We start from the raw sequence: 40,416 nt of genomic DNA, 5'->3' as shown, positions 1-40,416 counted from the left end.
GAAAAAGAATGGCAGCAAAACCGGATTATTGGGTTCAGAAAGTACAGGAGTGGTATAATTCTGAATACCAGGGAAAGACAGGGTACACGAAAATTACGGAGGATGGTATTATTGGCCAGGGTACTTGCAAGGCGCTTGTCCATGCCCTGCAGGTTGAGCTGGGCGTACCCACCCCGAACGGCACGTTTGGTCCGACTACCATTAAATATTTTAATGATCGTTTTGGAGATGGCGGGATTGACGAAACCGTAACAAACGAAAACATAATCTATATTCTGCAGGGGGGATTTTTATGTAAGGGTATCAATTGCTTCACCTTTGATGGAATCTACGGTGACTATGTTACATCGGCAATTGCCCAGTTCAGATCCTATACGGGCATTTCCGGATGGGGAATGGATGCACGCCATATGAAAGCCCTGTTAAACACGGATCCCTTTGTTCTAAGTAATTCCGGACATGGTTATGTACGGGAAATGCAGCAGTACTTAAATCGCAATTATTCCGATTACTACTGGCAGAACATTGGATTGATTCCATGCAACGGCATACCGGAAAGAAACATGTCCAAGGCAATTATTTACGCCCTGCAGTATGAGGAAGCAAAGGCCATAAACCCTTCAAACCCCAATGTTGCGGGAGTAGATGGAATTGTGGGAACAAATACTTTGAACAATGCACCCGTTTTATCACAGGCGTCAGATAAAAAAGCATTTGTTAGGATTCTGCAGATGGCTCTCGCCTGCATGTATCTCAGAGATGTTGGCCTGGATGGCGTTTTTGATATTTCCGTGAAAGCGGCAGTTGAAGATTTTCAGAAATTCATGTGTCTGAATCAGAATTCATCCGTTACTTTAGGAACGGTTGAACGTAAAACCTGGGCTTCCTTGTTGCTAAGTAAAGGTGATGTAAGCCGGCATGCCGGTGCCTGCGACTGTTCCACGATTCTGGATCTTGGAAAAGCACAGGGGATTAAGGCTAAGGGTTATAATTATGTGGGACGCTATTTGACCGGAACAGTTAGAAAGAATGGTATTTCCGTATCAAAGGCATTGACATCAGAAGAGATTTCGGCTATTACTACGGCCGGGTTAAGGATTTTTGCGATTTATCAGGATGGCGGTGCGAGCGCAACCTACTTCAACTATTCAAAAGGATATTCGGATGCCCAGAAAGCATATGAAGCGGCTAAAAATTTAAGAATTCCTCTTGACGAAATCATTTATTTTGCCGTAGATTATGATTTTACGGATGCGCAGACCACTACAATCGTTATACCGCATTTTCAAGGCATAAATGCGTATTTTAACGAGCATGGAATCAAGTATAAAATCGGAATCTATGCATCAAGGAATATCTGTACCAGGGTATCTGAAAAGAAACTGGCCTGCAGCAGCTTTGTGGCGGATATGTCCACTGGCTACAGCGGAAACATGGGCTTCCGAATGCCGGAAAATTGGGCGTTTGATCAGATACAGGAATTGAAGAACTTTGTTAATACACCGTATTTTACGGAAGCATTTGACTTAGACAGAGACGTTGCATCTGGAAGGTATACGGGTTTTGATGGCACGATGCTGTGGGGTCATGAGAATTATCAGGATGTTACAAAGCATGACATGGTCTTTTTGAGAGAAACTTGTAAATGCAGGATTTGTGGTTATGAAGTTGCGAGTCCTGAAGCACAGGATCCTGAAATTTTAAGTAACGAAGAATATTTGACAGTCATTGGGGGCATTTGCCTGTTTATGTTCTATTCTGCTTTTAATGAGTTGGATATAATCTATTCTCATTACGACGTTACTAGAATGCTTTTAAGGGCAATTCAGCAGATTCGAGAGAAACACCCAAATTCCTATGAGTATTCAGATGGAGAGGGAATATGTCAAATTACTCCATACGTTTATCCGGAAAGCTCAAATGAATCTTACGTAGAATATCCGTTAGTAGGGAAAAGGGTTGATATAATTAATATTGGTATGTATAACGGTTTTATACCAGAAGTCATCTCGGGCATTGCTGAAAAAATATTATTTCCGGAATACGGCATCCTTATGTCTGTTCATGACATAGGAGATGCGATGGTTGAATTAATTAACAAAGTGAATTCGGACAATATTTCAACATTGGCAATAGAAGTTTTTTCTCTTCTATGTGATAGATTGTCCGGATTAAAAGACTTGGGAAGGGTTGTGGAATTAATAGAGGCCGGTATTTTAGTAAATAGTTTGTCAGACTGCAAAATTGAGGTAGGCGATTTTGTAGTATCTTATCCTATTTGCTGGAATGGAACCACTACCTCAGATTCAATGGTAGTATTCGATCAGGAAAACAAAATTAAGATGATTGTTTTAAATGATCTTGTAAACCATGAGAAAACTATCGAATAGTTAAAAAGGACGGGATGTTGCGGCATGATTTTCATACTGCAACATCCTGTTCTTTTTACAAAAGAGTAAGAAAATTTTATAAATATAGTTTTTATAATGATTATAGAGATTTTTCATCTAACAGAGCTGATCTTAATCGTAGTAATAGATGTCTCTATTTCATCCATATTCAGCTCATAATTTTCTGGAAACATGTTATAAACAAGAGTGAAAAAATAATTATTCTTTCCTACCACAACCATATATTGCACAAAAGAGTCTGTTTTTATAAGTATTTTTCTGGCTTCATAATTATCTATTTTGAATGCTTCATCAAAAACAATGTCTTCTTCTAATGAATACGTCATAATATTATTATCCAAATATTCTTTAAAAGTACCAGATGCTAATACATAATGTTCAATTTGCAAACTTACTTCTTTATCATTTGAATCGTTCCCTGCATTTTTAAGTATTTTTTTCCCATTTAGTATTTTTATATCCTCTGTCTCTATCGGAGGGAAAATATCAGCGTTTTCATAATCCCAGCTACTGTCGAGATTAATAGATAGCCCATCAAGACTAACGTTATTATTTGATGTTGTAGTTCCATAAAATTTTATAAACACGGTAACAATGAAAGCTAATAATAAAATTCCAATTACAACAAGTTTTTTACGCATATGAATATCCTCCTACAGCATATTAAAGCTTATATATATTTTACTAAATCGCCTATCTGCGTTCAACTAATAACAAGCGATGTAATTGTGGGAATTAAAAGAAAATATGGAGAATCCTCGTTTATTCCCTAATTTGAAACCTATTCATCTTATTAGTTCAATTATCTTATGGCACCGGATACATCTGATCCCCATGATAAAAATATTCTCCGTCTACCTGGTTCACCCGGTAATCCTCTGTTTCAGATAGAATTTCACCTTCTGCCACAACATCTAAAGACCAATCATTATATGATAGCCGCAAGATCCTTGGTATTCCGGAGTCCTCCCCGTAATCATAGAAATAAAATGCCTGTTCATCATAAGTAAGATAAGAATCTATGTGTAAATTATGGGTTTCTTCAAATTCCGGCAGAACAACCTCCTGGCTTGTATGATCTGCGAAAGAATAGTACTTAACCATATTTCCGGCAGTTGCAAAATAAAGGATACCGTCATCTGTGATAAATAAAATGGCAGATGCGTCAAAGAGCAGGCTTTCTTCCCCCGTTTTCAAATCACGTAGAAAGTAATGGAACGAACTCTCATCATTTTGCTGTTGGAAGACAGTTTTTCCATTTAAGACAGAAGCGCAGTAAGGAATAGGAATAACTTCTGATTTCATAGTGCTGACAACTTCGTAAGGGTTTACGAATACATTTACATGGCTGGATGGACTTATGGTTTCGTATTCCGCTATATTATATTGATTCTGCTCATAACAGAGAAAATCTTCTGATTCGGCATCCAGTTTTTCCAAAACTTCTCCGGATTCATCCAGTAAGTAGCCATCATATTGCATATAGCCTTCTTTCAAATACTGAAAATACAGGCAGCTGTCATAGACAACTACTGTAGAAGCAAGCGATTCGGTGGAGAGCAGCTCACCATATTCCATCGTATCCAGATCCAGATAAAAAACAGAGTTATTCCAACCGCTTCCCTGAACATCCTTTGCAGCTTGGTAACAGGTAAAGTACATCTTGCTTTTATAAGCCGTGAGCCCTCTTCCTGTGTGAATAGGTACCTCACACAGCAATTCCCAGATATCAGTCCCTTCCTGCCTTCTGTAAAGCCCGTCCCGAAATTGTCGATAGGTATAGCCGTCCTTTTCGTAGATCCCCCTGTTATAATAATGGTTCACCCAACAGATGGTCTCGGCTGCTTCCAACACATTTGCTTCTTCAACGGATGGTATATATTCTACAGTGTCTGGAAAATTCAATAATGCCGTGCTTTTTAGTAACCTTTTATGCTCTGATTTGCAGGAAGACAGAGCAATTAAAAATATAATTAGAATTAAAAATGCTTTCCCTTTCAAAGAAAGTTATCTCGCTTATTTCTTATATGTTATTAATTTATCAACCTATTTTTATAATTTTTGAAAGAATAAATCTATTTTGCGGATTTTCTCTTAATGACATTATAATAAATTATTTAATTATAAATAGCGGCTTCTATAATCAGAATTTGTATAATATTCAGTACTCATAAAAAGTAAATTTGAATATGTATTGCCATATGAATCTGTTGCGGTGTTTTGTATACTGCAATATTGCTTTTCCATTACTGTTTGGTTAAAAAGATTTACTTTATCTGCAATAATTTTACCTATAAATACTGCTTCATTATTTATAGGTAAATTTGCGTTTTCTGGTAGCAGAGCTTCTATGAACTCTCTGGAAAAATATTCATTTCCATCTAGTATTAGATATGAATTATTTTTATTTATCGCTTTTTCGTCGCCATCGATATAAAATCCATAATTATGATATTCGATTACGGGGAGTTGTTGCAGTGTTCCATTTGCACCCTTTTAAAATGTTTATTTACTAAACCTATAGTACCCTATTTAGATAAAAATTCCAAGAGAGAACTTAAAAATACATTTATGGATACGATAATACTTTAAGATTTGTGAAATTAAGGAAAAAACAGCACAATATTTTCCGTGAGAGATATTACTATTGAAGAATTTGCTTAATTACAAGCAACGGTTCTTTAAAAAGATCCTTGTAATCATGTAACTAAGCAGGCCCCTCAAAACCTATATTGGATTGGGGGCCTACTTTTAAAAATGCTCTTATGCAGCATATTTTGGAATACCTAAAATCGAATTTTTAATTAATTAAATATCTTTTTCCTTTGCTATGAAAAAATGAATTTAATATAGAAGATAGTTGCGAGATTTAACTGCCAGGAATATGCTCAACGGAAATGATATTTATTGAGCTATATCAACTCTGCTGCAGAAACAGGTGTAAATTTCACAAATAGAACAGTCACGTAGATAGGATATTTTTGTACTCTTTATAGGCTTTTTCAATCTTAGGTGCATATATGTTTACGTTGCCAGAGCCATTGTACAGGGATGCCATAGTGCGGTAATTTTTATCCTGGCAGGCTTTTAGCAAATTGAGATCGGAAGCAATAAAACATATAAGACCCTTTAGCTGGGCCGCTTCTCCGGTAGCAAAATCATCATACATTTCCTGGGCGGAGCTATAGCCACATCTCTTATAATTGAAGCCCATAATCTGGGCAAGCCCCATACTCGTAGCTTCGTAGGCCTTCGCAGGGTTCAAAGATATAGCAAAGGCGAAAGCGTCATTCTCCTGTGTCTGATTTTGATGGCAACTCATCCAGATATCCGAGCCATCTTTTCTATAAATATGGCCCTTGTAAGATGGGGAGCCATAGTCAAAGTAAATACCCTTATAACGGGCAGCATCTCCCTTAAGAAAATGATGGTTCTCCAACCGAATTTTAACTTTTCCGTTGGTAAATCCGGAACCACTGGATTCAACCAAGAGAAAGCCGCCAAGGATATTTTCATCAATGCCATATTGGGTAGCATACGATTTGATTATAGTCCCATGCCTTTGCTTGAAAGAAGTAAAGCTGCTACCTGGGATCGTGCTGTTATCGGCCGTAAGGCCGGAGACCGTTGAATCTAAAAGGGCAAGCGTGTTTCTGCCCGCCTTTCCATCCACGGCGAGACCTTTTGCGGATTGAAAACTTCTTACGGCCGTATTCGTTTTTGCTCCAAATTTTCCATCTGCAGTTCCGCAGAGGTATCTGGCATTATTTAGCTTTTGCTGCATGATTTTTACCCCGTTACTTATGCGAAGCAAGTCGTCCTGCATGTAATAACCGATTCCGGCAAGGACCTGTTCATAAGTGTACTTTGAATTATCGTATTTTTCCATTTTGATGTTTCCCTTTCGTAGTTTTACCATTAAATTTTGCGTTCAATTAATAAAGAGAAGAGCAGGTCCGGAAATGTAAACGTATAATGTAAATGCTTAATAAATCTTGCATATATATATCCTTTATGTTATGATGATAATACTAATTTTTGTTATTATTAATAGTCACAAGGCGTTCATGCGCCAAGGATGCGTAAGGGTTAAACCAGACCTGTTACGAAAATAGAGCGAAGTTTTTCATGTAAAGACTGTCACAATTGTTGTGGCAGTTTTTTCGTTGCAGAAAAACGGCTCGCACAAGAAGGAGGAATGAATATGGATAGGAAAAACGAAGGATATGCAGGCTGCAGTATTTTTGGCGAACATGCCATTTTTAAGAAGCCATGATCATGCCTGTAAGAATGGAGGAATCCGGGCTCGATAACGCCTGCGGCTATCTTCGGGATAACCTGTTTTCACAGCTTAACATGGAAGAGGAAAAAGATTCGAGACCCTTAAAGCTGTTACAATATTTATGTCCGACGGCTCCTTGCATGATAGTAAGGGTGTGTAACTGGAAAGAGCCGCTTTATGTGTCGATAGGCTCCGAGTTAAAAAAAGGCATGAACCTGCGTGCAAGTTCAGAAGCGATCCGGGCCCGTATATGGCGATTGCCAATCTTGATTCGCTCCTTGGCGAGCTGGCCTTGAGAAGATATCTTCTGGATAAGCTTCGGTACTTAAAGAGCGGAAAGTCCGTTTTCGGGGAATATGAGCAAATCCCGCCATCGGGAAAATGCAGACCAAGTTAAGGGACGTTTTTGAGAATTTGGAAATATCGGATTTGATGGCAAAAGAATTTTATACGGCCATTCTCGTATTTTACCCGGAATCCAAAGAGGCGGAGCAGGCGGCATTCTTGACAAGCGGAATAGACATGAGTTTGCAAGGTGCTTTGAATTGTGTAACAAAACATGTCCATTTTTCAAATTAAAACTGCAGAATCCTGCCGGTTGTAAAAATTGAGACATATGTTATAAGAAAGTAAAGAAAGGATAACTGATGATATTACCATATCACTTATCCGTGATACGAAACCGGAGGGGCTATTTCGGTATTTTGCTCAGCATGAGATCAAGATGGAAAATCCATATCCCGGAATATATTATGTTATGGGAGCCGTCCTGTTTCCTGCACAGATTATTGTGGGAAAGGAATTAAAACAGACGAGCCATGCATGGCTCAAGGCATTATCTGACAAGATGCAAAAGCAGGAAATGAGAGAACTTCTGGAAAGGATAGGTGGTCTTTCACGGAAGTATGACAAGGAGCTTGCGGATTCCGTACTGGAAGTAAGCATCCGGGCAAACAAGCAGATAATTGAGGAGATGAGAGTATGTGCGAGGCATTATTAGAAATCATGCGCCCCGAGGTTGAGAAAATCACAAAGGAAATTGCAGAGGAAAGCGAAAAAAAGGTAAGGAAAAAGGTAAAGAGGAAGAAGAAATAGAAGCTGTTCTTTTAGGGAAAGAGCCTGTACTGGCATAAGGAAAACAAAACGGGGATACAGATAGTGTCTTCCGTTTTGTTCTTTTATGCGCAGGCTTTGAATGCTAAAATGAAATGTTTAGAGGAGATGAAGGCAGGCATGCTGCCGCTGAGTCTGTTCTCGCTGCGATGGAAATAAGAATATTTGGAGGACTGTCACATAATGGCGACAGTCCTCTTCTTATGGTCATTTTTTATCACTTTTTGAATTATCAGAAAGGGCAGCTTCAGGCTCATTATCCGCCTTTGTAACAGTGCGGGTGGTACCGCCTGATACATATACCTTGCCGCATTCCGGGCAAATATCCGTATGTAAGGTTACGCTTTGGCTCACTACCTTGCGGTCTTCACGCTCCGCTTTGGATTGCTCATGAAATACATGCTCCATCTCATGTCCTCGGACAGCAGCGGCTGCCGTATCCGGATCAATCCGGGTAGGTGTCTGGAAAGAAACGCTGGGGTCATCAGAACCGTCCTGATATTTGCGCTTCTCACAGGTTTCGCAATGGCCCTCCTCGCTGGCCTTTTGGACATCATCGATACCTGACATGCTTTCCGGGGCTGCTGTCCCTGCCGGGGGATCTACATATTGAATCCGCATTCGTACGGCCAGCTCTGCCGGATCAAGATGCAATCCTGCAGGCAGTTCGTTATTTGTAAACGGCTGGGATACCGAAGCAGCCAGGGCTCCTTTGGGAGTATCAGCGTTGCCGGGAGCTGCATATTGGATTCGAAATCGGACAGCTTGTTCTGCAGCGTAAGTCTCCGTTTGTGAAGGTGCAGCAGATATTACAGGAGTTGCAGCATCCGGATTCACTGAGAGAACAGGACGTATGGGCTGAACAGGAGTTTCTGGATCAGCAGCTCGATGGGGACTTAACACAGCAACAGTGTTTTTGTTTTTAACATTTTGCGTTTGATTCGTCTGGCCCGCCATGAGATTGGCAGTGCCGGAATACCGATAGACGTTGTAATAAGAATTCAAACCAGAAATTGCGCTTACCATAAATATTACCTCTGTTGGATTATACCATAAATCAAAAACTCATGCTCGCCGCAGCTGAATAAAGAAGTTTATTCTCTGTCCGGACGATCCTTATATTTAAGAATAATTTTATTATAGCAGAATTTTCTACAAAGGCAAGGGATATAATTCCATAATAAAAGTAATTACAGCAAAGTCACTCCATGCTTCTGAGCCGTCCTGCGTACCTCATCGGGCCAGATGGATACCTGCACCTCTCCAATATGAGCTTTGCGCAGATAGAACATGCAGATTCGGGATTGGCCGATTCCGCCGCCTACAGTATAGGGCAGCTTTTGCTCCAGAATAGCCTTCTGGAAGGGCAGTTCTGCCCGTTCCTCACAGCCTGCCAGCTTTAACTGCTGCGCAAGGGCTTCTTCATCCACACGGATCCCCATGGAGGACAGTTCCAATGCGTGGCCCAGAACAGGGTACCACACAATAATATCACCGTTCAGATGCCAGTCATCATAGTCCGGCGCCCGGCCGTCGTGGGGCTTTCCATCAGCCAGCTTGTCGCCAATCTCCATAAGGAAGACTGCCCCCTTTTCTTTGGCAATGAGATCTTCCCGCTCCTTTGGTGTTTTGTCCGGATACAGATCTGCCAGTTCCTGAGTAGTGATAAAGAAAATATCTTTGGGAAGGATTTCTTCAATATAATCATAACGGATAGACATATATTTTTCCGTTTTTTTCAGAGCCTTATAGACTTTGCGGACCGTTTCCTTCAAATAATCTGTATTCCGATCCTCTTTGAGAATAATCTTTTCCCAATCCCACTGATCTACATAGATGGAATGAATATTGTCTGTATCCTCATCCCGGCGAATAGCACTCATATCTGTATAAAGTCCCTCTCCGATGTGAAAGCCGTACTGCTTTAAAGCATTGCGCTTCCATTTGGCAAGAGAGTGGACAATTTCTACCGGACGTTCCTCCTGTTCTTTGATACCGAAGGTAACCGGTCTTTCTACACCATTTAAATTGTCATTGAGACCGGATTCCGGAGTGACAAAAAGAGGTGCGGAAACGCGCAGGAGATATAATTGCTCCGCAAGACTCTGCTGGAAGAAATCTTTTACCGTTTTGATCGCAACCTGAGTATCATACAGGCTAAGCTGTGACTGATAACTCTTAGGTATGTATAAATGTTCCATAATAAATCTCCTCTAAAAATTTTGTTGTATAGATAAAATACGAAATCTATTATAGCAGAATTCATAAAAAAGAAAAGATCTTTATAATAGAAAAAGAGCCGCTCTGACAGATAAATTTGTCAAAACGGTCCTTCTCAATTCTGCTTTAACCAGTTGCTTTTATCTTTTAAATGAATGCGATCTATAAAAATAAGACGCATGGACGGATAATTAGGCTGATTAAACTCTGGTTACATTAGTAGCCTGCGGTCCTTTTGCACCGTCTACAACGTCAAATTCAACAGCCTGACCTTCCTCTAAGGACTTGAAGCCGTCCATGGTGATGCCAGAGTAATGTACAAAAACATCGTTTCCCTGCTCGTCAGAAATGAAGCCGTATCCTTTTTGATTGTTGAACCACTTAACTGTACCTTGCATTGCGATACCTCCGAAAATAATAAAAAAGTGTCTTGTTGCAAAAGAGCAACTAGATATAGAATAGCATAAACGGAAAATGCTGTCAATGAAATTTAAATCTTTCAGGGTATTTTTTCAAGTTTTTTTGAATAAAGTTTAATAATGAAATAGAGTGCGATTTTTTATGAAAAAAGAGAAGTTTTTCAGGAGATTAATTTTCTTGGAAGTATTGCTTTTGGCAGGTCTGTCGGCTATTTACGTTCATAAAAACAGGGAAATATCCGGCTTGTCAGCTACTGGGGCGGAAACAGGAGAGCAGGCGGGTGATTTTATCAAGTGGGTGGATTTTCAGGTATCGGCTTCGGCTCTGGGAAAGGCCTATGAGTATGACAGAGATACTTTTCAGGAGGAAGTTCATTTGAATTGGATTGAACTTCTGGCCTATACCGCTGCCAGAACAGGGGGGGATTTCTCCAATGAGAGTCAGGTGAATGCTTGTCTGGAAGAAGCGGCCGAAAAATTGACTCAGGGAAAGACTACAGAAGAATTGACGGAAGGAATGAAATATTATGATTACTATCTGGAAGCATATACGGCTGTTTTGGGCGGCATGGTAGGCGAGTATGAGATACAGGTTGCTGCAAAGTCAGCCTCAGGCAGCCAAACTGATGAGGGAGATGCAGAGAAACTGGTATGGGAAAGGCGATATGGACTGAAGGCTTTTTTGCCCATTGCCAAGGATTTTCCTTATAGTGATTATGATGATTTTGGGGTATCCAGAAGCTATGGGTATCGGAGAAAGCATCTGGGACATGATATGATGGGGCAGGTAGGAACGCCGATCATTGCAGTAGAGTCGGGCTATGTGGAAGCTTTGGGTTGGAATCAGTATGGCGGCTGGCGTATTGGAATCCGAAGCTTTGATAAAAAGCGGTATTATTATTATGCCCATTTGCGTCAGGGATTTCCATATGCTCTTAATCTGGAGGAGGGAAGTATTGTGCAGGCTGGAGATGTGATTGGCTATATGGGACACACAGGCTACAGCACTAAGGAGGATGTAAATAACATCGATCAGGTACATTTGCATTTTGGAATCCAGTTGATCTTTGATGAATCTCAGAAGGAAGGGAATTCGGAAATCTGGATTGACTGCTATCAGATCGTAAAATTCCTTTATCGAAATAGAAGCGAGTGTGCCAGAAATGACGAAACCAAGGAATGGTATCGGATCTATGATATGAGGGAAATTGGGGAAAACGGCAATAATTGACTTTAATGACAGATTTGTATAAACTAATAAGAAAGACTGTCTTATCTTACGGCAGCCTTTCTATTGAAAAAAGCGGACAGAAAATACTGAGAAATGAGGATATGGAAAAATGCTCGGAGAGTGCCATGCCCATATTATTATGGATGGGAAGAATTATAAAGCAGCAGTTGCTTTGCATAAAGACGGGGTAAAAGATCAGGTTATTCGAGCACATTTTCAAACCTGGAAGGACAAGGGAATTACATTTGTCCGTGATGGGGGAGATGCTCTGGGCGTTTCCAGACGGGCAAAGGACCTGGCGTCAGAGTATGGCATTGATTACCGGACTCCTTCCTTTGCAATTCATAAGAAGGGGCATTATGGGGGAATCGTGGGACATGCTTTTTCAGACTGGAAGGAGTATCATTCACTGGTTTGCCGCGCAAAAAAAGAAGGAGCAGATTTTATTAAGATTATGATAAGCGGCATTATGGAATTTGGCACTTTTGGCATGCTCACAGAGGAGGGACTGGCGGAACATGAGATTCGCCGGATGATTCACATAGCCCATGAAGAAGGTATGACTGTAATGGCTCATGGAAACGGAGATCAAACTGTGAGAATGGCGGTGGAGGCTGGTCTTGATACACTGGAGCATGGGAATTATCTGGAACAGGAGACACTGGATCTGCTGGCTAAAAGCAGGACGATCTGGATTCCCACACTGGCTCCGGTTGGGAATCTTCTGGGCTGCGGTCGTTTTCCAGATGAACAGATAAAGCAGATCTTGAAGCGTCAGATGGACAGTGTCCGTTATGCCTTTACAAGAGGGGCATGGATTGGCCTTGGCAGTGATTCCGGTGCTTATCAGGTGTCACATGGACAGGGGCTTTTGGAGGAATATCAATGGATGAAAGAGGCTGTGGGAGAAGAACAGGAAGCAGCTTTAAGAGAGTGTTTGTCGAAGGCAGAGGAACGAATTAAAAAAGAGATGAAACAGTAAATATATTGGTTTCATCTCTGATTAGGTAAATTATAAGCAGTTTTATAATTCCTCTCTGCAGAAATAGCAGGTACAATGGCTGGGATTCTGCTTTTCCGAAATCAGATTGTCAGCCCCGCAGTAACTACAGTGTACTACCCTTTTTCCGACAGGGACAGGCATCCATTCCTCATAGCGTTCCCCGGATAAGAGGGAGGGATGATTAGGCTTTGAGGGCTTTACAAAGGCAGGCTCTGATGGAACAGGCTTTGGTTTTGAGGCAGAAAGACCAGGCGTATGAGCTCTAGCGGGCTTTGCAGGTTGTGCCAGAGTGCTTTTCCTGGCAGAGGATGGATAAATCAGACGGTAATTGCGCTCGTCAATGGTTACCTGTAGGTAATGCCCCTGATCCTTTAACTTTTTGATCTCTCGAAGAACCTGATGTTTGCTGATACCGAGTTCATGAGCGATTTTTTCCATGTCTTGATATCGGTCAGTGAGAAGCAGACGATTGTAAATGGCCACCCGATCATTAGTGTCCTCTGTACCATAGATTTGCTTATTTACCCGTCTGCTTACTTCCTTTTGAGAAAGCTCTGGTTTGGGCGGCTGCACATTTCGAAATATAGGCGGTGTATGGTGGGAGAATGACTTATCGCTTTTTACTTTTTTTACAATAGCAATAATGATAATGATAATAATTAGTTCCAGCATAGTGTGTACCTCTCAGATCTGCAAATAAGACATACCTCGATGGACGAAGTGAGTCTTTCCCAAAGGGATATGGATTGGGGGATGTTTGCAGGATATTATATATTATGATACACGAAAATGATAAGAAGGGAAAGAGTGTTTATGAGAAAAAGACAAATCAAAGTCGTAATTGGATTTCTGGCTCTGGTTTTACTGGCGGCTTTTTTGACTGTATATAAAGCGAATACTGATAAAAAGGAACTGTTGGTTGAGGAAGAGCAGCAGGGGATGCAGCCAGAAGAGAAGCCAGTTGAGTCACAACCGGACGAGATCAGAGATGAAGAAGCGCAGTTAGCTTCATTTCTTCCAGACTATACAAGCGCTCCGCTTTTGAACACCACAGAGATTAAATGTCTGTCTATGGAGGTTGGTGCTTCTGAGGATCAGGTGCAGCTAAATTGGTTTTCTCCAAGTGAGATACGGGGAAAAACAGAATGGAAAAATTCTTCTGGAAAGGTTCAGAGCTTTGAAGCGGAGTGCACGGCTTCTGTTACTATGGCAGGCTATTATGTAAATAAGGCCGTGGTATCTGGTCTGCGTTCGGGAGAGACGTATACTTACCGGGTGGGCAATGAGGATGGATGGTCTCCGGAATATACCTACCACGTGCCAGAGGATACAGAAACATTTACGTTTTTGGTGACGTCTGATGCGCAGATTGGACAGTCAGAAGTTGAGCTTCCGGAGGAAACGGCTGAGCGTTGGGACAGCGTATTAACACGATTGACAGGTTATGTTCCAGAGGCAAAGTTTCTGCTTCATGCAGGAGATCAGGTAGCGGACTTTGGAAATCAGGAACAATATGAACTTTTTTTGGAACATTTGGCGTTGTACAGTATTCCTTTAGTGCCGGTGGTTGGAAATCATGATGTGGCAAATGAATGGAGTATGGAGGCAAACGGCCATCCAGATGGTCCCTATTTTTACGAACACTTTTTTGTGCCCAATCGTTCCAATATGGCTGAAGGGCAATATGATCAGAACGGAAATTATTCTTTTATTTGGGGTGACATACTTTTTATTGTTTTAAATGGCTGTTATGGACATCCGGGAGAATTTCACGAGGCGTATGCGGCACAGATTGTTTCAGAGTTTCCCAAGGTGAAATGGCGGATTGTGATTCAGCATTATTCACCATACAGTGGGGTTGGATCTTCCGGCAATGGTATCAGTGATGATTATCTGGCTCATATTACTATTGATAATGATGTTGATCTGGTGCTGACAGGACACGATCATGCTTATTCCCGGTCAGCATTTTTGAATCGGGAAAAACAAGTGCTGCCTGACTATGATTATAAATCAGGCGGTGTGGCAGTGAATCCAGAGGGGGCAATGTATGTAACCTGTGGGACTTCCAGTGGGTGTCTGTATCATTCTATAGAAGAGGATGAGCATCTTGTATTTCAGGGACAGCCGGAGACGCCTTCTGCGATTCGAATTGATATAACGGACAAGGAGCTGCGTTTGCGGACGTATCTGGTGGATTCTTGGACTTTGTATGATGAGTATACGATTCGAAAGGAATAAGGAGTTGCGAATCTTGTAATAATGCGAAGCCGGAGGGAAAGAGTTTTTATGAGGAATATTCAACTTTTGATACAATATGATGGGACACGCTATAATGGCTGGCAGAGTCAGGAGCACACAAATCAGACGATTCAGGGAAAGCTGACAAAGGTGCTGGAGCGTATGCTGGGAGAGCCTGTAGACCTTCAAGGCTCCGGCAGGACGGACGCAGGTGTGCATGCAGCAGGACAGACAGCTAATTTTCGGACGAAGACAATGATTTCTTGTGAAGAGATACTGGAATATGTAAATCGATATCTGCCGGAGGATATTGCGGTTTTGGAGGTACGGGAGGCAGAACTGCGGTTTCACAGCAGACTTCATGCAATTCGCAAGACTTATATTTATCGTATCTGGAATAGCCCCATATCCAATGTTTTTGAGCGGAAATATATGTACCAGGTAAAAGAGATACTGGATGCAGAGAAAATGAAGGAAGCTGCGGCACTGTTGGAAGGAACCCATGATTTTCGAGGGTTTTGTGCCAATAAGCGAATCAAGAAATCAACCATTCGAACATTGGAGCAAATCGAAATAGAACAAAAAGGATCAGAGATGTCCTTGCGTTTTACGGGAAATGGCTTTCTCTATCATATGGTCCGGATTTTGACGGGAACACTTCTGGAGGTAGGAGTGGGAAAGCGAAAGCCAGAAGAAATGACACAGATTTTAGCATCACTGGATCGGGAGAAAGCAGGTCCTATGGCGCCTGCTTTGGGGCTTTGTCTCTGGAAAGTGGAGTATGACAATGGGGATGTATAAGCTGAAAACTCTGGTGCTGCAAAGCAGGTCTGGCTGCATGTACATTTGATTAGGAGCAGAAACGGAATGGGGCAAGGCTTTGCGGCGTCCCCATTCCGTATTTTGACAGAGCAACTTTAGATGTTTTTTAGTTGCTGTTTACATTCTGGTCACTTACTTCGCTGCTTCTTCTGCAAAATCAGTAGTTACCAGATCTTCATAGGGAACTCTTGTTTCTAACTCGTCGGCTTCCTCTAAGATATCCTGCAGCAGGGTAAAGCTGGATTCTTCAAAGACCAAATCAGACTTCCAGGTGTCTTGCTCATAATATCTGGTGACAATAGCTGTGATTACGTCCAAATCTGTTTCTTTGAATTGGGGGGCAATAACTTTAGCTATTTCTTCCGGAGTGTGATTCTGCACATAGTCCATACCTTTCTGGAGCGCATTGGTAAATCCCTGTACCAGCTCGGGATGTTCCTTGATGTAGCTCTGCTTTGCACTGTAGGCCGTATAGGGAACATAGCCGGAATCTACACCTAGGGATGCAACTACATAGCCGGCCCCTTCCTTTTCCAGTGTGGTGGCTCCTGGTTCGAACTCTACCGTAAAGTCGCCGCTGCCGCCGGAAAATGCTGCGGCTGTGGCACCAAAGTCGATGCTCTGGTCAATATTCATATCTGCTGCCGGATCCAGATTGTTTTTCTTTAGAATGTACTCGAATACCATCTGAGGCATACCGCCCTTCCGCCCGCCTAATACATTTTTTCCTTTCAAATCGGACCACTGGAAGTTTTCCATAGGCTCTCTGGAAACCAAGAAATTGCCGGCTCGCTGGGTAAGCTGTGCAAAATTGACAATGTAGTCATCGGGATTCTGGCTGTAAACATAGATGGAGGCCTCAGAACCCATGAATCCAATGTCTGCCTCTCCGGATAGAACGGCGGTCATTGTCTTATCGGCTCCAAAGCCAGTAACAAGATCCAATTCGATTCCTTCTTCCGCAAAATACCCTTCTTCAATTGCTACATATTGGGGGGCATAGAAGATTGAGTGAGCAACCTCATTAAGAGTAACCTTCGTCAGGTCACCGGAAGCGGCAGGTGCGTCTTTGCCGCCGCAGGCGGTGATTCCAAGAGTAATCAGCGCCACTGCTGTAGCAGCCAGCAAGGCAGGTAGTTTCTTTTTCATATGAAATCCTCCTTATTCCTAATGATATACCATATGACAGGAATAGAAAAATGTGATAAGGATTTTCTTGTATTCATTTAAATCATTGCCTATAATAGAGAAAGAAAATTACAAAGAAAAGTCATAAGAGGGGATTGTGAAATGATAAAGGACATCTTGGACACTCATACACACACGTTGGCCAGCGGTCATGCATACAGTACCATTCGGGAGAATGCAAGAGCGGCAGCAAAAAAGGGACTGGAGCTTCTTGGGATTACAGAGCATGCACCTCGTATGATTGGGAGCTGTGATACGATTTATTTTCAGAATCTGCGAGTAGTGGATCGAAGTGCATATGATGTGGAACTTTTGATGGGAGTGGAGCTGAATATTTTGGATGAACAGGGAACTGTGGATCTGGAACATAAAGTATTGAAACAGATGGATCTTGTTATTGCCAGTCTTCACACACCTTGCATTAGTCCGGGGGATCGGGAATTTAACACACAGGCATCTATTAACGCCATGAAAAATCCTTATGTCAATATACTGGGGCATCCTGATGATTCCCGTTATCCGGTAGATTATCGGGCATTGGTGCAGGCGGCAAAAGAGTATGAGGTTCTTCTGGAATTAAACAACAGTTCTCTTAGACCAGGAGGTTCCAGAAAGAATGCAAGAGGTTTTGACGAGGAGATGCTGAAGGTCTGCATGGAATATCAGGTACCTATTGTGATTGGCAGCGATGCCCATGTGGACACGGATGTTGGATGCCATGAGAAGGCGCTTGAGCTTCTGGAGGAAATCGGATTTCCGGATGAGCTGGTAGTTAACCGCTCTGTGGAAGAGCTGAAAAAATATGCCAATCGTTTCCGAAAATAATATGTAAAACGGTAGACTTCAAGATTTTACTGTGCTAAAATATCTATATGAAAATTTATAGTTGAAATGTATAGAAGGAGAAAGCCGTGAATAAGAAGATAAAGACTGAAGCCGTCGATTTTTTATTTGAGGCAATATTAAGCTTGGAGAATAAAGAAGAGTGTTATACATTTTTTGAGGATGTCTGCACCATCAATGAGCTGCTGTCGCTGTCCCAGCGTTTTGAGGTGGCTAAGATGCTGCGTGAGCAGAAGACCTATCTGGAAATTGCGGAAAAGACAGGTGCTTCCACAGCTACCATCAGCCGAGTAAACCGCTCCTTGAATTATGGAAATGACGGTTATGATTTGGTCTTTGAGCGGCTTGAGAAAAAGGCGTAGCCCAAAAAAGTCAGTATTGAAAACAGAGTATTCATTACAAAAAACCAGACAGACTTTATTTCCCTGAAGTGCTGTCTGATTTTCATTGGCTATGTGCCGATGATGTTTATAATTTAAGAAACAGAAATTTTTTCACGAAGCGCCCGGATATAATTCGGATCCGTTCCGCAGCAGCCGCCCAGAAGAGAAGCGCCGGCTCTTGCCAGGGCTTCCATATGTCCGGCAAATTCCTCTGCGCCCATACTGTAAACAGCTTCCCCTGTCTCCGTAATCTTGGGCATTCCGGCATTGGGCTTGGCAATCACGGGAATAGATACACGCTTGCGAATTCCGGAGATTACGGCTTCCAACTGATCCGGTCCAACGGAGCAGTTGCAACCTACGGCCGCAGCGCCTACGGCTTCCAGCGCTTCTGCCGCATCATAGATATTTCCCCCAAAGAACAGACTTCCGTCAGCTTCCATGGTCAGGCTGCAGAGAACGGGGAGATCACAGACCTCTGCGGCTGCGTCCAGAATGACCATGGTCTCATCTGCGGCCATCATGGTTTCAGCCACAAGCAGATCCGCACCTGCTTCTGCCAGATAAGTAATCTGCTCTTTGTAGACTTCAAAAAGTGTATCATAGGGCATTTCGCCCATAGGCTCCATCAATTTTCCCGTGGTGCTGATATCACCGGCCACCAAAGCTTTTCCTTTAGCGGCTTCTTTTGAAATGCGCACCAGCTCGTAATTCAGGCGTTTGGTTTCCTTAGCCAGGTTATGGCTTCCAAGGCTGATGGGGTTGGCCAGGAAGGTAGGTGCATAAACCACATGGGCACCGGCTTCAATGTAGGCCTTCTGTAGTTTGATTAAAGGCTCCGGATGCTCTGCCACCCACTGCTCCGTACAGATTCCTCGTGGCATTCCTGCTTTTAATAAATTTGAGCCAGTGGCACCGTCAAGGATCAGAGGGCCTTGTGCCATTCGCTGTTGAAACTCTTGTTTTGTCATATGAATTCCTCGCTGTGCATGCTGTAATTGTCAGATTAAATGGTATTTTAGATACCCTGTTAAGTATATAGCAGAAAAGCAGTAGGATGCAAGAGAATTTTAGCCTTCATAAGCATAGGGGCTGCCTTATTTCCCGACAGCCCCTACATTTATACAAAAGGTGATTATGAAAGCATTATTTTACCTTGTGCAGTAATTCCTTCCCGGAGATGCCGGGCTCCGTCATATGGACCGGATCCAGGATTTCATTTAATTCCTGCTCAGTTAACAGATTTTCCTGAAGAATTAAGCTGCGTACCGATTCTCCGGTTTTAATAGCCCTTTTGGCAATATCAGCGGCTTTCTGATAGCCCACGTGGGGGCAGATTGCAGTGATGATGCCGACACTGTTTTCCACAAGATAACGGCACCTGGTTTCATTGGCGGTGATTCCGGTTACGCAGTTGTCTACAAAGGTTTGGACTGCATAGGCCAGTGTGTCGATAGACTGGAAAATGCAATAAAATATGATTGGCTCAAAAGCATTAAGCTCCAGCTGTCCTCCCTCGGCAGCCATGGTAATGGTCACGTCATTGCCGATTACATAAAAGGCTACCTGGTTTACCACCTCCGGAATAACCGGATTGATCTTTCCGGGCATAATGGAGGAACCGTTTTGTCTGGCGGGAAGATTGATTTCGCCAAAGCCGGCTCTGGGGCCGGAGGACATAAGGCGCAAATCATTGGCAATTTTGGACAAGGTTACGGCGCAGGCTTTGACGGAACCGGATACGGACACAAAGGAGTCCAGATTCTGCGTGGCGTCAATTAAGTCAAAGGCCTGTATGAATTCCATATCGGATACATTGCTTAAATTGGGAACAATGCGTTTTAAATAAGCTTCATCTGCATTGATTCCGGTGCCTACGGCAGTGCCGCCCATATTTAGGGAGCGCATCTCGTCCATGGATTTGTCCATGCGGCAGATATCCCGCATAATGGCTGCGGAATAAGCCTTAAATTCCTGTCCCAGGCGGATGGGAACGGCATCCTGCATCTGGGTTCGGCCCATTTTAATAATATGGTCGAATTCTTCGGCTTTCTTTTCCAGAGCTTTGTGAAGACGCAGAAGCTCCTTTTTCAGATTGCTCAGAAGCCGCAGGGAGGTCATTTTGCCGGCTGTGGGAATCACATCATTTGTGGACTGCCCGCAGTTTACATCGTCATTGGGATGGACAATATGGTAATCGCCTTTTTTGCCTCCCAGGATTTCGATGGCACGGTTGGCAATTACTTCGTTTGCATTCATATTCAGAGAAGTGCCGGCGCCGCCCTGAATGGGATCCACAATGAAATCCCGATGAAATTTTCCCGCAAGAATTTCATCACAGGCAAGCACCATGGCCTTGGCCTTAGCTTTATCTAAAATTCCGATTTCACAGTTTGTGATAGCGGCAGCCTTCTTAATGTATGCCATGCTGTTGATAAATTCCGGATGCATGGCCAGACCGGTAATATGGAAATTTTCAGCGGCCCGCAGGGATTGGACACCGTAATATACATTTTCCGGAATATCCTTGGAGCCGATGGAGTCTTGTTCTACACGATACTCTTCTGGATTTGCTGCATGTTCCATAGCTTTTTTATTCTCCGATAAAATTAAGGAATTTGGCGATACGTTCATTTTCTTTTCTTACGGTGGAGAAAAACTCCTCTGCGGTAACATCCGCTTCCATGGAGCCTTTGTCCATAAAAATAATGCGGCTGGCTGCGTGCTTTGCAAATTGCATTTCATGGGTAACACACAGCATACAGACACCTTCCGTAGCAAGGTTCTCCAGGATTTTCAGTACTTCACTGGTCATCTCGGGATCCAGGGCGGAGGTTATCTCATCCAGCAGTAAGGCTTTGGGGTTCATCATGAGGGCCCGGGCGATAGCGATTCGCTGCTGTTCACCGCCGGATAGTTCATTATGCAAAGCCTTGGCCTTGGATTCCAGCCCGACCTTTTTGAGATAATGGATGGCTTTTTCTTCCGCCTCGGCTTTGTCCATTTTCAGCAGCTTAACAGGACTCATGGTTAGATTCTGCATCACATTCAGATGGGGGAACAGTACGGTGCGCTGGAAAACCATTCCGCAATCCAGACGGATATCACGAAGGTTCTTTTTTTCTTTTACGGAGCGTCCGTTTACCAGAATATCTCCCTCATCGACCGTTTCCAGTCCATTGATGCAGCGAAGCAGCGTACTTTTTCCGGTACCGCTGGGGCCTAAGAGGACGGTGACGCCCTCCTGGTTGAATTCAACATGAAAATTTTTTAATACGGTTAAAGTTCCAAAGCTTTTTGTAACATTTTTAACTTCGATCATTGCCATTTCTTTTACCACCTTCCCGGTTATATCATGAATCAGAGATTCATGATCATCATTCGTCGTTCGTTGAATATGCAAGCATATTCCCCTCACTAACACTCATTATCCTAATAGTTAAACGACAGCTTCTTTTCCAGATCTCTGGCCAGCTTTGACAAAGGACTGGAAAGAATGTAATAAATCAAGAATACTATGCCATAAATCATAAATGGTTTCAGTGTCCGCAGGGCCAGATTCTGTCCAAGCTTGGTCAGATCCATAATTCCAATCAATGCCACCAGAGAAGAGCACTGGAGCTGGCTGATATACAGGGTAATCGCCTGGGGAATCAGAAGCCGGAAGGCTTGTCTGGCAATCACATGGATGAAAGTGGAAGTGGAGCTGTGTCCCAATGCCAATCCTGCTTCCCACTGTCCCTGAGGGATGGCAGAGATGGAATTGTGCACCAGTACGGCCATAAATGCGGCCGTGTTCAGGGATATGGCCAATATTGCGGCCGGATAGGGGTCAAGCATAATACTGCTGACCATAGGAAGGCCATAATAAATCAAAAACAGCTGTGTAACAAGGGGGGAATTGCGCAAAGGCTCAATAATAATCAGCGGCAGTGCGGAGATTGCTCTGTTCTTGGAACAGCGTACAATTCCCAGGGCAATTCCCAGTATGCTTCCGATAATCAGGGATGCAATTGTGATATAAAGGGTGACGCCTGCTGCCCGAAGGAACTGCATGGCATCATTACCTGTCAGAGTTGCATAATCGTAAAATGACATATTCGTTCCTCCTACAGTACAATATGTATCTTCTTGTCCACTAATTTAGCGAGAAAAGAGATAATGTAAGTAAAGATACAGTAGCAAAGCAGAATCAATAAGTAGATTTCAAATGGTCTGGAGGTTCTTCCCACAATAATCTTGGCAGCTCCCATGGTCTCTACCACTGTGATGGAAAAGCACACGGAGGAGGTGAGCACAAGATTGATGAAATTATTTACCAGAGATTTGAAGGCAAGCCGGAAGGCAATGGGCAGGACGAAAAGCTGCAGAGTCTGCACTTTTCCGTATCCCAGAGCTGCCGCACATTCATAATATTCTTTTTTTACCGCCATAAGGCCGGAGCGGATAATCTCACAGTTTTGAGCGCTGGTGTTGATCCCCAGGGCAATGATTGCCGTAGAGATAGCGCCCGTCTGGATTCCAAGTACCGGAAGACCGTAATAAAAGAAGAATAATTGTACCAGAAAAGGGGTGTTGCGCAGAATATCAACAAATATTGTGGCAATGCCTTTTACTAGTTTGTTGTGGGACTGGCGGCAAAGAGCCAGAACAGTACCTAACAGGAAGCCGATGACCAGGCATCCTAAAACAATCAGTAAGGTAGTTTTCATTCCTTCAATCAGCATGTCGCCATACCTGTTCAGAAAGTTAAAATTTAGTTTATACATGTGCATCCCCCTTTCCGGTTCGCCGGATCATTACCAGATGTAATCTAACTCAGCCGGTTCGGTTCCCCACCATTTTTCATAGGTTTCTGCCTGCCATCCGGAGCTGATCTGCCAGGATACGAACATATCCAGGTAACGAACGAATTCCATGTCACCCTTGCGGCATACAACGCAGATGGGATCGGAGGTATAAAGGCCATCCTGTGCCTCGAGCTTATCATTCTGGGAAGCTGCATAGTCTACTACGGTGTTGTCTTCAAAGGAAGCATCCGCTTTGCCCTGCTCTAACTGCAGAACGGAATCCGTAAAGTTATCTACATAAAGGATATTGGCATTGGGGGCGTACTGTGTTACAAGAGCCTCGCCGGTAGAGCCGCGGTTTACGGATACATTGATGCTGGGATCGTTCAGGTCCTCGATGGTGTGCAGGTTCGAGCCTGCTGCGGTAATCATTTTAACGCCGCAGCGCAGATACGGCATGGTAAAATCAACGGTCTGAGCACGCTCCAGATTGCCGGTGGTATTGGCAAAGAGTACATCCACACGACCGGAGGTCAGAGCCGGAAGGCGGGTTTCGGCATCCACATTCTGAATTTCAACCTCGACTCCAAGTACTTCACCCAGGCGGTATGCCCAGTCTACATCGTAACCCATGGGATTGCCGCTGTCATCGGTAAAGCCGATGGGAGCGCCGTTTAAGGAACATCCGATTACGATTTTTCCCTCTGCTAAAATAGCGTCTAATGTGGGGCTGCCGCTTCCGGATTCTGCTGCGGCACCGCCTGCTGCGTTGGAACCTGCGGATTTGGAACCGCATCCGATTAATAAGGCTGCCAGCATACTTATGGTTAACAGGGCCGTCATAAACTTTTTCGTATTTTGTTTCTTCATTCTATCTTCTCCTATTGTAAGTTTTGTTCAAGTTACTTTTCTACCATAAACGGGATTCTGGACATCTGTTTTGGTCCATCCTCCGTAATCAGGTATCCTTCTTCTAACCTCATTCCGCCCACCGTATCATCCTCAAAGAGAGGAATATCAATGGAGATCACCATGTTCTTCTCAATAACAGTGGTACTGGAAGGTCCAAGGATAGGGGGTTCAAATTCAATGACACCGACACTGTGAAGTCCGGAATACATAAAATTCTTTTCATATCCGGCCTCTGCCATGATTTTTCGTCCCATGGCTTCCACTTCACTGCCAACGTTTCCGGGAATCAGATTTTTACTGCAGGTTTCCTGTGCATGAATCATAGCTTCTACGGCTGCTTTTACCTCTGGCTTTGGATTACCCAAAAGAATGGTACGGGCAATAGCGCCGTGGTATCCTTCATATCTGGGAGCTAAGGTAATTACGACAGCATCATTTTCTTCAATCACTCTTGTTGTTGTTCTGGCCAAAATGTGTTTTGCATTGGGACCGGAGGAAATAATAGGATCAATACCATATCCCTCGGCTCCGGCTTTCCGCATAACATACTCCGCTTCCGCAGCAAGCTCACGCTCGGTGATGCCGGGTCTTACGGCCTTGATAGCAGCCTGCATTCCCAGCTCGGCAATTTCATAGGCTTTGCAGATAACGGCAATCTCGCTTTCGGATTTTATACCTCTCATAGGTTCTATGAGTTTATCTGCTTCTATGATTTTTGCAGGAGAGCAGGCATTCAGCATCGCTTCATAAATAGTAGCGCCCATGTGGACCTTGGGAGCGAATCCTACTTTTTTGGGACCGCCGGGTATGTATTGATTGAGGATCTCTTTGAGGGGAACCACAACGCTAAAGGGATAATCTTCGTCCTCAGCAGAAAATTCACTTAAAACTACAATGTCCTTTACGGCGGAACGCTCCCTGGCATAGCCATCTGTTTCGGGACCAACCAGAAGCAGCGGATCCCTATCCTGCAGGAAGAGCACAAGTGCGGGCTCAAAATGGGTTTGAAGGTCTGCATAATATCTTGCGTAAGCGTTTCCGTAGGTTGCCCTCTCATCGCTGTAGGTTAAAATCATATCCAGATCATGTTCTTTCATAATCTTTCGAACCTTGTCCCACCGCACGGGATATTCTTCTCTTGGAATTCTCACAAATTTTTGTTCCATAAGATTTTTAATCTCCTTAATGCTTATAGATTGATAGAAATAGTCTTATAAAGGCCAGACTATTAAGTTTCGTGTGTCAGCCTGAATACAGCCTTTCGAAAGCCCACCTCCTCTCTGTTGTCATTCAGGATAATATCGGAATAAGCTTCCTTTATTTTTTCAGTAATTCTGGAATCATGATAGCCAAGCTGGTCAAAAACCTGCAGCACAATAGCGGCGAACTCGTCATGGCTTCCATCTATGATTTTTGCTGCAATTCCAAGTCCCAGAGAACGGATTCCTATGGCATAAACACCTAAGGCGCCGCTTTTTCCAATTAAATCGGGACTTGAAGTGAGAATGGAGCAGATAATGTCTTTTCCGGCAATCATGTTTGGATATTTGTGGAGGATGTTCATATTGTTTTCAACTGCATTTCGAAGACTGATGTCTTTAATAAGCTCAGGCTGTGACAGACGCAGATAAGAGGTTGCAATGGTATAAAAGGGAACGGCATAAACCGGAACACCGCAGCCGTCCACGCCGATCCGGATATGGGATGCCGGGACATCGGTCATCTGCGAGATGACTTCCAGGATTTCTTTTTGGGTTTTGCTTTCCCGTTTCCAGTAATCCTCTGCGGGTTCTCCCAGTTCACGGGCAAGAAGCATCATCCCCAAGTGCTTGCCGGAGCAGTTATGATATATTTTGCGCATGGGCATATGTGCGCCTATGAGCTGTTCTTTGCGTGCGGCCCGGTTGGGGTAAGTGGGGAGCATAACCATTTGCTCCTCTTTTAATTCTGTTTTAGCCAAAATGGATTCCAAGATGCGGACATGATCTTCATCCGCCCAATGGGAGCCGGAGAAGATGGCTGTCTCTTCCTCAGTTAATCCATACTTTTTGTCCACTCCATGAAGCAGAACGGGAAGGGATTGTATAGGCTTAGAGGCGCTTCGATAAAAGCAGAGCCAGTCCGTATCACCTGCGGAGGCTAAAATCCCCTGGCTGTTTACTGCACACACGGTTCCGTAATGGATACATTCCAATATACCTGCCCGGTATTCTTCAAATAATGCCTGCGTATTCATTGTTGAATTCCTTTCCTTAATTTGCACATGCTTTTTGTGCATAGAGGTATACCCGAAGGGTGTTTCCTTAATTTGCACATGCTTTTTGTGCATAGAGGTATACCCGAAGGGTGTTTCTTTAATTTGCACATGCTTTTTGTGCATAGAGGTATACCCGAAGGGTGTTTCTTTAATTTGCACATGCTTTTTGTGCATAGCAATAAAAAAGCAAAATATTACTGAAAAATATGGAATTATCAAATTGCTTTTTTCTTGCATTTTTTTACAAAATATAGTATAATCATATGCTGTAAGAGATAAACATTAATAAAATTGCACATTTATTTACACTTTTTTGTATTTTTCTTGTATGTTTTCGATAATTATATTCCTGTTTTTCGAAGTTGTCATCATGAGATCTTGATTGAAAGTATCACTATCTTGGTTTTAACTCCCCGGTGAAAATTGAAGAAAGGAATTGGAAGACAAATGCCAAAGGAGGATGAATTATGGCAGAAGGGTTAAAGTCACAGGGGAAAAATCTTGTCAGTTTCCCGCAGTTTCAGCATGAAGGGGAGACTCAGGTAAACTCGGATTTTATTCAGTATAATTTGGATGTTTCCACAGATTCCAGGTGGTATATTGCAAGCACACATCCTATGGCAAGGGTGCGCCTGCCTTATGTACAGGAGATAGGGGAATTTACGGCAGGTCAGGATTATATGACCACACGGACCCATTTGCCCTCGTTTCTTTTGAAAATTACGCTGGATGGAGAAGGGTTTCTTAGATATAATGATCTGGAGTATTACACATCGAAAGAAGAATTCTTTTTGATTGACTGCAGGCAGCCGCACTATTATTCTACGTCACCCAGAACGGACTTCTGGAAGGTGATATGGATTCATTTCTGGGGCGGAGATGCTCAGGAATATTACAGATGTTTTTTGGAGGCCAATCATGGATCTCCGAAAAGTACCCTGCGGACACCGGAATCAATTCAGATTATCCGCAATTTGATTCAGGATTACAGTGTGGGGTTTTATACGGATTATGGGACGGACGTGAAAGCTTCCGCCCAGATTAGCACGCTTTTATCCAATTGTGTTCTGTCTGTGCTGGAGGGGGATGAAAAATTATCTTTGCAGACGCCGCCTAAATTTATTTTTGAGGTGCGGAATTATATTGCGGAACACTACCAGGAACGGATAACGCTTGATTTTCTTGCTGAAAAGTTTTATGTGAATAAGTTTTATCTGCATAAGCAGTTTCAGCTTTATCTGCATACGACACCCAGAGAGTTTCAGAAAAACCTGCGTATTAATAAGGCGAAGGAATTTCTTAGAATATCAACGCTGTCAGTGGGAGATATTGCTGAGAAGCTTGGATTTGATACCCCCAGTTATTTTATCTCATCCTTTCGGAAGTCTGAGGGGAAGACGCCTTTACAGTATCGGCATGAATGGGGAGTCTAAAGGGTATTGCCAGAAAAAAGGGATTGTGCTACAATGAGTTACCGTAAGTAAGGTAAATGTTTGCGGCTGACAATGCCGAAAGGCGTCAGGTGAGGAAAGTCCGGGCTCCATAGGGCAGGATGCCGGATAACGTCCGGTGGAGGTGACTCCAAGGAAAGTGCAACAGAAATGTACCGCCAGGCAACTGGTAAGGGTGGAAGGGCAGTGTAAGAGACTACCGCCCGTCTGGTAACAGACGGGGCACATGTAAACCCCATCCGGAGCAAGACCGAAACGAAACAGAAGCCGGCCCGGCTGTTTCAGGTGGGTCGCTTGATTCTGCCGGTGACGGCAGAGCTAGATAGATGAACATTCAAGACATAACCCGGCTTATCGCCTTGCTTACATGAAAATAATGGTATGCTGATAATCCGTATACTTTGAAAAAGATGACACTCTCCTTGTGGGGAAACAAGAAATGTTTCGATACCGGGAGAGTGTCTTTTTTAATAAGCAGCATGGTTAACGATTCAGCACACAACATCAATCATCATCCGTGTCATCCATATCAAATTCCGGCATGGCTCCAATGTTCTGAGTGTTCAGTGTCCGGCGTTTTAATCTCTGTTCCTCTGACTGCTCCAGAATAAAATCTTTGACTGCCCGTGCATTTTTGATGTGCTGAAGCTCCAGCCGGGGATGTGTGATGTCGCCCGTGTTGCAGACTACGGTGCCAAGGCCGAAGATTCGCTCAAACAGGCTGGAATTGAGGGTTACATCCTGGATTTTGTACATGTAACAGTCATTTTCCCTATGATTTAAGAATCCCTCGTTGATGGTGAGGACTTCAGGCTTGATGGTATAGGTGGTAAAAGTCAGGGGAAGTCCGAAAAAGACCCAGCGTTTTTTCTCTTTAAATTCCATAAGCTTTCTCCTTGCAGATAAAGTATTGATATAAACAATTTGCTATAAAAAGTATATATCAAAAAAATGCTTTTTGCAAAATATATTTGTTGAAATCCATTTGGGTTTGATGTAACATAGTACAAGAATCTTTATGAACCCATAAATAGGAAAAGTTTGGAAGCAAGATTTCAAACTTGCCGTTGATGGTTTTAATCCGGTAAACGGATTAAAATCATTTCACTAGAATAATGGAGGTATTATGAGACATCTGATGAGCCCCTTGGATTTTTCCGTAGAGGAGCTTGGCAGGCTTCTTGACCTGGCCAGTGACATTGAGAAAAATCCGGCAAAATATGCACATGCCTGTGACGGAAAGGTTCTGGCAACTTTATTTTATGAACCCAGTACACGAACAAGGCTGAGCTTTGAATCGGCTATGATCCATCTGGGCGGCCAGGTACTTGGTTTTTCCAGTGCGGCATCCAGTTCCGCTGCCAAAGGAGAAAGTGTTTCCGATACAATTCGAATGATTTCCTGTTACGCTGATATTTGTGCCATGCGGCATCCAAAGGAAGGAGCCCCCATGGTAGCTACAGCGGTTTCTTCCATTCCCGTGATTAATGCCGGCGACGGCGGACATCAGCATCCCACTCAGACGCTTACTGATTTAATGACGATTCGCTCTTTAAAAGGCCATTTGGATCATTTGACCATTGGGCTTTGCGGCGATCTGAAGTTTGGACGGACGGTTCATTCTCTGATTAATGCGCTGGTGCGGTACGAGAATATTTCTTTTGTGTTTATTTCGCCGGAGGAGCTTAGGATTCCGGGGTATATCCGTGAGGATGTTTTGGATGAGAAGGGTGTGCCTTATCGGGAGGTGGAGCGCCTGGAGGATGTGATTGGCGGATTGGATCTGCTTTATATGACCCGGGTACAGAGGGAGCGCTTTTTTAATGAAGAGGATTATGTGCGCCTGAAGGATTTCTATATTTTGGACAAGGCGAAGATGGCTTTGGCAGGGCCTGATATGCTGGTACTGCATCCGCTTCCAAGGGTAAATGAGATTTCCGTGGAGGTGGACAGCGATCCCAGGGCGGCTTATTTTAAACAGGTGCAGTATGGCGTTTATGTGCGGATGGCGCTGATTCTCACTTTGCTGGAGGTGAATGTATAATGGCAAGTATTTTGAATGTTGGACGGATTGCCGAGGGGTTTGTGCTGGATCATATTCAGGCCGGGAAGAGTATGGAGATCTATAAATATCTGAATCTGGATAAGCTGGATTGTACGGTGGCGATTATTAAGAATGCCCGGAGCGGGAAGATGGGGAAAAAGGATATTATGAAGATTGAATGTCCTATTGATTACATAGATCTGGAGGTTTTGGGATTTATTGATCACAATATTACGGTGAATATTGTGAAGGATGAGGAGATTGTGGAGAAGAAGGAACTGACTCTTCCGAAAGAGATTCGCAATATTGTCCGGTGCCGGAATCCCCGGTGTATTACATCGATTGAGCAGGAGTTGGATCAGGTGTTTATTTTGACCAATGAGGAGAAGGAGATTTACCGGTGTAAGTATTGTGAAGAGAAGTATAAGAAGAAATAACGGTATGGATGAGGGAACTGTCGGCTTATTTTCTGACAGCTCCCTTTGGTATTGTTGGCTTGCCCTTTGGAAGATGCCATAACATTTACTCTTCCCGAAGATTCAACCTGCAGAGCAGTTCGTTGGTGATGGTTCCGGCAGCTTTAGCAAGGTCCTCGGCATGGAGGGTGTAAGCACCGTCAGTGCCCAGGATGGTGACGATATCCCCGGGGCGGGCATCGGGGATGCGTGTGATGTCTACTACCATTTGATCCATGCAGATGTTTCCTATGATATGTGTTTTCTGGCCCCGGATTAGGACGGGGATTTCCTTGTTGGAGAGACTGCGGGGCAGGCCGTCGGCATAGCCGATGGTGACGGCAGCGATGCGCATGGGGGCTTCTGCCCGGAAGTTTCGTCCGTAGCTGACGGTTTCCCCCTCTCTAAGCTCTTTGACTACGGCAATTCGGGCGTGAAGGGAGAGTACCGGGCGCAGAGGGATACGTTTGGACAGCTCCGGTTCGGGGCTGCTGTAGCACCCGTACATGGCAATGCCGAAACGGGCGTAGGACATGGGGAGATCCGGGTAGTTTAATGCGCCGTAGCTGCTCTGGAGATGGAGCTTTCCGGGATTCAGTCCTCGTTCCTGCAGCTGTTCTGCGGTTCGGAAAAAGGCGGAGATCTGCAGCTTGGTAAAGAGAATGTCTTCCATGCTTTGGCTGTCTGCCACGCAGAGATGGGAGTACATGCCGCAGATCTGAAGCTTTTCACAGGCAAAGATGGATGCCAGATCGTCTATGTGATCGGAACGCTCCCCCAGACGGTGCATGCCGGTATCCAGTTTGATATGGATTTTTATGGGATAGAGTGCCGCATCGTTGAGGGCATGGGCGTGGGCGCTGTCAGCCGCTGTCTGAATTAAGTCGTAGGTTGTCAGAAGATGAACCTGATGAGGGGAGGTGTACCCCAGAATCAGAATTTCCCCCTGGATTCCGTGAAGACGCAGTTCCACGCCTTCCTGTACGGTAGCTACCGCAAAGGCGTGAACGCCCAGCCGATTCAGATAGGAAGCAGTCGGGACGGCTCCGTGTCCGTAGGCATTGGCCTTGACTACGGCCATGAATTCACAGTGCTTTGGCAGAAGGCTGCGGAGGGCTTCTACATTCCATTTTAGATTTTCATAATGAATTTCTTTCCAGGCTCTTCGATCCGGAAGAAGCCGAACGATCATAGCGTCCTGATTGATTCTTGTAATCATGTACAAATTCCCCCTCTTTTAAATAGAGTATAAAAATTTTGTTTCTTTCATAGCTGCATGCAAAAACTGCTGCAGAATCATTACAATAGGAATATATTACGCTTCCTCATCGAAAGCCGAATCAGAAAGCTTTTGATGAGTTTTGGGCTTCCTTTTTCCGGCTTTGGTTTTGACTCCGGAATCATTTTTCTTCGGAAGCAGTGAAAGAAGCTTTATCAAAATCCATGCACCCGCAAAGGTAGAAATGGTCACTGCAAGAAAATGAGCCAGACTGTTGTCTACAAAGACAGAAAGCCTGGTAATCTTGGCTCCGCCTCGAACCAGAATGATGAAAAGGGGATGAAGCAGGTAAATGAGCAGAGGCAGATCCTTGGGCATGGCTTGCTGCTGTTCCTCGGTGCTGTCTTCCAGTAAGGCGGAAAACAGAAAATACATAACCGGGATCAGAAAGAAATACATGCTGTCATGGCGCTGTGTATCCAAAAGCTTCAAAAGAATCCCCTCACCTAAAAGGAAACCAAAGGAGCCGCCCAAAGCGCCCAGTGACAAGGCGAAGGAGGGACGGTGCTCTGTCATGAGGTATCCCAATAAAAGAAAGACGGGAGTGTAAAACAGCCCGTTTCGGGTATATTCAAAGACATGGAACAGCCCCATATAGATGGTGTATACAAAGGAACCCTCCGGGAGAAATCCAAAGTAGCTGTCTCCGAATAAGCCTGCCAGATAGAAAAGACCGCAGATAACACCCACAGCCGGGACCGGAAGGGCTCTAAGCAAAAGAACTATCAGTCCAAATCCCAGAATAAGAGCCGGAAGATACCACAGATGATAGAAAGTTCCATCGAGTAAAATCATTTTTAAGACAGAAACAATACCTGCCCCTTTGAAATGACCGGCATAAATTCCCACAGGAAGATAAATCACCATGGAAATAAGATATATAAGGCCAATCCGCTTTAAATAGGAACAGGCATAGGCGCCGCTTGCAAGGGCTTTTGGAAGAACAAAGTATCCTGTTACCATAAAAAAGAAAGGAACGGCAATGCGGGCCAGTATTCTTGCAAAGATATAGTCAGCTTCCGGGCTTAAGGAGGTGAAAGGAGAAGTGTGAATAGCAATGACAAGGATAGCGGCCAAAAGCTTGAAACGGTCTATGGCAGGATAAAAGTGTTTGGTTGTCATGAGTGATTTACCTCCAAAGGGTGAAGATGAAGCCTTCCCGGTTGTCCCCGGATACCTGATAGGGGAGATAGCCAGGGAGGGTCAGTCTTGTTACATCATCTTCTGCTTTTAAATAGAAGATCTCAAAGCTTTTATTTTCAATGCGGACCTCCAGATGATGTCCTTCATAGGGAAATTGCATCAGGTAATCCAAATATTCCTCCAGACAGAAGCCATGGGAGTTCATAATGGAGGCATGGGGAAGTCCTACATACCGAAAATGCCAGGGCTCCGGTGCAATTCCCGTCAGGCTTTCTTTTCCTTTCGGATATCGTTGGATAAATCCGTAGGAGGCCGCCTTGGAGCGAAAACGTCCGCAGATCCCGTCTTCCGGAAAGTAGGGGCGGATAAAGTCAACCGGCTCCCGGTTTAAGGCCAGATCAATGGCCAGTCCGGTTTCGTGCTCGCTGCAGCCGGGGAGGGCTACATAGTTCCTGGTAAAGACCTCTCCGTGATCTCTGAGAGAGGAAGCATAGATTTCTTCCTGTTCTTTATGGGTACGAAAACCGCTGACAGGAACAATGGAAGAGCCGCTTCCTATGGTGGAAAGAAGAGTTTCCAAAACCAAAGCAGTTTTTCGCTCCAGGCTGACAGTGGAATGCTCCAAAGGCCGGATTTGTTCCGGGGGGATTGTGCATTGTAAAGGATGATTTCTATTTACCAGAAGCAGGCTCCCCTGATGTACCTGCACCCGGTTTAAGGCCGCCGCTTTCATGGCTCCACCGCCAGTCGAATCAGGGCGTCCACAATCTCCTCAAAGGTCATGCCGATCCCCTTTAGCATATTGGGGTAGCGACTGTGGGAGGTAAAGCCCGGAATGGTATTGACTTCATTGAAGATCAGCCGTCCGTCCGGAGTCAGGAACAGGTCTACACGGGTAAACCCCTTGCAGGACAGGATCCGGTAAATGCGGCCTGCAGTTTCCCGGATACGCTCTGCCATTTCCCGGCTGATGCGGGCAGGCATGTGGATCTTAGAGGTTTTCAGAGTGTATTTTTCCGTATAATCGAAGAAACCGTCGGAAAGCTCAATCTCGTCCGGTTCTCCCAGGATCAGTTCATTGTTTCCCAGAACGGCGCAGCCCACCTCAAAGCCGGGAATGGCTTCCTCGACAATCACGCAGTCGTCATGGGAAAAGGCCAAAGTAATGGCTGCTTCCAATTCACTGGGATTCTCGATTCGGGTAATGCCAAAGGAAGAACCGGCCTTTACCGGCTTTACAAATAAGGGATAGGTCAAATGTTCGGTCATGGAGAACTGTTCTGTCTCCGTAGGCATACGGCGGAATAATACGGATTTGGGAACCTCAATGCCATCCAAATTCACCAGGGTGTGAGCCAGATGCTTGTCCATACCCAGAACGGAGCTTTTCATGCCGCAGCCGACTACGGGAATGCCGGCAAGCTCACATAAGCCCTGTACGGTACCGTCTTCGCCGTTTTTTCCGTGGAGAACCGGGAAGACGGCGTCCAGCCGGATTAATTCAATCTCGCCGCCGTGCATGAGATAGAGACCGTGATCTGTCCGGTTGGGTGAGATCATGGCAGGAGAGCAGTCTGCGGAAGCCCAGGTATCATCGGGGATCCGGTCAAGATCTCCCTCATAATAGAGCCAAGTGCCCTCACGGGTGATGCCTACCAGGTGAACGGCGTATTTTTCCTGATTGATATGTGAGATAACGGAATAGGCAGACTGAAGGGAAACCTCGTACTCTGTGGAGCAGCCTCCGAATAAAATTGCAATTGCTGTTTTATTTTCCATATGAATGATATCCTCCTAGTATTTTGCTTTTGTTTTCATTTTGTGATTCCCGATACAATTCCTGAATAAACTTTCTTTATATTTTAGGACTGCCCGGTGACAGGAACATGACTTTTCTGTGACAGTATTGTCATAAAAAAAGCAGATCCATACCTGTATGGTATCAGACCTGCGGATAAAAATTCTGTAGATTCTCTGTCAGGAAACTTAAGAATACTTGAATAAAATATTAATTTTCCATGGAAGGCAAGGAAATGGAAAATACGGTACCATTCTCACTGCTTGCGGCGGAAATCGTACCCTGATGAGCCGTAATAATCTCCTTTGCAATGGCAAGTCCCAGACCGGCGCCGCCCGTACTGGTGGAACGGGCGCTGTCCAGCCGGAAGAACTTCTCAAAGATAGAGCTTAAATTTTCCGGCGGAATCACGGGGCCCTGATTGGTGAAGGTGATGTGTATCTGAGAGCCCTCCTGCCAGGCCCGGATTTCAATGGTGGTGTCCGGATAGCTGTAGGCTGCCGCATTTTTCAGAATGTTGTTAAAGACCCGTGCCAGCTTGTTCGGATCGCCGGGCAGGATTAGATCCTCCGGTACATCCACATGGGCTGCTTTTCCGGCAGGGGACAGGATGGGGTAAAATTCCTCCACCATCTGCTGCAGCATATAGGAAAGATGCAGATTTTCCCTGGCCAGAGGGATGGACTGAAGATTAAAACGGGTGATTTCAAAAAATTCATTGATGAGCTGTTCCAGGCGGTAAGCCTTATTGAGGGTGATGGACAGATACTTTGCCCGCTGCGTGGTGGGAAGATCCGGGGCCTCGTTCATCAGATCCAGGTAGCCGATCACGGAGGTTAGGGGGGTACGGATGTCATGAGCCAGGTATACTACCAGATCGTTTTTCCGCTGCTCGGCCTGCCGTGCGTCACGCTCCCGTTTTTCCAGAACATTTTTGCATTCGTTGAGTTTTAACTCCAGGAAGCTCATTTCCGGGGAAAGGGCGATAAGTTCCTTGGATTCATCCAGAAGGGCATCACAGCCGGCGGAGATTTCATTGAAATACTCCGTAACCCAGCGGATGGAATACCGAAATACGGCAATCAGCGCAATGATGATAGTGACGCAGATAATCATATCCAGATGCTCACGGAAGGTTTTTTCATAGATGTACAGGGCATCTGAGTATTCCAGCCGGAATCTGCTGGCCAGAAAGGTTACGACAGCCTCCCCGAAGCGCCCCCGGATTAACTCTCGAAACAGGAAAACCATTCCGATAGAAATGAGAATCAGGGAGAGCATTTTCCGCATCATTTTTCGTTCAAACAGGTAATAATTACTCTTTCGTACTCTTCTTTTACTCAATTTTGTATCCCACTCCCCATACGGTTTTGATGTACTTCGGCTTTTCGCTGGAATCGTTCATTTTTTCCCGAAGGTGCCGGATGTGTACCATGATGGTGTTGTTATTGCTGCTGTAGTATTTTTCTCCCCACACGTCAAAAAAGAGCCGGTCGGAGCTGACCACCTCGCCCCGGTTCTTGCAGAGACTCCAAAGGATGGAGAATTCCGTAGGAGTCAGGGCAAGGGGCTTTTCATTCAGGGTGCAGGTGTGATCACGCTTGTTGATTGTTAATCCGGAGATGGAGATGGTGTCCGGGTCCGCTTCCTGGGCAGGAAGATTGTTGTACTTTGTAAAACGGCGAAGCTGGGCTTTTACCCGTGCAATAAGCTCCAGGGGGCGGAATGGCTTGGTGATGTAGTCATCCGCTCCTAAGGTCAGGCCGGTGATCTTGTCGATCTCTTCATCCTTGGCGGTGAGCATGATAATGGGAAAGTTCTGGGTTTCCCGGATTTTCTGACAGATGGAAAAGCCGCTCATATCAGGGAGCATCACATCCAGAATGGCCAGATCCGGGGTTTCGCACTCTAAGTAGGAGAGAACCTCCCTGCCGTTGTAGAATTTATGGACTTCGTAGGCCTCGTTGGAGAGATAGAGTTCAATGAGATCTGCGATTTCTTTTTCGTCATCAACTACCAGAATTTTTGCTTCCATATATGTAAAGACTCCTTTCATAGAGGTATATTCTAATACACTAGTGACAGTTTACCACATTTTCTTAAATATATCAGAAAAAGGTCTAAAAGTTCTTTAAAAATTCGGGAGAAAATCTTAAGAAGGGATGAAGAATTATGCGAAAGGCTTATAATGATGCAGAATAGTGTTAAAATAAGGCAAACTGCAGATGAGCACCACTAAAATTATATTTAAACAGTAAATCAGGGATGTTTTAGAGAAAAATTCAAGAAAATACAAAAAGATCGGTATTAGGAGTATGTACTTCCTTTCCAAATTGTTTTGTGCTATACTAAACCAAGAAAAATTAAAATTAAGATAATACAAAGGTGGAAAATAATGAAAATAGCAGTAGCAGGAACAGGGTATGTAGGATTGGTAGCAGGCGTGTGCTTTGCAGAGGTAGGACATCAGGTAACCTGTGTGGATGTGGATGAGGCCAAGGTAGAACTCATGAAGTCAGGCACAAGCCCCATTTATGAACAGGATTTGGAAGAATTAATGCAGAAAAATTATGGGGTAGGTAGGTTAGACTATACGACAGATTATGTGACAGCATACAAGAATGCTGATGCAATTTTCATAGGAGTAGGAACACCAGAGAGACCGGATGGTTCAGCTGAGCTGTCTTACATTGCGACTGTTGCCCGTCAGATAGCGGAAAATGTAGTGCATGACTGCCTTGTGGTTGTAAAGTCTACGGTTCCGGTGGGAACAAATGACAAGGTAGAGCAGTTTATTAAAGATTTTCTGGTTAATGATGTGAAAATAGAGGTGGCAAGCAACCCGGAATTTCTTGCTCAGGGAACAGCGGTTCATGATACACTGCATGCTGCAAGAATTATCATTGGAACGGAAAGCCCGGAGGCAGAGGCAAAATTAAAAGAGATCTATGAGCCCTTTCATTTGCCCATTGTATCAGTAAAGCGCAGGAGCGCAGAGATGATCAAATATGCCAGCAATGATTTTCTGGCATTGAAGATTTCTTATATGAATGACATAGCCAATCTATGTGAGCTGGTTGGAGCAGATATTGAAGATGTGGCAAAGGGCATGTCTTACGATGAGCGGATTGGAAAGAGGTTTCTAAACGCAGGAATTGGGTATGGCGGAAGCTGTTTTCCAAAAGATACAAAAGCATTGGAATATTTGGCAAGGCAGAATCACTATGAGCTGAAGACTGTAAAAGCAGCTATTGAAGTGAACAGGGAACAGAAGGTACTGTTGTTCAAAAAGGCATCTCAGCGTCTGATTACCTTTCATGGGCTGAAGGTTGCCGTGCTGGGACTTACCTTTAAGCCTGGAACCGACGATCTGAGAGAAGCTCCATCTCTGGACAATGTGCCTCTTCTTTTGGAAGCAGGCGCTGATATTTATGCTTATGATCCTATAGGAGCAGAGCGTTTTCAAAAGAGATTTCCGGAAGGGATTCAATATACAAAAACCATAGAAGAAGCATTACAGGGGGCAAATGTCTGCTTTGCATTTACAGAATGGGAAGAGATCAGAAGCATACCGCCCCGGCAGTTTAAGGAATGGATGCGGACGGCACTTCTGTATGACGGAAGGAATATGTATGACAAGGCCGCTATGGAAAAAGCGGGTGTAGAATATTATGGAGTAGGAAGATAAGGAAACGTATATGTTGAAAAAAAATATTCAGTTATCAGACAGAACAATCTTAGTTACCGGTGCAGCCGGATTTATAGGTGCCAATCTGGTTATGGCGCTGCTGCGGACAAAAGGTCACATTCAGATTGTAGGGCTGGACAACCTGAATGATTATTATGATGTTTCTCTGAAGGAGTTTCGGCTGGAGCAGATTCAGGCTATATGCAAGGAAGGTGCAGGAAGCTTTACTTTTATCAAAGGAGACATTGCGGATAAGGGGCTGGTTGATGAAATTTTTCGCAAATATCAGCCTGCTATTGTAGTGAATCTGGCAGCACAGGCAGGAGTTCGGTATAGTATTACGAATCCGAATGCGTATATTCAGTCGAATATGATAGGATTTTATCATATTCTTGAGGCTTGCCGTCACAGCTATGATAATGGGGCAGCAGGAGTGGAACATTTGGTTTATGCAAGTTCTTCGTCTGTCTATGGCAGCAATCAGAAGATTCCATATTCTACAGAGGATAAAGTAGATAATCCGGTATCCTTGTATGCAGCCACAAAGAAGTCCAATGAATTGTTTGCTCATGCTTATGCCAAGCTTTATGGGATTCCTTCCACGGGACTGAGGTTTTTTACCGTCTATGGGCCTGCCGGACGTCCGGATATGGCTTATTTCAGTTTTACGAATAAGCTGCTTGCAGGGGAAAAGATTCAGATTTTCAATTATGGAAACTGCAGGCGGGATTTTACTTATATAGATGACATTGTTACAGGTGTGATAGAGGTTATGCAGCGCAGCCCAATGTCCAATGAGGATGGGGTGAAGTATAAGGTCTATAATATAGGCAATCAACAGCCGGAAAATCTTTTGGATTTTGTGGAGATTTTGCAGACAGAATTGAAAAGAGCGGCTGTTTTGCCGGAGGATTATGATTTTGAGGCTCATAAAGAATTGGTTGGCATGCAGCCGGGGGATGTGGAAGTGACCTATGCGGATGTGTCAGAGCTTGTGAGGGATACAGGGTTTAGGCCTCAGACGCCGCTTAAGGAAGGACTTAGGCAGTTTGCCAAGTGGTATCGGGAGTTTTATAAGGATTTGGTACAATAGAGAAAGGGAAAAGAAGTAGGGAAATTTATTCGATTTGTAAACGGATTGAGGCTATACGATTCCGGTTATTTAGAAAGATGGGGGGCCGGTTCCTTTGCAGGGTATAGTGAAAAAGTTGGGAGAACGATTATGGAGATACCAAAATGTGAGATTCTTGGAGTCAAGGTGGCTGCCGTTAATATGAAACAGGTTCTGAGGCTTCTTGGAAAATGGGCAAGGCAGTGGTCGGGAGAATATATTTGCGTGTCGAATGTTCATACCACAGTAATGAGTTATGAGGATTCTAAATATCGTGCAATACAGAATGAGGCGGTTTTAGCGCTTCCGGACGGAAAGCCTTTATCTGTGATATGCAAAAAAAGAGGGTATCCGAAGGCAGGGAGAGTGACGGGGCCGGACTTGATGATGGAGATGCTAAAGGCATCTAAGATAGAGGGGTATCGCCACTATTTTTATGGCAGTACTCAGGAGACATTGGATGGAATGAAAAAACGTCTGGACATAGAGTTTCCCCGTGTGGTAGTCGCAGGGATGTATTCCCCGCCTTTTCGGCAGCTTACAGAAGAAGAGAATAAAAGAATAACGGAAGAGATTAACCTGGTGAAGCCTGATTTTGTATGGGTGGGTCTCGGAGCACCGAAGCAGGAACTATGGATGGCAGAACATAAGGGAAAAATAAGCGGGTTGATGGTAGGAGTGGGAGCTGCCTTTGACTATTTTACGGGTAATATAAAAAGGGCCCCTGTTTGGATGCAGAGGTGCAGCCTGGAATGGCTGTACCGTCTGTTTCAGGAGCCGGGGCGCTTATGGAAACGGTATTTTGTCACAAATCTGAAGTTCTTATGGCTGATTTTCAAGGGAAAATAGGATATTACTTAGGGCTTCTTTTATGTGTTCTCCTTTTATAAGACCCAAACGGAGCTTTAAGCAGTTTTCACGGAATGCCTGATAATCTTCTAGATTGACAGAGGTGATCTTGCTCTCCAATTCATCCAGGGAGTCCAGGCATATGCCAAGCCTGTGTTCCCTTACAAAGTCAGCTATAGCGGCTTTTGACCAGACAATGATGGGAAGACCAGCCGTAATATACAGGGATGCTTTATGAGGATTGTTGTAACGTAGATAGTTGTTTTCTTCACAAACCTCATAGCCGCCTTCCCAGATAAGACCGTAATTACCTTTTATCTCTGCGGGTAGTTGCTCTGCAGGTAAAGAGCCGCAGTAATGCAGATTGGCGTATTCTGTTTTCGGCATTCCGTAAATACAAAATTGCAGAGCGGAAGCATTCATAGACTCATCAAGCTTTTTTAAAAACGGGGATTTCCCTAAATTGCCTGCAAAGCTGATACA

40 protein-coding genes and 1 other RNA gene (1 of these 41 running past the window's edge) are annotated in these 40,416 nt (G+C 44.2%); 17 read left to right on the top strand and 24 right to left on the bottom strand.

The window, feature by feature from the left end:
- Positions 1-2,390: glycoside hydrolase domain-containing protein (locus VSQ61_RS04460; protein ID WP_334343237.1), on the top strand; the 2,390-nt coding region annotated here is incomplete at its 5' end.
- 113 nt (positions 2,391-2,503) lie between these two features.
- On the opposite strand, the gene VSQ61_RS04455 is transcribed toward VSQ61_RS04460, so the two are convergent.
- The 3 genes from VSQ61_RS04455 to VSQ61_RS04445 form a co-directional block, all read right to left on the bottom strand.
- On the bottom strand, positions 2,504-3,052 hold the full coding sequence (locus VSQ61_RS04455; RefSeq protein WP_334343236.1) for a hypothetical protein: 549 nt from the start codon (positions 3,050-3,052) through the stop codon (positions 2,504-2,506).
- A gap of 166 nt (positions 3,053-3,218) precedes the next feature.
- Positions 3,219-4,265 (bottom strand): hypothetical protein, encoded by a 1,047-nt coding sequence (locus VSQ61_RS04450; protein ID WP_334343235.1) that lies wholly within the window; start codon positions 4,263-4,265, stop codon positions 3,219-3,221.
- A gap of 1,108 nt (positions 4,266-5,373) precedes the next feature.
- On the bottom strand, positions 5,374-6,300 hold the full coding sequence (locus VSQ61_RS04445) for an N-acetylmuramidase domain-containing protein (protein ID WP_334343234.1): 927 nt from the start codon (positions 6,298-6,300) through the stop codon (positions 5,374-5,376).
- Between the two features lie 389 nt (positions 6,301-6,689).
- On the opposite strand from VSQ61_RS04445, the gene VSQ61_RS04440 reads away from it, so the two are divergent.
- The 3 genes from VSQ61_RS04440 to VSQ61_RS04430 all read left to right on the top strand — a co-directional run bounded on the left by VSQ61_RS04440 (position 6,690) and on the right by VSQ61_RS04430 (position 7,693).
- On the top strand, positions 6,690-6,989 hold the full coding sequence (locus tag VSQ61_RS04440; RefSeq protein ID WP_334343233.1) for a hypothetical protein: 300 nt from the start codon (positions 6,690-6,692) through the stop codon (positions 6,987-6,989).
- A gap of 136 nt (positions 6,990-7,125) precedes the next feature.
- A complete protein-coding gene (locus VSQ61_RS04435) occupies positions 7,126-7,272 on the top strand; it encodes a hypothetical protein (protein WP_334343232.1) in 147 nt (48 codons plus the stop codon).
- A gap of 145 nt (positions 7,273-7,417) precedes the next feature.
- Positions 7,418-7,693, top strand: coding sequence for a hypothetical protein (locus tag VSQ61_RS04430; protein WP_334343231.1), 276 nt, complete (start codon positions 7,418-7,420; stop codon positions 7,691-7,693).
- Between the two features lie 320 nt (positions 7,694-8,013).
- On the opposite strand, the gene VSQ61_RS04425 is transcribed toward VSQ61_RS04430, so the two are convergent.
- The 3 genes from VSQ61_RS04425 to VSQ61_RS04415 all read right to left on the bottom strand — a co-directional run bounded on the left by VSQ61_RS04425 (position 8,014) and on the right by VSQ61_RS04415 (position 10,424).
- Positions 8,014-8,832, bottom strand: a complete 819-nt coding sequence (locus VSQ61_RS04425; protein ID WP_334343230.1) for a hypothetical protein — start codon at positions 8,830-8,832, stop codon at positions 8,014-8,016.
- Between the two features lie 164 nt (positions 8,833-8,996).
- On the bottom strand, positions 8,997-10,007 hold the full coding sequence (gene asnA, locus VSQ61_RS04420; protein WP_334343229.1) for an aspartate--ammonia ligase: 1,011 nt from the start codon (positions 10,005-10,007) through the stop codon (positions 8,997-8,999).
- Between the two features lie 219 nt (positions 10,008-10,226).
- Entirely contained in the window at positions 10,227-10,424 is a 198-nt protein-coding gene (locus VSQ61_RS04415) for a cold shock domain-containing protein (protein WP_160568172.1), read from the bottom strand.
- Between the two features lie 163 nt (positions 10,425-10,587).
- Here VSQ61_RS04415 and VSQ61_RS04410 point away from each other — a divergent pair, with 163 nt between their 5' ends.
- Together VSQ61_RS04410 and VSQ61_RS04405 are read left to right on the top strand one after the other, a co-directional pair.
- Positions 10,588-11,676 carry a M23 family metallopeptidase gene (locus tag VSQ61_RS04410; protein ID WP_502877018.1) on the top strand — a complete coding sequence of 363 codons (1,089 nt, stop codon included), beginning with the start codon at positions 10,588-10,590 and terminating at the stop codon, positions 11,674-11,676.
- 109 nt (positions 11,677-11,785) lie between these two features.
- Positions 11,786-12,658 carry an amidohydrolase family protein gene (locus VSQ61_RS04405; protein ID WP_334343227.1) on the top strand — a complete coding sequence of 291 codons (873 nt, stop codon included), beginning with the start codon at positions 11,786-11,788 and terminating at the stop codon, positions 12,656-12,658.
- Positions 12,659-12,700: 42 nt separating this feature from the next.
- On the opposite strand, the gene VSQ61_RS04400 is transcribed toward VSQ61_RS04405, so the two are convergent.
- Entirely contained in the window at positions 12,701-13,351 is a 651-nt protein-coding gene (locus VSQ61_RS04400) for a hypothetical protein (protein WP_334343226.1), read from the bottom strand.
- 141 nt (positions 13,352-13,492) lie between these two features.
- Here VSQ61_RS04400 and VSQ61_RS04395 point away from each other — a divergent pair, with 141 nt between their 5' ends.
- Together VSQ61_RS04395 and truA are read left to right on the top strand one after the other, a co-directional pair.
- On the top strand, positions 13,493-14,920 hold the full coding sequence (locus VSQ61_RS04395) for a purple acid phosphatase family protein (RefSeq protein WP_334343225.1): 1,428 nt from the start codon (positions 13,493-13,495) through the stop codon (positions 14,918-14,920).
- 48 nt (positions 14,921-14,968) lie between these two features.
- Entirely contained in the window at positions 14,969-15,721 is a 753-nt protein-coding gene (gene truA, locus VSQ61_RS04390; RefSeq protein ID WP_334343224.1) for a tRNA pseudouridine(38-40) synthase TruA, read from the top strand.
- A 153-nt stretch (positions 15,722-15,874) separates the two neighbouring features.
- Here the strand turns inward: truA and VSQ61_RS04385 are convergent, their stop codons facing one another.
- Entirely contained in the window at positions 15,875-16,891 is a 1,017-nt protein-coding gene (locus VSQ61_RS04385) for an ABC transporter substrate-binding protein (protein WP_334343223.1), read from the bottom strand.
- A 144-nt stretch (positions 16,892-17,035) separates the two neighbouring features.
- Here VSQ61_RS04385 and VSQ61_RS04380 point away from each other — a divergent pair, with 144 nt between their 5' ends.
- Together VSQ61_RS04380 and VSQ61_RS04375 are read left to right on the top strand one after the other, a co-directional pair.
- Complete coding sequence (locus VSQ61_RS04380; protein WP_334343243.1) at positions 17,036-17,755, top strand: phosphatase; 720 nt, start codon at positions 17,036-17,038, stop codon at positions 17,753-17,755.
- 86 nt (positions 17,756-17,841) lie between these two features.
- Positions 17,842-18,135, top strand: a complete 294-nt coding sequence (locus VSQ61_RS04375) for a YerC/YecD family TrpR-related protein (RefSeq protein WP_334343222.1) — start codon at positions 17,842-17,844, stop codon at positions 18,133-18,135.
- 113 nt (positions 18,136-18,248) lie between these two features.
- Here the strand turns inward: VSQ61_RS04375 and VSQ61_RS04370 are convergent, their stop codons facing one another.
- The 8 genes from VSQ61_RS04370 to VSQ61_RS04335 all read right to left on the bottom strand — a co-directional run bounded on the left by VSQ61_RS04370 (position 18,249) and on the right by VSQ61_RS04335 (position 26,094).
- Positions 18,249-19,127, bottom strand: a complete 879-nt coding sequence (locus VSQ61_RS04370; RefSeq protein ID WP_334343221.1) for a homocysteine S-methyltransferase family protein — start codon at positions 19,125-19,127, stop codon at positions 18,249-18,251.
- A gap of 175 nt (positions 19,128-19,302) precedes the next feature.
- Positions 19,303-20,742, bottom strand: coding sequence for an aspartate ammonia-lyase (locus VSQ61_RS04365; RefSeq protein ID WP_334343220.1), 1,440 nt, complete (start codon positions 20,740-20,742; stop codon positions 19,303-19,305).
- 7 nt (positions 20,743-20,749) lie between these two features.
- Positions 20,750-21,559, bottom strand: coding sequence for an amino acid ABC transporter ATP-binding protein (locus VSQ61_RS04360; RefSeq protein ID WP_334343219.1), 810 nt, complete (start codon positions 21,557-21,559; stop codon positions 20,750-20,752).
- A gap of 29 nt (positions 21,560-21,588) precedes the next feature.
- Positions 21,589-22,254: an amino acid ABC transporter permease gene (locus tag VSQ61_RS04355; RefSeq protein WP_334343218.1), complete on the bottom strand. Its 666-nt coding sequence runs from the start codon at positions 22,252-22,254 to the stop codon at positions 21,589-21,591.
- 11 nt (positions 22,255-22,265) lie between these two features.
- A complete protein-coding gene (locus tag VSQ61_RS04350; RefSeq protein ID WP_334343217.1) occupies positions 22,266-22,925 on the bottom strand; it encodes an amino acid ABC transporter permease in 660 nt (219 codons plus the stop codon).
- Positions 22,926-22,955: 30 nt separating this feature from the next.
- The gene (locus tag VSQ61_RS04345; RefSeq protein WP_334343216.1) at positions 22,956-23,816 is read right to left on the bottom strand and encodes a transporter substrate-binding domain-containing protein; all 861 of its coding nucleotides are present in this window, start codon (positions 23,814-23,816) and stop codon (positions 22,956-22,958) included.
- Between the two features lie 32 nt (positions 23,817-23,848).
- Complete coding sequence (locus VSQ61_RS04340) at positions 23,849-25,024, bottom strand: M24 family metallopeptidase (protein WP_334343215.1); 1,176 nt, start codon at positions 25,022-25,024, stop codon at positions 23,849-23,851.
- 62 nt (positions 25,025-25,086) lie between these two features.
- Positions 25,087-26,094 (bottom strand): asparaginase, encoded by a 1,008-nt coding sequence (locus VSQ61_RS04335; protein ID WP_334343214.1) that lies wholly within the window; start codon positions 26,092-26,094, stop codon positions 25,087-25,089.
- Positions 26,095-26,582: 488 nt separating this feature from the next.
- Between VSQ61_RS04335 and VSQ61_RS04330 the strand changes: the two genes are divergently transcribed.
- Together VSQ61_RS04330 and rnpB are read left to right on the top strand one after the other, a co-directional pair.
- Positions 26,583-27,548, top strand: coding sequence for an AraC family transcriptional regulator (locus tag VSQ61_RS04330; RefSeq protein ID WP_334343213.1), 966 nt, complete (start codon positions 26,583-26,585; stop codon positions 27,546-27,548).
- Positions 27,549-27,592: 44 nt separating this feature from the next.
- An RNA gene (gene rnpB, locus VSQ61_RS04325) (RNase P RNA component class A) lies at positions 27,593-27,936 on the top strand.
- 134 nt (positions 27,937-28,070) lie between these two features.
- Here rnpB and VSQ61_RS04320 read toward each other — a convergent pair.
- A complete protein-coding gene (locus VSQ61_RS04320) occupies positions 28,071-28,451 on the bottom strand; it encodes a PH domain-containing protein (protein WP_334343212.1) in 381 nt (126 codons plus the stop codon).
- Positions 28,452-28,692: 241 nt separating this feature from the next.
- Between VSQ61_RS04320 and pyrB the strand changes: the two genes are divergently transcribed.
- Entirely contained in the window at positions 28,693-29,610 is a 918-nt protein-coding gene (gene pyrB, locus VSQ61_RS04315; RefSeq protein WP_334343211.1) for an aspartate carbamoyltransferase, read from the top strand.
- Entirely contained in the window at positions 29,610-30,047 is a 438-nt protein-coding gene (locus VSQ61_RS04310; protein ID WP_502877017.1) for an aspartate carbamoyltransferase regulatory subunit, read from the top strand. Before pyrB ends, VSQ61_RS04310 begins: the two co-directional genes overlap by 1 nt.
- A gap of 85 nt (positions 30,048-30,132) precedes the next feature.
- On the opposite strand, the gene vanT is transcribed toward VSQ61_RS04310, so the two are convergent.
- The 6 genes from vanT to vanR form a co-directional block, all read right to left on the bottom strand.
- A complete protein-coding gene (gene vanT / locus VSQ61_RS04305; RefSeq protein ID WP_334343210.1) occupies positions 30,133-31,284 on the bottom strand; it encodes a serine racemase VanT catalytic subunit in 1,152 nt (383 codons plus the stop codon).
- 96 nt (positions 31,285-31,380) lie between these two features.
- Positions 31,381-32,466 carry an acyltransferase gene (locus tag VSQ61_RS04300; RefSeq protein ID WP_334343209.1) on the bottom strand — a complete coding sequence of 362 codons (1,086 nt, stop codon included), beginning with the start codon at positions 32,464-32,466 and terminating at the stop codon, positions 31,381-31,383.
- Positions 32,467-32,473: 7 nt separating this feature from the next.
- The gene (locus tag VSQ61_RS04295; RefSeq protein WP_334343208.1) at positions 32,474-33,220 is read right to left on the bottom strand and encodes a M15 family metallopeptidase; all 747 of its coding nucleotides are present in this window, start codon (positions 33,218-33,220) and stop codon (positions 32,474-32,476) included.
- Positions 33,217-34,266, bottom strand: a complete 1,050-nt coding sequence (gene vanG / locus VSQ61_RS04290; RefSeq protein WP_334343207.1) for a D-alanine--D-serine ligase VanG — start codon at positions 34,264-34,266, stop codon at positions 33,217-33,219. The genes VSQ61_RS04295 and vanG overlap by 4 nt, the downstream gene beginning before the upstream one ends.
- A 229-nt stretch (positions 34,267-34,495) precedes the next feature.
- A complete protein-coding gene (locus VSQ61_RS04285; RefSeq protein WP_502877019.1) occupies positions 34,496-35,578 on the bottom strand; it encodes a sensor histidine kinase in 1,083 nt (360 codons plus the stop codon).
- 43 nt (positions 35,579-35,621) lie between these two features.
- Entirely contained in the window at positions 35,622-36,320 is a 699-nt protein-coding gene (vanR, locus tag VSQ61_RS04280; RefSeq protein ID WP_334343205.1) for a VanR-ABDEGLN family response regulator transcription factor, read from the bottom strand.
- Positions 36,321-36,680: 360 nt separating this feature from the next.
- On the opposite strand from vanR, the gene VSQ61_RS04275 reads away from it, so the two are divergent.
- The 3 genes from VSQ61_RS04275 (at position 36,681) to VSQ61_RS04265 (ending at position 39,933) form a co-directional block, all read left to right on the top strand.
- Positions 36,681-37,973 (top strand): UDP-glucose dehydrogenase family protein, encoded by a 1,293-nt coding sequence (locus VSQ61_RS04275; RefSeq protein ID WP_334343204.1) that lies wholly within the window; start codon positions 36,681-36,683, stop codon positions 37,971-37,973.
- Between the two features lie 10 nt (positions 37,974-37,983).
- Entirely contained in the window at positions 37,984-39,066 is a 1,083-nt protein-coding gene (locus tag VSQ61_RS04270; protein ID WP_334343202.1) for an NAD-dependent epimerase/dehydratase family protein, read from the top strand.
- A gap of 129 nt (positions 39,067-39,195) precedes the next feature.
- Positions 39,196-39,933: a WecB/TagA/CpsF family glycosyltransferase gene (locus VSQ61_RS04265; RefSeq protein ID WP_334343201.1), complete on the top strand. Its 738-nt coding sequence runs from the start codon at positions 39,196-39,198 to the stop codon at positions 39,931-39,933.
- Here the strand turns inward: VSQ61_RS04265 and VSQ61_RS04260 are convergent.
- Positions 39,907-40,416, bottom strand: the end of a protein-coding gene (locus VSQ61_RS04260) for a glycosyltransferase (RefSeq protein ID WP_334343200.1). The gene runs 519 nt beyond the window's last position; 510 of the gene's 1,029 nt are visible here — the last part of the coding sequence; the start codon falls outside the window, past its right edge; its stop codon occupies positions 39,907-39,909. The genes VSQ61_RS04265 and VSQ61_RS04260 overlap by 27 nt on opposite strands.

It is taken from the genome of Candidatus Merdisoma sp. JLR.KK006 (assembly GCF_036941035.1).
Lineage (GTDB): Bacteria > Bacillota > Clostridia > Lachnospirales > Lachnospiraceae > Laedolimicola.
The sequence above is the reverse complement of the archived record's forward strand: the minus strand, read 5'-3'. Positions and strand labels throughout refer to the sequence as shown.

What these genes read in the sequence shown, in the direction of transcription:
- VSQ61_RS04455 (WP_334343236.1), bottom strand. Translation starts at nt 3,052, where the DNA reads ATGCGTAAAAAACTTGTTGTAATTGGAATTTTATTATTAGCTTTCATT.
- VSQ61_RS04445 (WP_334343234.1), bottom strand. Translation starts at nt 6,300, where the DNA reads ATGGAAAAATACGATAATTCAAAGTACACTTATGAACAGGTCCTTGCC.
- VSQ61_RS04440 (WP_334343233.1), top strand. Translation starts at nt 6,690, where the DNA reads ATGCCTGTAAGAATGGAGGAATCCGGGCTCGATAACGCCTGCGGCTAT.
- VSQ61_RS04435 (WP_334343232.1), top strand. Translation starts at nt 7,126, where the DNA reads ATGGCAAAAGAATTTTATACGGCCATTCTCGTATTTTACCCGGAATCC.
- VSQ61_RS04430 (WP_334343231.1), top strand. Translation starts at nt 7,418, where the DNA reads ATGGAAAATCCATATCCCGGAATATATTATGTTATGGGAGCCGTCCTG.
- VSQ61_RS04425 (WP_334343230.1), bottom strand. Translation starts at nt 8,832, where the DNA reads ATGGTAAGCGCAATTTCTGGTTTGAATTCTTATTACAACGTCTATCGG.
- asnA (WP_334343229.1), bottom strand. Translation starts at nt 10,007, where the DNA reads ATGGAACATTTATACATACCTAAGAGTTATCAGTCACAGCTTAGCCTG.
- VSQ61_RS04415 (WP_160568172.1), bottom strand. Translation starts at nt 10,424, where the DNA reads ATGCAAGGTACAGTTAAGTGGTTCAACAATCAAAAAGGATACGGCTTC.
- VSQ61_RS04410 (WP_502877018.1), top strand. Translation starts at nt 10,588, where the DNA reads ATGAAAAAAGAGAAGTTTTTCAGGAGATTAATTTTCTTGGAAGTATTG.
- VSQ61_RS04405 (WP_334343227.1), top strand. Translation starts at nt 11,786, where the DNA reads ATGCTCGGAGAGTGCCATGCCCATATTATTATGGATGGGAAGAATTAT.
- VSQ61_RS04400 (WP_334343226.1), bottom strand. Translation starts at nt 13,351, where the DNA reads ATGCTGGAACTAATTATTATCATTATCATTATTGCTATTGTAAAAAAA.
- VSQ61_RS04395 (WP_334343225.1), top strand. Translation starts at nt 13,493, where the DNA reads ATGAGAAAAAGACAAATCAAAGTCGTAATTGGATTTCTGGCTCTGGTT.
- truA (WP_334343224.1), top strand. Translation starts at nt 14,969, where the DNA reads ATGAGGAATATTCAACTTTTGATACAATATGATGGGACACGCTATAAT.
- VSQ61_RS04385 (WP_334343223.1), bottom strand. Translation starts at nt 16,891, where the DNA reads ATGAAAAAGAAACTACCTGCCTTGCTGGCTGCTACAGCAGTGGCGCTG.
- VSQ61_RS04370 (WP_334343221.1), bottom strand. Translation starts at nt 19,127, where the DNA reads ATGACAAAACAAGAGTTTCAACAGCGAATGGCACAAGGCCCTCTGATC.
- VSQ61_RS04365 (WP_334343220.1), bottom strand. Translation starts at nt 20,742, where the DNA reads ATGGAACATGCAGCAAATCCAGAAGAGTATCGTGTAGAACAAGACTCC.
- VSQ61_RS04355 (WP_334343218.1), bottom strand. Translation starts at nt 22,254, where the DNA reads ATGTCATTTTACGATTATGCAACTCTGACAGGTAATGATGCCATGCAG.
- VSQ61_RS04350 (WP_334343217.1), bottom strand. Translation starts at nt 22,925, where the DNA reads ATGTATAAACTAAATTTTAACTTTCTGAACAGGTATGGCGACATGCTG.
- VSQ61_RS04345 (WP_334343216.1), bottom strand. Translation starts at nt 23,816, where the DNA reads ATGAAGAAACAAAATACGAAAAAGTTTATGACGGCCCTGTTAACCATA.
- VSQ61_RS04340 (WP_334343215.1), bottom strand. Translation starts at nt 25,024, where the DNA reads ATGGAACAAAAATTTGTGAGAATTCCAAGAGAAGAATATCCCGTGCGG.
- VSQ61_RS04335 (WP_334343214.1), bottom strand. Translation starts at nt 26,094, where the DNA reads ATGAATACGCAGGCATTATTTGAAGAATACCGGGCAGGTATATTGGAA.
- VSQ61_RS04330 (WP_334343213.1), top strand. Translation starts at nt 26,583, where the DNA reads ATGGCAGAAGGGTTAAAGTCACAGGGGAAAAATCTTGTCAGTTTCCCG.
- VSQ61_RS04320 (WP_334343212.1), bottom strand. Translation starts at nt 28,451, where the DNA reads ATGGAATTTAAAGAGAAAAAACGCTGGGTCTTTTTCGGACTTCCCCTG.
- pyrB (WP_334343211.1), top strand. Translation starts at nt 28,693, where the DNA reads ATGAGACATCTGATGAGCCCCTTGGATTTTTCCGTAGAGGAGCTTGGC.
- VSQ61_RS04310 (WP_502877017.1), top strand. Translation starts at nt 29,610, where the DNA reads ATGGCAAGTATTTTGAATGTTGGACGGATTGCCGAGGGGTTTGTGCTG.
- vanT (WP_334343210.1), bottom strand. Translation starts at nt 31,284, where the DNA reads ATGATTACAAGAATCAATCAGGACGCTATGATCGTTCGGCTTCTTCCG.
- VSQ61_RS04300 (WP_334343209.1), bottom strand. Translation starts at nt 32,466, where the DNA reads ATGACAACCAAACACTTTTATCCTGCCATAGACCGTTTCAAGCTTTTG.
- VSQ61_RS04295 (WP_334343208.1), bottom strand. Translation starts at nt 33,220, where the DNA reads ATGAAAGCGGCGGCCTTAAACCGGGTGCAGGTACATCAGGGGAGCCTG.
- vanG (WP_334343207.1), bottom strand. Translation starts at nt 34,266, where the DNA reads ATGGAAAATAAAACAGCAATTGCAATTTTATTCGGAGGCTGCTCCACA.
- VSQ61_RS04285 (WP_502877019.1), bottom strand. Translation starts at nt 35,578, where the DNA reads ATGATGCGGAAAATGCTCTCCCTGATTCTCATTTCTATCGGAATGGTT.
- vanR (WP_334343205.1), bottom strand. Translation starts at nt 36,320, where the DNA reads ATGGAAGCAAAAATTCTGGTAGTTGATGACGAAAAAGAAATCGCAGAT.
- VSQ61_RS04275 (WP_334343204.1), top strand. Translation starts at nt 36,681, where the DNA reads ATGAAAATAGCAGTAGCAGGAACAGGGTATGTAGGATTGGTAGCAGGC.
- VSQ61_RS04270 (WP_334343202.1), top strand. Translation starts at nt 37,984, where the DNA reads ATGTTGAAAAAAAATATTCAGTTATCAGACAGAACAATCTTAGTTACC.
- VSQ61_RS04265 (WP_334343201.1), top strand. Translation starts at nt 39,196, where the DNA reads ATGGAGATACCAAAATGTGAGATTCTTGGAGTCAAGGTGGCTGCCGTT.